The sequence below is a fragment of the Okeania sp. SIO2F5 genome (genome assembly GCF_010692685.1).
In the GTDB taxonomy this organism is placed as follows: Bacteria; Cyanobacteriota; Cyanobacteriia; order Cyanobacteriales; family Microcoleaceae; genus Okeania; species Okeania hirsuta.
The window spans coordinates 1-43,561 of sequence record NZ_JAAHGU010000050.1; the positions used below are offsets into that span (position 1 = coordinate 1).

The 43,561-nt window shown below is 35.8% G+C and carries 38 protein-coding genes and 1 pseudogene; 20 read left to right on the forward strand and 19 right to left on the reverse strand.

Annotated elements, in window-relative coordinates:
• Window positions 1-316: 316 nt before the first annotated feature.
• The 13 genes from F6K27_RS16910 (at window position 317) to F6K27_RS16970 (ending at window position 12,160) form a co-directional block, all read left to right on the forward strand.
• On the forward strand, window positions 317-1,192 hold the full coding sequence (locus tag F6K27_RS16910; protein ID WP_287279102.1) for a hypothetical protein: 876 nt from the start codon (window positions 317-319) through the stop codon (window positions 1,190-1,192).
• 134 nt (window positions 1,193-1,326) lie between these two features.
• On the forward strand, window positions 1,327-2,478 hold the full coding sequence (locus F6K27_RS16915; RefSeq protein WP_287279103.1) for a pyridoxal phosphate-dependent aminotransferase: 1,152 nt from the start codon (window positions 1,327-1,329) through the stop codon (window positions 2,476-2,478).
• 12 nt (window positions 2,479-2,490) lie between these two features.
• Window positions 2,491-3,435 carry a glyoxylate/hydroxypyruvate reductase A gene (locus tag F6K27_RS16920; protein WP_287279104.1) on the forward strand — a complete coding sequence of 315 codons (945 nt, stop codon included), beginning with the start codon at window positions 2,491-2,493 and terminating at the stop codon, window positions 3,433-3,435.
• A gap of 280 nt (window positions 3,436-3,715) precedes the next feature.
• Window positions 3,716-4,819: a class I SAM-dependent methyltransferase gene (locus F6K27_RS16925; protein ID WP_287279105.1), complete on the forward strand. Its 1,104-nt coding sequence runs from the start codon at window positions 3,716-3,718 to the stop codon at window positions 4,817-4,819.
• Window positions 4,820-5,372: 553 nt separating this feature from the next.
• Window positions 5,373-6,176, forward strand: a complete 804-nt coding sequence (locus F6K27_RS16930) for a class II aldolase/adducin family protein (protein ID WP_287279106.1) — start codon at window positions 5,373-5,375, stop codon at window positions 6,174-6,176.
• A gap of 8 nt (window positions 6,177-6,184) precedes the next feature.
• Window positions 6,185-6,925, forward strand: a complete 741-nt coding sequence (locus F6K27_RS16935; RefSeq protein WP_287279107.1) for an NAD(P)/FAD-dependent oxidoreductase — start codon at window positions 6,185-6,187, stop codon at window positions 6,923-6,925.
• Window positions 6,926-6,935: 10 nt separating this feature from the next.
• Window positions 6,936-7,904 (forward strand): NAD(P)/FAD-dependent oxidoreductase, encoded by a 969-nt coding sequence (locus tag F6K27_RS16940; RefSeq protein WP_287279108.1) that lies wholly within the window; start codon window positions 6,936-6,938, stop codon window positions 7,902-7,904.
• 36 nt (window positions 7,905-7,940) lie between these two features.
• Window positions 7,941-8,225: a hypothetical protein gene (locus tag F6K27_RS16945; protein ID WP_287279109.1), complete on the forward strand. Its 285-nt coding sequence runs from the start codon at window positions 7,941-7,943 to the stop codon at window positions 8,223-8,225.
• A 195-nt stretch (window positions 8,226-8,420) separates the two neighbouring features.
• A complete protein-coding gene (locus F6K27_RS16950; protein WP_287279110.1) occupies window positions 8,421-9,317 on the forward strand; it encodes a phytanoyl-CoA dioxygenase family protein in 897 nt (298 codons plus the stop codon).
• 57 nt (window positions 9,318-9,374) lie between these two features.
• Entirely contained in the window at window positions 9,375-10,169 is a 795-nt protein-coding gene (locus F6K27_RS16955; protein WP_287279111.1) for a CmcI family methyltransferase, read from the forward strand.
• A gap of 14 nt (window positions 10,170-10,183) precedes the next feature.
• Window positions 10,184-11,335: a TauD/TfdA family dioxygenase gene (locus F6K27_RS16960; protein WP_287284499.1), complete on the forward strand. Its 1,152-nt coding sequence runs from the start codon at window positions 10,184-10,186 to the stop codon at window positions 11,333-11,335.
• Window positions 11,336-11,387: 52 nt separating this feature from the next.
• Window positions 11,388-11,714, forward strand: coding sequence for a cupin domain-containing protein (locus F6K27_RS16965; protein WP_287279113.1), 327 nt, complete (start codon window positions 11,388-11,390; stop codon window positions 11,712-11,714).
• A 188-nt stretch (window positions 11,715-11,902) separates the two neighbouring features.
• A complete protein-coding gene (locus F6K27_RS16970; protein ID WP_287300896.1) occupies window positions 11,903-12,160 on the forward strand; it encodes a hypothetical protein in 258 nt (85 codons plus the stop codon).
• Window positions 12,161-12,171: 11 nt separating this feature from the next.
• On the opposite strand, the gene F6K27_RS16975 is transcribed toward F6K27_RS16970, so the two are convergent.
• From F6K27_RS16975 to F6K27_RS17030, 11 genes are all read right to left on the reverse strand, one after another.
• Window positions 12,172-13,746: an NAD(P)/FAD-dependent oxidoreductase gene (locus tag F6K27_RS16975; RefSeq protein ID WP_287279115.1), complete on the reverse strand. Its 1,575-nt coding sequence runs from the start codon at window positions 13,744-13,746 to the stop codon at window positions 12,172-12,174.
• A 40-nt stretch (window positions 13,747-13,786) separates the two neighbouring features.
• Complete coding sequence (locus tag F6K27_RS16980) at window positions 13,787-14,143, reverse strand: zinc ribbon domain-containing protein (RefSeq protein ID WP_287279119.1); 357 nt, start codon at window positions 14,141-14,143, stop codon at window positions 13,787-13,789.
• A gap of 9 nt (window positions 14,144-14,152) precedes the next feature.
• The gene (locus F6K27_RS16985; protein ID WP_287279116.1) at window positions 14,153-15,082 is read right to left on the reverse strand and encodes an RNA-guided endonuclease TnpB family protein; all 930 of its coding nucleotides are present in this window, start codon (window positions 15,080-15,082) and stop codon (window positions 14,153-14,155) included.
• 563 nt (window positions 15,083-15,645) lie between these two features.
• Window positions 15,646-17,448: an ABC transporter ATP-binding protein gene (locus F6K27_RS16990; protein ID WP_287279120.1), complete on the reverse strand. Its 1,803-nt coding sequence runs from the start codon at window positions 17,446-17,448 to the stop codon at window positions 15,646-15,648.
• Between the two features lie 695 nt (window positions 17,449-18,143).
• Window positions 18,144-18,413 (reverse strand): hypothetical protein, encoded by a 270-nt coding sequence (locus tag F6K27_RS16995; protein ID WP_287279117.1) that lies wholly within the window; start codon window positions 18,411-18,413, stop codon window positions 18,144-18,146.
• A 105-nt stretch (window positions 18,414-18,518) separates the two neighbouring features.
• The gene (locus F6K27_RS17000; RefSeq protein ID WP_287279118.1) at window positions 18,519-18,764 is read right to left on the reverse strand and encodes a hypothetical protein; all 246 of its coding nucleotides are present in this window, start codon (window positions 18,762-18,764) and stop codon (window positions 18,519-18,521) included.
• Window positions 18,765-19,236: 472 nt separating this feature from the next.
• A complete protein-coding gene (gene chlG, locus F6K27_RS17005; protein WP_124145157.1) occupies window positions 19,237-20,217 on the reverse strand; it encodes a chlorophyll synthase ChlG in 981 nt (326 codons plus the stop codon).
• Between the two features lie 447 nt (window positions 20,218-20,664).
• On the reverse strand, window positions 20,665-21,759 hold the full coding sequence (locus tag F6K27_RS17010; RefSeq protein ID WP_287284496.1) for an ArsA family ATPase: 1,095 nt from the start codon (window positions 21,757-21,759) through the stop codon (window positions 20,665-20,667).
• A 500-nt stretch (window positions 21,760-22,259) separates the two neighbouring features.
• Window positions 22,260-23,033 (reverse strand): class I SAM-dependent methyltransferase, encoded by a 774-nt coding sequence (locus F6K27_RS17020; RefSeq protein WP_287279002.1) that lies wholly within the window; start codon window positions 23,031-23,033, stop codon window positions 22,260-22,262.
• 563 nt (window positions 23,034-23,596) lie between these two features.
• Entirely contained in the window at window positions 23,597-24,361 is a 765-nt protein-coding gene (locus F6K27_RS17025; RefSeq protein ID WP_287279001.1) for a peptidylprolyl isomerase, read from the reverse strand.
• Window positions 24,362-24,761: 400 nt separating this feature from the next.
• The gene (locus F6K27_RS17030) at window positions 24,762-25,586 is read right to left on the reverse strand and encodes a TIGR00297 family protein (RefSeq protein WP_124145152.1); all 825 of its coding nucleotides are present in this window, start codon (window positions 25,584-25,586) and stop codon (window positions 24,762-24,764) included.
• A gap of 317 nt (window positions 25,587-25,903) precedes the next feature.
• Here F6K27_RS17030 and F6K27_RS17035 point away from each other — a divergent pair, with 317 nt between their 5' ends.
• On the forward strand, window positions 25,904-26,341 hold the full coding sequence (locus tag F6K27_RS17035) for a VOC family protein (RefSeq protein ID WP_124145151.1): 438 nt from the start codon (window positions 25,904-25,906) through the stop codon (window positions 26,339-26,341).
• Window positions 26,342-26,606: 265 nt separating this feature from the next.
• Here the strand turns inward: F6K27_RS17035 and F6K27_RS17040 are convergent, their stop codons facing one another.
• Complete coding sequence (locus F6K27_RS17040; protein ID WP_287279005.1) at window positions 26,607-26,954, reverse strand: IS200/IS605 family accessory protein TnpB-related protein; 348 nt, start codon at window positions 26,952-26,954, stop codon at window positions 26,607-26,609.
• A 644-nt stretch (window positions 26,955-27,598) separates the two neighbouring features.
• Between F6K27_RS17040 and F6K27_RS33705 the strand changes: the two genes are divergently transcribed.
• A complete protein-coding gene (locus F6K27_RS33705; protein WP_338043188.1) occupies window positions 27,599-27,802 on the forward strand; it encodes a hypothetical protein in 204 nt (67 codons plus the stop codon).
• Window positions 27,803-27,805: 3 nt separating this feature from the next.
• Window positions 27,806-28,018: a hypothetical protein gene (locus F6K27_RS33710; protein WP_353736003.1), complete on the forward strand. Its 213-nt coding sequence runs from the start codon at window positions 27,806-27,808 to the stop codon at window positions 28,016-28,018.
• Between the two features lie 102 nt (window positions 28,019-28,120).
• On the opposite strand, the gene F6K27_RS17050 is transcribed toward F6K27_RS33710, so the two are convergent.
• A complete protein-coding gene (locus F6K27_RS17050) occupies window positions 28,121-28,750 on the reverse strand; it encodes a triacylglycerol lipase (RefSeq protein ID WP_124145150.1) in 630 nt (209 codons plus the stop codon).
• Window positions 28,751-29,220: 470 nt separating this feature from the next.
• On the opposite strand from F6K27_RS17050, the gene F6K27_RS17055 reads away from it, so the two are divergent.
• The gene (locus F6K27_RS17055; RefSeq protein ID WP_287279000.1) at window positions 29,221-29,652 is read left to right on the forward strand and encodes a hypothetical protein; all 432 of its coding nucleotides are present in this window, start codon (window positions 29,221-29,223) and stop codon (window positions 29,650-29,652) included.
• 71 nt (window positions 29,653-29,723) lie between these two features.
• On the opposite strand, the gene F6K27_RS17060 is transcribed toward F6K27_RS17055, so the two are convergent.
• From F6K27_RS17060 to sir, 3 genes and pseudogenes are all read right to left on the reverse strand, one after another.
• Complete coding sequence (locus F6K27_RS17060) at window positions 29,724-30,833, reverse strand: lipopolysaccharide assembly protein LapB (protein WP_287278999.1); 1,110 nt, start codon at window positions 30,831-30,833, stop codon at window positions 29,724-29,726.
• A gap of 1,207 nt (window positions 30,834-32,040) precedes the next feature.
• Entirely contained in the window at window positions 32,041-32,802 is a 762-nt protein-coding gene (locus F6K27_RS17065; RefSeq protein WP_287279004.1) for a 16S rRNA (uracil(1498)-N(3))-methyltransferase, read from the reverse strand.
• 1,631 nt (window positions 32,803-34,433) lie between these two features.
• Window positions 34,434-36,218, reverse strand: a pseudogene (sir, locus tag F6K27_RS17070) (sulfite reductase, ferredoxin dependent); the annotation flags it as partial.
• A 343-nt stretch (window positions 36,219-36,561) separates the two neighbouring features.
• Between sir and F6K27_RS17075 the strand changes: the two are divergent.
• Complete coding sequence (locus tag F6K27_RS17075; protein ID WP_287278998.1) at window positions 36,562-36,819, forward strand: chlororespiratory reduction protein 7; 258 nt, start codon at window positions 36,562-36,564, stop codon at window positions 36,817-36,819.
• A 1,255-nt stretch (window positions 36,820-38,074) separates the two neighbouring features.
• On the opposite strand, the gene F6K27_RS17080 is transcribed toward F6K27_RS17075, so the two are convergent.
• The gene (locus F6K27_RS17080) at window positions 38,075-38,626 is read right to left on the reverse strand and encodes a DUF2854 domain-containing protein (RefSeq protein WP_124145145.1); all 552 of its coding nucleotides are present in this window, start codon (window positions 38,624-38,626) and stop codon (window positions 38,075-38,077) included.
• Window positions 38,627-38,980: 354 nt separating this feature from the next.
• Complete coding sequence (locus tag F6K27_RS17085; RefSeq protein ID WP_287278997.1) at window positions 38,981-39,244, reverse strand: hypothetical protein; 264 nt, start codon at window positions 39,242-39,244, stop codon at window positions 38,981-38,983.
• 121 nt (window positions 39,245-39,365) lie between these two features.
• Here F6K27_RS17085 and F6K27_RS17090 point away from each other — a divergent pair, with 121 nt between their 5' ends.
• Window positions 39,366-39,536 (forward strand): hypothetical protein, encoded by a 171-nt coding sequence (locus F6K27_RS17090; protein WP_192901129.1) that lies wholly within the window; start codon window positions 39,366-39,368, stop codon window positions 39,534-39,536.
• Window positions 39,537-40,092: 556 nt separating this feature from the next.
• Here the strand turns inward: F6K27_RS17090 and F6K27_RS17095 are convergent.
• Window positions 40,093-40,308, reverse strand: coding sequence for a hypothetical protein (locus tag F6K27_RS17095; RefSeq protein ID WP_287278996.1), 216 nt, complete (start codon window positions 40,306-40,308; stop codon window positions 40,093-40,095).
• A gap of 658 nt (window positions 40,309-40,966) precedes the next feature.
• Here F6K27_RS17095 and F6K27_RS17100 point away from each other — a divergent pair.
• Complete coding sequence (locus tag F6K27_RS17100) at window positions 40,967-43,168, forward strand: ATP-binding protein (protein WP_287278995.1); 2,202 nt, start codon at window positions 40,967-40,969, stop codon at window positions 43,166-43,168.
• Window positions 43,169-43,561: the final 393 nt, after the last annotated feature.

Below are 43,561 nucleotides of genomic sequence, written 5' to 3' on the forward strand. Positions count from 1 at the left end.
GTAAACAATTTCAAGCTATAAACTGTAAATTATCAATACCATTACAGACATCCTTAAAACTTTAAGGTTTAGCGATCGCCTAATTTATGAAAAATACAGCTCATACAGTTACTTTTATATTACATTGCAAATATCTATGTAACATGTAAAGATGCCAGCGCTCATTGCTATACATGGTGAAAGCTATGGGGGACGATCCTTTAACTTCCTTTGGTTATAAATTAACCGATCTCCAAGAGGGTGATTTAATCTCTAAGAGTAAATTTGTTGATAACTAACTTATTCTAAATCCTATATCCTCAATTTTGAAAAGCTTATGTCTTTGCTAGTCAACAAAATCACTATATCCCCAGAAGAAAAAAACTCTTTTGCTGAGAATGGATTTATCAAACTCAAAAAACTATTTACGGATGAAGCGATCGATAAATTACAGAATTTAATCCCCCAATCCAATCAAGTAAAAAAAGTTCCCGAATCTTACGGTGGTGATTTTTCCAGAATGGGTTACGAGCTGGAAAATGCCGTAACAAAAAAAATCTATTCTGAGGAAAACTTTAAAAATACCCTCAAGCAATTAATCGCCAATGAATTAATCTTTACCCAAGATTTGGGATTTGAATTAAAACCAAGTAGAAAAGGATTTCCATTCCATCTAGATTTAGTGAGCTTCAACTTTATTAAACCAGAAGATTTAGCCTATTCTATTTGGATACCCCTAGTTCCCATTAACACCAAAGGGCAACATGGAGGCATGGCATATGTACCTCGAAAGGCTTATCCTACCTTTGGGTACTATGCTCTCCGGTACGAACTAATACAACACCAAGATTTTGCCGAATTTTGTCAAACCGAAGATTTTAATTATGTTGATTTTTTCTACGCTTCTAAACTGGAAAACTTAGTTTTAGAGAAAAATAAAGTAGAAGATGATTTTGAAGTGGGGGATGCCCTTCTACTAGACAAATTTGTTTGGCATAGAAGTGTCCCTTTCCTGGAAGGAAAATTACAATCAAGAATGGCATACACAATGCGTTTTGTAGATTCCCAAGCCCGCTATTCAAAAACTTTTCTAGATGGTCTTTATTCACTGATAAAAGCTAAGGGTGATGATACTTTAACTTCCTTTGGTTATAAATTAACTGACCTTAAGGATGGTGATTTAATCTCTAAAAGTAAATTTGTTGAATGCTAATTAAATATCGTGTATTATAATGTTTTTCGTAACTACTAAACTAATGAAAACATAAAAAAATAAACTGTTTCTAACCTAAATAGTCCCATAACTTCCTTTAATCCATGCCAAGCCCAATACTGACATTTCCGCCCATGGGAATTGACAAGATTTCGACTCTGTTAGCTCGAAACCAATCCCACTGCCCACCCATTTCTCTAGCTTTTGGTCAATCGGAGTTCCCGATTCAAAAATATGTTGACCTGACTTTACAGGCAAAAGATCTAGAAAAAGTACTAGGTTACGGGGATATTGGCGGACAGATATCACTGCGGGAAAAAATTAGCAGCTTTTACGCCTCGACCTTAGGTGTGGATCTCCCAGTGTCACAGATATTGATAACTGATGGGGCGACTGGTGCATTAGTCTTGGCCCTGGGGCTGTTGGTGCGCCCTGGTAGCGAAGTCATTATACCAGCAGTCGGATATGCGGCCTATCCGCGAATTGTGAAGATGTTTGGTGGCATTCCAATATCGGCACCCCTGGATGCAGAGTTTAACCTCTCACCTCACCGACTGCCGGATTTGATAAGTGCCAAAACCGCTGCCATAATCCTCAACTCTCCGGGAAATCCCTACGGAAATATAGGGAGTTTGGAAATACTAGCAGAAATTACTTCATTCGGTATTCCAGTCATTTTCGACGAAGTTTACCAGTTAATGACCTTTGGGGGGGATTTCGCTCCCAGTGGGACGCAACTGCCTGGGGAACATTTTGTTGTCAATGGATTTTCCAAGTCTTTTGCCGTTCCGGGATTGCGTATCGGTTTTCTGATTGTACCGCCAAGCTATGCTGAAGCTGCCGAGAGTCTAAAAGTCTTGTTGAATATTTGCCCGAATCTGATCGGACAACTGTTGGCAGAAAGACTGCTAGAGCAAGCGCCAGTTCTGCTAAAGGCTCATCAAAGCTACTTGCGTCCCTGCCACAATTTCTTCTTGGACGCTTGCGATCGCTACTCTGTCCCAGCACTCAGAAATTCCCAGGCTGGATTTTATGGCATCATACAACTGCCTGAAGGGATGGACTCTATGACAGCAGCATCGATACTCGCCAAAGATTATGCAGTTGCTACTGCTCCGGGAAAGGATTTTGCTGAAACCGACCCTGGTTTTTTGCGCGTCAACTTTACTAAAAGCGGTCAAGATGTGTCCGAGGGAGTAAGGAGGATAGCAGAATTCCTTGCAAAAGTCAACCCTGAACACTTGCGATCGCATTCCCTTAGTGTTTCGGGCTTAAGCTTGAGTTAACGGCAAATGCAAATGAATATGACAGCACTACTACTGGCAAACATTGATTTAGAGGAATTATTTGCACAATTAATGGCTGAGTTGAAGAAACGCAAGCCCAATCTAAATTTGCGAATCTGGCCAGAATGCGGGAAACCTGAAGAGATTGAGATTGTGCTGGCATGGTGCCCCCCACTGGGAGTGATGCAAAGATTTCCCAATTTAAAGCTGATTATATCCCTAGGAACGGGCGTAGAAGGGATTTTAGTAGACCCTGACCTGCCAGATGGCATCCCGATTGTGCGTCTAATCTCAGAGAACCAAACATTGGAAATGGTTGAGTATGTTACTTTTGCTGTTTTGCTGTTTCAACGGCGGTTTATAGAGTATCAGGCATTGCAGCGATCGCAACGCTGGGAATATCTACCTGCACAAGATGCTAGATCCTTTACAATAGGGATTTTGGGAATGGGTAATCTCGGTTCGACGGTGGCTAAAAAGCTTGCAGTCATGAGGTTTCCTGTGCGGGGATGGAGTAGAACCCCCAAAGCAATTCCCGGAGTGGAGTGCTTTCACGGTCATGAACAGTTTAAGCTTTTTTTGAGCAAATGTCGGCTGATCGTGTGTTTGCTGCCCCTAACGCCGGAAACTGAGGGTATTCTCTGCCATGAAACGTTTTCAGCTTTACCGACCGGGGCTTACTTAATTAATGTCGGTCGAGGCAAGCACTTGATAGAAGCCGATTTATTGAGTGCATTAGATTCCGGTCAAATTGCCTGGGCCTGTTTGGACGTATTCCATCAAGAACCCTTGCCCAAGGACGATCCTTTTTGGTCTCATCCGCGCATTATAGTAACTCCCCATATTGCTGCTATAGGTCCGGCTGAAGAGTTTGCCGTTAGTATTCTGGATGCAATCAATTGCAGTCGCGAGGGAAGACCGTTGAAGAATGCAATTGATCGAAACCGGGGTTACTAAGTCTTAATTTGGTGTTTGCTCAATAGTGGTTAAGTCTATGCCAAAGAAAGACTCTTTGACGATCAACTAATACCAAGCGTGAAAAAATAATGTTACGAATAGTTTAGTCAACTAAAATAGTTTAAGTCAGATGCATATTTGTTCAAATAGATTGTTTGAGGGCAAAAAATGATAATAATAACTACTTCTACTGACTACTAGAAACAGTATTAATATTTGTAGCAAACATTTATAAAATTGGTATAAATTCACCTTAATTATACAAGAAAGGAGCTATTTTATGGAACCAACACAACTTCCCGAAGCCGAGAGGGCTTTCAAATATTTTGATTTGTATGGCTCAATGCGAGCGCACAAAATCATGCTAGAAGATATGGCAAGGATGGAAGCCTATCACTCGGCGATATTCAAGAACAAGTCGGAAATGATTGCGGACAAGGTCGTCCTTGATGTCGGTACTGGAACAGGTGTATTAGCTGTTTGGGCGGCTAAAGCCGGTGCAAAACAAGTTTATGCTGTGGACGCCAGTAATGCAGCTAAACTTGCTAGACGCTTAGTTCAGTCGTCAAATGTGTCAGATGTCGTGACAATTCTCAACTCAAAAGTAGAGGAAGTGGAAATACCCGAACCCGTAGATGTAATTGTCAGCGAATGGATGGGCTGCTTTTTGCTCAAAGAATCGATGTTTGATAGCGTGGCATATGCTCGCGACAAATGGCTAAAACCAGGTGGATTGATGTTGCCTTCCCGTGCCACAATTATCCTTGGACTTTACGCACCAGGGAATGATAGCGATCGCACCAATGTTGTCAAGTTAAAGTTGGAAAAAGAGATAGCAGAGTGGAAGGAAACGGTTACTAATCTTCAGAGTCTTGATGTGGACTATTCCATTTTCACTTCGGAGGTGCTTCAGGACTTATCAGACTACTTTTTGACAAATAGTATGCGCGTCAACTACTTGTCCCCAGACGATATTGCCTCAGCACCACAGAAAGTGCTAGAGTTTGACTGTGCCACAGTCGATCCGACCGCACTCGTCCAGTTCAGCCAGGATTTCGAGTACACTATCAGCAAACACGCTGAAATTAAAGGGTTTCTTGGCTGGTTCACCACAGATTTTCCCAACGGAGTCGTTCTTGATACAGGGCCTGGACCAACTTACAGCCATTGGGGACAGCAATTATACCCCCTCAAAGAGAGCTTAAAAGTTGCGCCGGGCGATCGGGTAGTGGGAACAATTAGTGTTAGCCGAGATCCGGATGAGCCGAGATTTAACGTAGTTGAGTTAAAGTACCAAGTTAATACAGGTCTAGAACAGACTGCTCTGTTCAACGTAGGCCATGTACAACATCTGGATGAAGGATCAAAAAATGTATTCGGCTGACCGGGTGATATGAAGCCCGATTGACATCCTCCCGACGCTGCTCTCACGAGACAGCGCGGGAAAACTATTTAAAAATTTAGTGTTACCGAAAAATTAAGGTTTAAAGCCTCTCCTTTAAAGGAGAAACAAGAAAAATTTTTCCTTTGAGTCAATCCTCTTCTTTTCAAGGAGAGGTAATTATTAATTATTAATTATTAATTATTAATTATTGAATGTACCTCATAAACCTGGAATCCGCTGTAACATCTAAAGGCAATGATACTTTAACTTCCTTTGGTTATAAATTAACTGACCTTAAAGAAGGGGATTTAGTCTCTAAAAGTAAATTTGTTTCATGCTAATTAAATTTCGTGTATTATGATGTTTTTTTGATTAATGTATAATTGATGATTGATAATTACCTCTGGTTAAAACCGAGAGGATTGAATATAATAAATATTGTCTTTTTTCCCTTAAAAGGGAAGATTTTAAACCTGAATTCTTTAATTATTAATTATTAATTATTAATTCTTTGGTAACTACTAAATTAATGAAAATATAAAAAAACTAAACCATGAATGTCAAGACAAAAAGTTCTAACCTAAATAATCCCATAACTCGCTTTTATTCCGAAGAAGAACGAAATTTGCGCATCGATCTTGCTGCTGCTTACCGCTTGATTCACTACTATGGGATGACAGACATGATCTACACCCATATTTCCGTGCGCATTAAAGAGGAACCACCAATATTCCTCATTAATCCCTATGGTCTGATGTTTGACGAAATATGTGCATCCAATTTAGTTCCAGTGGATGCTAATGGCAACAAAATTGACCAGGCAGACGCGGATGTCAATCCTGCTGGATTCACCATACACAGTGCCATTCATTTAGGTTGTCCTAATGCCCATGCAATCATCCACACCCATACTGTTAGTGGCATGGCTGTTGCTGCGATGGAAGAGGGTTTATTGCCACTTAACCAAATTTCAATGGAATTTTATAATCGAGTTGCCTACCATGATTATGAGGGTATCTCACTTAACCTGGATGAGCGAGAAAGACTGGTGGCATCATTGGGAGACAAGAAATGTTTAATTCTCCGTAACCACGGTCTTTTAACTATAGGTGAGACAATTGCAGAGGCATTCTATTATATGTACTACCTGAATAAGGCGTGCGAGATTCAGGTTAATGTATTAAATAGTAACACCAAACCGATTATACCATCACCTGAAATTTGCGAACATACAGCAAAGCAGTTCGAGGGTCCATTCCTCCAAAACAACAAAGAATTTCAGAGTGTATGGAAAGCTAATCGCCGTTTGCTCAATCGGCTAGATCCCTCCTATATTGATATTTTACCCAATCATTAGAGAAAACTATGACATCTTCAAATATACAAAAAAACTACGATGCCGTCATCGTCGGTGGTGGACACAATGGACTAATTGCAGCCTGTTATCTTGCCAAAGCGGGTAAATCTGTTTTAGTTCTAGAACAACAGGATACAGTAGGAGGAGCAGTTGTTTCCCGCCAACTATTTCCAGGTATCGAAGCGAAACTCTCAGTGTATGCCTATTTAGTGGGAATGCTCCCACAAAAAATTATCTCAGATCTAGATTTAGATTTTCAATTCCGACAAAGAGATCCCGCTTCCTTCACTCCATACGAAAAAGATGGAAAGTATGAAGGTTTACTGATTAGTAATAGTGATGAAGCAATTACTAAGAAATCTTTTGAACAACTCACCGGAAATTCAGAAGAGTACCAAAACTATTTCAAATTCCATCAATTACAAAAATCTCTAGGAAAGCATCTTTGGCATTCATTGCTTGAACCGATGCAGACTAGAGAAGAAATTAAAAAGCTTTTTCAAACAGAAGAAGAAAAGCTAGCCTGGCAGTTATTTATCGAGCAACCCTTGGGAGTTGCTATTGAAGAATTCTTTCAAAGTGATTTGGTGCGGGGTTTAGTTTTCACAGATGGAACCATTGGAACCTTTACCGAGAAATTGTGGGTATGCGCCTCCCCTTGGATAGAGGAAAAAAGAAAAAATTTTTCGATCCTTAGTCAATCCTATCCGTTTTCAAGGAGAGGTAAATTATTAATTATTAATTATTAATTATTAATTGTTGAACCATCCCCATGACCCTTCCTTACAACAAAATCGGACGTTTCTTTATCATATTATTGCCAATGGTACAGGAGATTGGTGCGTTCCAGTGGGTGGTATGGGGAAACTGACAGAGGAACTTGTTGCTCAATGCCAAAAAAATGGTGTGGAAATACTCAACCATGCTGAAGTTACAAAAATAGAGCCAGAGGAAGTGCAAGCAACCGTAAAGTTCCAACATAATAACCAAGAAAACCATGTCAGTGGAAGATATGTCTTAGTTAATCTTGCGCCGAAAAAACTTTCCCAACTGTTGAGTGATTATAATCCTCCCAACGATCCCAAAGATGAAGGATCTTTTGTCAAAATTAATATGGTTTTAAGGAAGTTACCTCGTTTGAAAGTAGATTACGATTCTGTAGAAGCATTTACTGGAACATTCCACGTCAACGAGGGTTATCAAAACATCATCGATAGCTACAAAATGGCTTGTGAAGGAGTGATACCAGAACATCCCCCTGGCGAGTTTTATTGTCATAGTTTAACGGATGATTCTATTCTCTCCCCATCTCTGAGAGCAGAAGGCTACCAAACTCTAACTTTATTTGGATTGGAAATGCCTTATAGCTTATTTGTTAAAGACAATGAAACAGAGAAACAGAAAGTATTAGAGAGGTATCTTAATGGAGTAAATCAATATTTATTAGAACCCATAGAAGATTGTATAGCGCGGGATGAAAATGATCGACTTTGTGTTGATGTCGCAACTCCAGTGGATGTGGAACGAGAAGTGGGCATTCCCACAGGTCATGTCTTCCATCAATCTCTTTCCTGGCCTTTTGTAGAATCAGAGGAAGAACGGGGAATGTGGGGTGTAGAAATTGGCTTTGATAATATCTTCTTGTGTGGTTCTGGAGCTAAACGGGGAGGATGTGTTAGTGGGATTCCAGGGCATAATGCAGCAATGAAAGTTCTAGAATTTTTCTAGAATTGCAATTCAATAAATTAAATTATGGAAAGGAATATGGTCAGTATACCAAGTATAGAGATTTTACAACTTAATTCAGAAACTGTACCCGAGGGAATTTCCTACTATCCCAGCCTTAATAGTGACGAAACAATGATAGCTACCTACCCACCTAATACTATGGAGAATTTGTATGTCCATCGCAATCAAACAGACTATATTAAAGTAGTTCGTGGTCAGTTGATTTGGGTTATTTTATCTGAAGGAAAATATCAATCTATTCGGTCTTTTAAAGGAGGAAGGAATTTTATTGTTGACTATACGGGAAGACTATCGCCGTGAAATGCAGACAGCCTTAGATAAATTACCCTGGACATTAGTCAGTGAAGAGTATTTTCCTATCTATGACGAAGCAAAATTGATGTATCTTCTAGCTTTTAAAAAGGAGCGATCGCTATAATTTTGCATCTTTTGCATCTAGTATAAGTTTCAAATTAAGTGTTTTTATAAAAAACTATAAGAGAGAAGAGACAGTTTATGACCAATCAAACAAAACTTGAAAAAACTTCTTTATCCAATTATAATCGTGACATAAGTACAACTAGACCTTTATCTTCGGAACAGGTAGCTCGATACCATGAAAATGGATTTGTTGTTATTCCTAATTTCTTTGAGATAGAAGAAATTAAGCCTCTTCAACAAGCTTTTGAAAAAGATCCAGATATAATCAGCGAAAATGAGACCCATTTTTTCGATAGTCAAGGCTATAGTAATCAGATAGCCCATTGGGGAAAATTAGGAGACTCTTTGTTGGGATGTATTCCTAGATTAGCTCGAATAGTAGATGGAGTAGAAGTTCTATTAGGTGGGCAAGAGTGCTACCATTGGTATTCAAAAATTGTCAAGAAAAAACCTCATTCTCAAGGGAGTATTGAATGGCATCAGGACTACGGTTCTTGGTACTATGATACTTTTTTGTTTCCTGACATAGTAAATATTTTTTTGGCGGTTAATGAGCATTCTATAAAGAACGGCTGTGTCAAAGTTATTAAAAAATCCCATTTAGTCAATCGAATCGATCATAGCATCCGAGGAGAAGCTATTACGGCCGATCCAATTCGCATCGAACAAATACTACAAAAACTTGAATGTTTCAATGTAGAGATGAAACCAGGCGATGTTATGTTCATACATAGTAATACAATACACAGTAATAATACTGATAATCCACGAATAAATTTAATTTCTACCTATAGTGCCGCATCCAATGAGCCAGTTGCTCCACCAACTGAATACCATCGTTATAAACCTATAGAAAAATTGCCTGATTCTTGGCTCTTAGATGGTAAATATAATTCTGTCTTTGATACTCAAGAGTTTTTAGAACCAGAAATTCGAGAGATGACTATCCAAGGCAGAAAAGAAAGTAATTAGAGAATAGCTTTTAGTACATTACAGGAAATACTTAAGCGATCGCATAAGCAAAATAATATGTCTGAGACACGAAAAAATATGTCTGAGTTAACTCGTGAACAAATCGATACCTTTCACAGTAAGGATTCGATTGAACCTCTAACTCAGCCAGAAGACCTAAAAAGTCAGCGGTTTGTCAAAATATCCGAGCGAGAAGATAGGTGCGATATTCCTAAATCTGTCTGGAGACCATTAACAGAAAATGCCTATTTACAAACTTGGAAAGGGATCATTATCGATAAAGACCCCACCCAAATTGCAGTTTATCCAATGCTCATCTATGAACTTCGGCCGAAAACAATTATTGAACTAGGCACTCTCAAGGGAGGAAGTGCAATTTGGTTGGCAGATAATTTAGAATTATTTTGCATAGAAGGTCAGGTTCATTCTGTAGATATCGATCTTTCTCAGCTTGATGACAAAGCAAAAGCAGACTCTAGAATTCATTTTTTAGAAGGCGATTGTAACAACATCAGTACTGCTTTACCTCCTGAGATGCTTTCAACTCTAGAGCATCCTTGGCTGGTAATAGAGGATGCTCATGTAAACATGGTTGGAGTTGTTGAATATTTCCATTGTTACGGTTTGCAAAGTGGAGACTACTTGATTGTCGAAGATACTAACAAATTTATGTGGGAGGTTTGGTGGGATTGGGATGACAAAGAATATATTGAACGAGGAGTGCGGAAACTGGATGACTTTAGAAATTGGTTAATGAAACATGAAGAAGATTATGATATCGATACCTTTTATCAAGATATGTATGGATACAACGCCTCTAAAAATTGGAATTCTTTTTTAAAAAAAGTCTAAAAACCAAAAAGTCAATGACCATCAATCACAGCCATCTCAAACGTGATCGAGATATTGAATTGAGTGCAAACCAATCATTTGTTACTGTTGCGGGTAAACGGTTCTACTACATTTGGTTACGTGATAATTGCTTAGATTCTCAATCTCGCCATGGCGGTTCTTGGGAAAAACTGAATGATATTAGCAAGCATAAGGCACCGCCTCAACCTTTATCGATTCAAATACAAGATAATAATCTAATTATTGACTGGGATGAAAATCCTCCGCATCGCAGTATTTTTCCAATTTCTTGGTTGCTCAATAATACCTACGATGTCCACAATGCAGAAGAGATTGAAAAACAGGTTATTCTTTGGAATAAAGCATGGCTGGAAACCAACTCGATACAGAAGTACGATCTCCAATCCTGTAGTCGGGAATCTTGGATGAATCAGTTGTTGCAATTAGGATTTGTTGTTATCCGTAACATACCCTTGGAAGAGTTAGAAAGTTTTTTGGTATCCTTGGGACCAATCCGCAACACAGAGTATGGAACGATTATTACTCAAAATATCAGTTTAGCAGAGAGAGATATTGCGGCAACAAGTAATGTTTTAACGCCTCACACCGATTTAAGTTTCTGGTGCAATCACAAAGTAACAGAGTTTTTGTATTCTGTTACTAATGATACTATTGGTGGGGAATCTTTAGTAGTTGATGGTTTTTATGTTGCGAGGGACTTTCGCGAAGATCATCCTAACGAGTTTCGGATTTTAGCAGAAACTCCAGTTCCTTTTTGCCGAGTAGAACCTGAATATCAATATTCTTTTCGCCCCAAACATTCTATTATTGAACTGGATCGCGAAGACGAAATTGTTGCCGTGCGTTTTAGTCACAAGAACTGTACTCCCATTCTTCCTGCCGAGCAAATAGAGGCGTTTTATCAAGCCTACATCACCTTTTCTCACTACCTGAAAAATCCGGATTACCAATACCGTTTCCGACTTGAACCAGGCGACTGTCTGCTTATGCAAAACTTTAGGATTATGCACGGAAGGACTGCTTTCAAAGCAACTTCAGGAAGTCGAGAGTTTAGGGTTGGATATATTGAGTGGGATTATGTTCTCGGACGGTACTTTTATCAACGCGAGTTTAATGAAAACTTCAGCCATAACAATTCAAGGTAACTAACAAGCTTGAGACTAACTTAGCACTAAATTAAGAAAAGAATTAAAAATTATGAAAGACCTCAACATTGATTTTGAAAAACTCAAAAATGAGTGGGAAAATAAAGGTTTTAAGTGTGAAACTCATGAAACACCTCCTGGAGACTATTGGTCAAGTGACGGTCATGAGAGTGATGAAATATTTATCCTTTTAGAAGGAGAATTAGAAGTATCGTTTGAAGGAAAAACTTACTACCCTACTCTTGGTCAAGAATTTCGAGTTCCTGCAAATGTTCCTCATACGTTTAAAAATCCTGGAACAACAGCTAATCACTTGATTTGGCTTTATGCTTACCAATGGAAAGATAATGTTAGCGGTGCTAAAATATCGGCTAATTAGGGCTTGCAGAATCACCATATCCATTCTGAAAGTAGATCGTCCTTTGAGCTCTTGTATCAATAGCTTATAGCGCTTTTCACATGGATAGACTACAGTTAGTATGGGCAACCCAAAAGCATTTTTCTACTCCCTACTCCCTACTCCCTACTCCCTACTCCCTAGCCAAAATAATTTTGTGGTCTACTCAAATGAAAAGCGCTGTAATTCATTCGGAAAATCCTCTGGAATTATTGTCATGTATAGGTGAAATTATAGCGGTTTTCAAATGGGTAGCTCAAATCTTTGTAGGTTATATTCCTATCCGACTGGATAATTGTTTCCATCCAAATGAAAAGCACTATAGCAATCCTATTTTATTTGTGGCAAAAATCTTACTGCTTTTTAGGCAACAGGCAACAGGCAACAGGCAACAGGTAAGAGTTTCAACTTTTTTATTTACTTTTTAATCTGCCACAACCTATTTAGGACTGCTATATAAGCTAGTTTCGAGAACATAAATAGTTGCAGCAAGCGCCGTTTGAATTGCCCCTTGAATTGAAGCATGATTAATACCTAAATGTTCCCCGGCAAAGAATACACGGGGATTATTTATAGGATAAGGTTGACCAAGAAAAGGTTGATATTTTTCCCGATCGCCAGGGGCAAAATAGGCATAAGAACCAGAACCAAGATTATTATCTTCATCCCAGATACTATGAACAACATCATCAGTATATTGTTTAATATTGGGATGTAGTTGGGAAACTTCTTCTAAAGTTAAATCTGTTTTAGTTGACTCATCTAAAGTAACAAACTTTCTGGAATTATCTTCCCAACGATAAGCAGCAGTTAATACAGATGGCTGATAGGAAATATCTTTATTCTTAGCAACAAAATGAGGTTGAGAAAAGTTGTTTGCATCTAATTGAGCATTATCGCAAGGATACCAACACTTTTCAATATTTAAGTCCGTAAAACTGCCCCCACCATAAATATTTTCGGCAAATTCCCAAGGACGGGCAGTACAGTGTAATAGAGTTTTACTAGAACTACAATAACCTAAATGATTAATAGCTTCCTGTTGTTTACTAGGCAAAATAGGGTCAAAATTAATTCGAGCTAAAGCAGTAGTTGGAACAGTACAAATAATATAGTCAAATTCGGCAGTCTGTTGCTTATCCAACTTATTCCAGTCAACTAGAACCCCTTTATCTGTCATTGCTATATTCGTTACTTTTGCTTCAGTCTCGATTTTTCCTGATATTCTTTTAGCCAAAGCCTTAATTAAAATATCCATCCCTCCAATTAACTCATATTGTTCAACTTGATGCCAAGCAAAGAAGTCAATTAAACCATTTAATAGAGAAACTTTTTCATAATGAATTGCTCCAGTAGCATGACCTAGTAATTCAAAAGCATCGGGAGAAAGATGACTACGAAAATAGTCGGTAACTGTTAAATTATCGCATTTTCTAACTCGATCGCTGGTAAAAGTTGGCGCAAATAACTCCCATTTTTCCTGTTCGGAAAAAGAATCGATTAATTCTGACAATAACTCATCGTAAATTATCCCAGGATCTTTTTTCTCATCAGCAGTTAAATTGTAAACAGAAAACAAATCTTGATAACTATCTAAACGAGTTTTCTTTCCCCTCAGATAATAAAAAGCTGCGGGATTGTAATTAATAAAAGGTCTTTTTGCTAGCTTAAACTGATCTATATAGTGTAGCGTGCAACCATGACTCGCCGGAATTCGCATCGCGCCTAATTCCCCATAAGTACCATCACTAAAATAATGAGTTTTAATCCTTCCCCCCAGACGAGAATCAGCCTCTAATAAGGTAATATTGTGATTGAGCTGACTTAGTTCGTAAGCACTAACAAGTCCCGCAATTCCTCCGCCAATAATTGCAACTTGTTTGCGAGTACCACCCTGGTCATAGGGAATAAGAGAGCCAGGATGACTATACAAGCGCTCAAAATAAAATGGACAATCTAAGTCTAAAATCTGGTCGTACATTATATATTCGACTTGAATTAATTTTATTGACATCCTCCCGACGTTACTCTACGAGACAACGCGGGATTCCTATCTATTCAAACAACCGAAGTTGCTCAAACTCAAGGCGGATTGACACATCATTGCTGTTTGCTTGCTTTTTACAGCGAGACTTACGACGGCTCCGTGCCCGATAAATAATCGACCGTTGACCCTCGGCGACTACATCAAAAAGTGATAGCTGAATCGGATTTTCTGCTACTGTTTCTTTAACTGTTTTTACCTTGGTTTTCGGTTGAACAACTTCTAAAATATTGACAGCGGCATTTATATCGCGGTCATGGTGTGCGCCACAACTCAAACAAGTCCATTCCCTAACATTTAATTCTTTTTTACCTCCTTTGAATCCACAACAACTGCATTTTTGAGAAGTGGGTTCCCATCTAGAAATGACTCTAAATTATTTACCATATTTCTCGCATTTAGCCTCAGTTAAAGTCCTAAATTTTCTCCAACCTAAATCATTAATAGCCTTAGCTAACTTACGATTTTTAATCATCCCAGAAACCTTCAAATCTTCTAGTACAATAGTGTCGTACTTTCTGATTAAATCAGTAGATAGCTTGTGTAGAAAATCTGTACGAATATCTTTAACCTTAGCATGAAGTTTAGCTACTCTTAATCTACATCGATGGCGGCGTTTACTGCCTACTTCAGTTCGAGCCAACTTGCGTTGAAATTTAGCTAACTTTTTGAGATTTTTTTGAAGTGGTTTAGGAGCAAGAATCTTTTCACCATTACTTAACGTAGCAAATGTACTAATACCTAAATCAATGCCAATAGAATTTTCAGTTTTTGGTAATGATTCTGGTGAATTTTCTACTACAAAGCTAGCAAAATAACGGCCTGCACTATCTTTAATGATAGATACAGAACTAGGTTTTGTTGGTAATTCTCTAGACCAAACTATTTTAATCTTACCTACTTTTGGTAGATAGATTTTATCTTGACTAATTTTGTAATTGGCTCCTACAAATCTAGCCGCTTGTCTAGAATTTCTACTTTTAAACTTAGGAGGTTTAACTTTAATGCCTTTGCGTTTTCCAGAACAACTATCAAAGAAATTTCTGTAAGCTTGGTCTAAATCCTTTAGAGACTGCTGCAATGGTGTAGAAGCTACATCTTTCAGCCAAAGCAATTCTTTCTTGGCGCTTGTGATGAATTGCTTGGTTAAATCAGTATATGAAGGTTTTTTCCCCCTATTAGCATACAGGTGATTACAATGTGCTAAACTTTGATTCCAAACATATCTACAACAACCAAATAGCTGATTTAATTTGGTTATTTGGATTTGATTTGGATAGATGCGATACTTGTATCTAGCCTTCAACGGTTTTGACCTATTACTAACAGGTTCGTAGTAGTATTATCGCATGGGTTGGCATTCATCCCGACGCTTCCTAAAGGAAAGCGCGGGTCTTCTGCCAACGTCATGATAAATCATTAAAAGCAGCATCGGTTTATCCCTCCTGAGTTAGTGCTAAAAGCAACATTAAGCTCTTCATCAATACTCTCATCCACGTTTAGAAGTCCAACAAGGGGGCAAGTTATTTGGTTTTACCTGGAATATATTGACTAACTACAATAGCCAGATGGCCATTCGCCTGTACAGTGGCCAGTAGGAATAGCTTCAATATCATTTTTTAGGGTCAAACAATATTCTTTTTCTCAAAGATCAATCTGACTTCCAGCATTTTAGCTGACCCAATTATTGATAACATTCTTTTTTTAAATTGGTATTATATCAAGTTTCATTATTATTAATATAATTGCGCTCCTTCTAAACCTTAACTCTGATTATTTTAGTAAGCATTCAGCTATTGCTTTTTTCTCCTTTAAAGAGAATAAAGCTGATAGCTGACCGCTGTTTGCGCAGCATTCGGGAGGAAATACTTATTTATTTTCAGATAATTGTAGTCCGTAGAGATAAGCATATCTCCCCTCTTGAGCAATTAATTCTGCATGATTTCCCATTTCCACAATTTTACCTTCTTCCAGAACTACAATTAAATCTACATCACAAATAGTTGAAAGTCGATGAGCAATAACCAAGCTAGTACGTCCTTGAAAAAGATTATTTACAGACTCTTGAATTAATTTTTCTGACTCAGAATCTAAAGCTGAAGTTGCTTCATCTAAAATGACAATTTGAGGGTTTTTTAGCAACACTCGGGCGATCGCTATTCTTTGCCTTTGTCCTCCTGATAATTTCACTCCTTGCTCGCCAATAATAGAGTTATAACCATCAGGAAAACTCATAATAAAGTTATGAGCATTGGCCGCTTTTGCTGCTGCTTCAATTTCTTCATCTGTCGCATCTAGCTTACCGTAAACAATATTATCTCTTACTGTACCGTAGAGCAGTAATGTTTCTTGAGGAACAATGCCAATATGCGATCGCAATGAATTTAAACTTACATCTCTTAGGTCGTGTTCATCAATTAAAATCCGCCCCTTTTTCGGGTCATAAAAACGTGCTGCTATTTTAGCAATTGTACTTTTTCCAGCACCGGAAGAACCAACTAAAGCTACTGAAGTTCCTGATTTAATATCTAAGTTTAAATCCTCAATAACTAACTCCCTATCCTGATAACCAAACCCCACTTCTTCAAATTTTATATTACCCTGTATAGAGGTTAAATTAATAGCATTTTCCTTATCAATAACTTCGAGTTTAGTATCTAGAACTGAAAAAATATTTTGAGCTGATACTGTTGCTTTTTGAATCATGCTGATTAACCCACTAAACCGACTAATTGGTTTATTTAGAAGGGTGACATAACTCAAAATCGCTGTTAATTCTCCAATAGTCAAACTACCAACCATTACTCCCCAAGAAGCAAAAACTAATGCAATGACATTACCTAGTTTATTCAGGGTATTAATTACTGGTGTAGATATAGCTAAAAATCGAGTTGCCTGGAGATTTTTCTCCATATAATTATGACTATATTCACTAAATCGGTCAATTTCATACTGTTCGTTACCAAAAGATTTAATGATTGTAATATTCGATATAGTGTCTTGTAAATGATTGCTAATTATCTCTCTTGCTCGATTCGTATCTTGGAATATTTTTTTGAGTCTTTTCTGAGTAAATTGTAAAAGATAAATTATCAAAGGCCAAGTCAGGGCGATCGCTATTGCTAGAAGCCAATTACTGATTAATAAATAAATAAAAACGACAATAAAAGCAAAACTATCAATTAGAATCGCGATTAAATTAGAATTCAGTAATTGCCCGACTATTTCTACATCTCTTCCCAATCGTAATATTAATTCACCAGTACGTTGATTTTCAAAATAACTAATGGATAAGAATTGAAGATGTTGATATAGCTTTATGCGAATACTTTTAATTGTGTTTTCTCCAAAGATTTTTATCGCATACAATTGCAAAAAAGATAATATACCTCCTACTAAACTCATCAATAGGATAAGTGCTGCTACCCAAGGCAGCATATTGAATTCTTTTGCGGGAATTATTACATCAATAACATAGCGATTAATTTGGGGGACAAAGAAAGTAATAAATGAGGCAATTATTGTTAATAATATGCCTAGTAAAAACGGTGTTTTATGTGGTAAGCCATAGGTAAATAGGCGCAGATATAAATTCTGGGTTTCTACCTTTTCTTCTGATTTTTCTGGTTCAACCTGAGTAGTAATTTTGTCTATTGTATTAGCTTTTATCATCACATCAGTTAAAAGTTAAAAGTAATTTATGATAACTGATAACTAAAATGACTGAGTAGATTATTGTCGTAGACCGACATATCTAAAATCAAGTCAAAAGTTAAAAGTTAAAAGTTAAAAGTTAAAAGTAATCTCTGATAACTGATAACTAAAATGACTGAGTAGATTATTGTCGTAGACCGACATATCTAAAATCAAGTCAAAAGTCAAAAGTTAAAAGTAATCTCTGATAGTTGTAATGGTAGGAACGGGTTCAGGGTTTAAATTAATGAAGCTCAAAATTTGACAACATTTGATGAGATGAACCCCACTCCCCACCCCTTACCGAAGCAGAAAAATTAAGCAATTCTTACTTCTACCTCCTCTATAATTCCCCTGACTCCTAACTACTCCCTACTCCCTAGGAATCTGACTGATAAATTTGCCGTAATTGCTCGATAATTTCCACAGTTTTGACAGAGGTGAGAATTGTTTATAAAACCTGAATATTTTCAATAGCATTAATCTCTGAAAATATCTCCTTTCCTGATTCACCAAATTTCAATTCTAATCCTAGTTATATTCCAGAAAGTATTCCTCTTTGTTCGCCTCGTTGTTCGCCAATTGCTACTCCCTCTTGTAAAATTTGTTGATACCAAGAAGATTGTTGTAAAACTGCCATATCCCACCTCATTATTTTTTGTACTATTTAGCTATCAGCTTTTAGCAGATCTGGGTTTCCCCTGCAACCCCGCGGCAGGATAGGGGTTGAAATCCCCTTCTCCCACGTTAAAAAATAATCTTGCTGACTGCTGATTACTGAGAGTTGACCGCTTCTTTAATACAAATGTAGCAAAAAATTCTAGTAAATTTTCTAATTCTGAAAGTTGTTCATCCTCCTGCAAAAGTTGCAACGCTTCTGTCACAATTGCTTCTTCTCCTCCACCTTTAAGAATAGGAACAAAAGGCATTAGGGAAATAAACAAAATTTACATACACTTTTTTTCAGAATATATTGTTTAAAAATCTGACTGATAAATTTGCCGTAATTGCTCGATAGTTTCCACAGTTTTGAGAGAGGCGAGAATTGTTTATAAAACCTGAATATTTTCAATAGCATTAATCTCTGAAAATATCTCTTTTCCTAAAGAGCAAAATTTCAATTCTAACCCTAGTTCTATTCCAGAAAGTATTCCTCTTTGTTCGCCTCGTTGTTCACCTCTTTTGACTATTTCTGTGGTTGTGCTCGGTTGGAGAATATTTATTAATACCGTATAAATATGTTTTTTGTATTTTTCTTCTGCTAATACGGCATAAGCATACATCCGAAGTGGCATTTCTGTGTTTTACCTTAATTGCATTTCATTCACAACAAGAAACTCTCCATACTCTTGACTAGAAACACGCAGCAAAACATACCCTTCTCAACTTACCCACTGGAAGTCTGAAGAAATAATTTCTTTGACAGTAACATTCGGAATTTGACTCACCCATTCTACCCAACGACTGAGGGCAATTCCAATTAGACGTTTACTGCTAATATCGACTTTTTTTGTTTTTTTGTCATTCGATGAAATCTAGTTTATTCTGTCTGTTGAAAATTCAAAAAATAGGGAATAGGGAGTAGGGGGAAATAATTGATGATTTCTGTGGGATTGATTATATTTAAACTCCGCCCTTAAGGGTGGGGTCTTATTAGAGAAGTCTAATAGTAAGGGCGGGTTCCAGTTCAAATTAATAATATCAACATTAGAAAATCTTTAACCTTCTTGCTTCTTGCTTCTTCTTATTAACTAATAACTGAAAAGACTAAACTCCTGCATGACCCAGAGCTAAACCAGTAATTAACATACCTAATACTAAAAAAGGTTGGGCACTTGCTTGATATTTCACATCATTTTCTAGAGGATTTCTGAGAAAATACATATCCTGAAAAGTAATCTGAGGAATTACCATCAATAGCAAAATTACAGCATACAAATTTTCTTGAATACTAATTAAATAAGCTGCCACTCCAGCTTGAAAAATATCAATCATTAATACACAAATCCAAGCCGCCGTACCAATGCCAAACATAACTGGTAATGATTTTAAACCCAACTTTTCATCTCCTTCCACACTCTTAAAATCATTAACTACAGCAATTCCTAATCCAGCAAAACTATAAAACAAAGTCAGAATTACAATTGTTAAATTTAACTCTCCAAATAAAGCATGACCAGTCCACCAAGGCAAAGCAATATAACTAGAACCTAAAGCATAATTTCCTAACCAACCATTTTGTTTTAACTTTAGTGGAGGTGCTGAATAAATATAAGCTAAAAATGCTCCGAACAAACACAATATAGTAATCATTGGAAAATCGTGACCAGCCCACAAATCGAGAATATATGATATGCCAACCCCTGATAGTAACAAAACTAGAATTTGAGTCACAACTTGAGGAATAGAAATTGCACCTGAAGGAATCGGTCGATAAGGTTCATTAATAGCGTCTATTTCTTTGTCATAAAAATCATTTAAAGTTTGCGTATAACCCGCCATCAAAGGTCCTGCTATTAACATACAAGTAGCAGACTGTAGTACATTTTCTAGATTCCAGCTATAATTTCCTGAAGATGCAGCTCCACAAACTACTCCCCAGATTAAAGGAATCCAAGTTATGGGTTTCATTAGTTGCAAGCGGATTTTCCAAATATTAGTTTCTCCACTTGCTGCACCTTTCATTCCTAATATTTGTCTGGTTTTAGCAGTGCTATTTTCTTCTGTTTTTGTTTCTCGATTAGTCATTTCAGTTATCAGTTATCAATTATCAGTTATCAGTTATCAGTTATCAGTACCTCTATGGAATAGGGAGGCCAGAAAATCCTGAAGTTTCTGTTCTCTTGGTCGATTGGATATGGCAAGGTTTCTTCCCCATCTCTCGACCGCTTTTCATACCCTTAAAAGGGAAAGGTTATGACCTTACTTTTTGGTCAAAGTAATTTATATACTAAGTTTGAAAATGTTTTGTGAGAAGTTTTTCAACCTACTTTTTTGAAATTACAACAGTTTTTATTTTAGTAGACTACTGTAAGGACATTCCATGAAAAATCCCTACAAGATTTTGGTTTTGGTTGTGTAGTTAATATCTCTGAAAATTACTATAAACTTTTGAGCAAAGCAAAAAATCAATCTTTTTTCCTGCTCCCCATCACCCCATCTTCCCTACTGCCTACTCCCTACTCCTTACTGCCTCTAAAAAGAAATAATCAAATAACCATCTTGAAACTTTGCACCAGTCACAGGTTTTCCGCTAAGAGGAGGTGGAAGGAAAATATTTCTTCTTTGGTCTCCAGCTTCAATTGTTACTTCTGGTCCATATTGAGTAAGTCCAATTTGTTTTTTATCAAAACCAGGCAAAAATAAACTTACTTGACTTTTTTGAATATCTATGATAATAGGCTTAGGAGCCTTAATTGCTTGACTAAAATCTGGCAGAGCATCCATTAGAGGTTGCCAATCTTCAGTAGAACGACGGGGAATCGGAGTTACGGATAATGGTGCAAATTCATCAGCAACATTATCCGCTAAATCTGCTTGATTGAGAATTACTCCCCCTACAGTCAGATTAACTTGTTGGGCACTTCCCCATAAATATTTTGCTGTGGCGATCGCTGCTGGATCTTTAGTAGTAACCAAGTATGCTGCTACCCTATTTGGGTCAGCTATAGTAGCTTTAGCATTATCTAATAGTTCATTGATTTTTTCAGTCGGTTGAGAAAAATTATCCCCTGTCCAATCAACATTTAGAATAGCACTACTAATAGGTTGAACAAATGGAGAAATAGCTTTGTAGACATCTGAGTCGAGAAGAACTTGACGGAAGCGACGAATATACCAACTCATAATTTCCGCCGAACCCAAAAGTCGTAAAGTCTCCTTATCTCCTGTGCCATCATAAATAATTACATCATATTCCCCACTAGTACTATATCCCCGCATAGTATTAATCGTCAGAATTCCTTCTACTCCTGGTAATACTCCCAGTTCTTGACCATATACCTTTTTAAAAAAGGGTGTACGGATATATTCAGCTTCTAGTTTTTTCAGTTCTTCCCAACCGCTTTCTAGTAAACTTGCTGCCTGAATATTGACTGCTTTGAGATTGGAGTCTATTTCTGTAGGTTCTGGGCCAATATTAGCACCTAATAACAAGGATAATGCAGGAGTTGGTTCTTGTCCGACAAATAAGACTCGTTTACCAAGGCTAGCGTATTGTTTGGCAGTGGCAAATGCAATGGTAGTTCGACCTGTACCACCTTTACCCAAAAATGTGTAAGTAATGGTCATTATTTATCTATCAAAAGTTTAGAATCAAGGAACATTTACATTTTGTAATTATTTAGTTTACTTTAAAATAATACTTTAGTTATAATTAATTATCTGAACTTGATATTTATAGATTTAGCTGATTTCCCAAGTCTATACCAAAGATTTTAAAGTTCAATGTCCTCCGCAACACCGCACTTGGAGAAAAATTTCCTATGCTGAACAAATGATCAGCAAGTTTGAATTGCCAGTCTAACCTTTGTCTAGCTATTAATTGATGCAGTTTAGCTATTTTGCACTTGAGAATCTTCCAAAAATCGCAAAACTTTGTACTACTCCAAGTCCATTGATATGTTGTACAGATCAATGGACTTGCTGGTTTATGATTTGAAACATCGGCAAATTCCTCAATTATCGTAATCATTCGTCATTGTGCAACGCCGCTAGCTGAAGTAAAGTATCGTACTGTTCTGGTTCTAAAACCAGTGGGGGATATGGATTTTGTGTCATCTCATTTTTATTTAAATCTTTTTTCCTATATAGAAAACATAGCCATAAAACTCTTTATATTTATCGTACAATTCAGCTTCATGTCGTTGGTTTTCTACCAGTTCTTCGGCACTTTTATTACCTACATACTTTTGCAAAAATTTTTCCTGTACAGAAACTTGCGGAGCATAAAAATGTTCAGTCCAACAATTTTCAGGCAATACAAAAGTAGCAATTGGAATATATCCAGCTTTTTCCATTTGTGTCACTTTATTTGAAATAGTATCTATTTCGGGATATTCATTATTCCAAAATTTATCAATTTCCCCAGGTCGTTCTTCAGTGAACCAAGAGACTTCTGAAACTGCAAGGAAAGCTCCTTTCTTTAAAAACTTATACCATTCATTTATACCTCGTTCAAATCCAATATTGTAGATTGCTCCTTCTGACCAGATTAAGTCTAATTCTGCATTCTGAAAAGGAAGGTTTTCCATTGAACAAACAATGCCATTAACTCTATTCTGAAGATTCAATTTCTGACTATTAATATTGAATAAATCTATAAAGATGGGAGATAGATCGATACCTGTAATATGTCCTGACGTATGATTAGCTATTACCATTGTCTGACCACCAGTTCCACAACCAATATCAGCAATTTTTGATTCATTGGTCAGATTATCAATAAAGCTCAAAGCTTTAATAGTTACTTCAGGACTCCCTGGTCCTTGTCGTTCTATAGTCGAATAATATTCGCAGATTAATCTAAAATCAAACTGATGAATGGATTTATTTTCATCACTCATGTTTTTTCTATTTTCTCTAAAAGTTCTGTATTTTCAGGTATTGGAAAAGCTCATATAATTTAATGCGACAACATTACTAGATATATTCAGAAAAGAGGGAGTAGGGAGTAGGGAAAAATAATTGATGATTTATGTACAATAATTGATTTTATTTTTGATTATGGGAGATGTCTAAAGCAAATGATGAATAAATTTTAATATCTTCTTATTTTCAATCAGAATATCATTTTTGGGTGTCGGTGAAGCGCGTGTATTATTAATATTAATTATCTAGGAGTCAACCCACCCCTCGCCCCTCCCCCTCCCAGGAGGGGGATGACCCAGTCAGGAGGAAAGAAAGAAGAACAAAGAGTAGTAGAGGGAGAAAGTTTTTTGTTTGTGCTCTTATCCGGACAAGATGTCATAACCTCTTTTCACCAACGCCCATTTTTGGATACTTAGTTATAAATCAAATATTTTTGTAGGAAAGTTCCATATAACTTCCCTACTCTTCCCTCAACAAAATTCACCGCTCTTTATACTGTTAATTTGTAAGCATTTCCTGCGGTAATGCTTACGTTAACTTAATCATTAACATGAAGAGTAATCTTGTTATCTTGAAGTTTCTCTGATATCCAGCGCTCAAATAATTCACCGTCTAATTTGTTCCTAATTTCAGGATTATCTAAAGAGGCACCTTGTAACTGCTCTAACCTAAATAAACTCCAAAACTTATTAGTCTGAAATGGTCCTAAAATCTCTCCAGGATTAGCTGTATTAACACTATTTCTCAAATCTTCTGGCAAACTACTTAAACTAACAGCACCCATAATACCATTAAAATTTTTATCATTTGTCACTGAATATTCCTTGGCTAAATCTTCAAACCTGCTACCTTCTTCCACAATTTTTCGACGCAAAGCATCTGCTAATTCTTTATCTCCCACCACAATTCTAGATAAAATTACATAATCTAAACCTGCTTTCCGTTCATTAAAATATGTTTCTATTTTCTCTACAGTAACTGAGTCTTTTAATTGCTTTAGTTTAAAAGAATTTTCTATCTGTGATTCTAAAGCATTATAGTTAATTCGATTCTGTTGTAGCCATTCTTGAAATTTTTTTTGGTCTTCCAGCTTTCTTTGCAATCTAAAATCAATCATAGCCTGTTGAATAACAGCCGGATTTACATTAATATCTTCCCTAGATTGCAATTCTTTTTCTATCACATATTGACGGACAATTTCTGTGACAAAAGATTGTAATTTTCCAGATGCTTGTAAATATCTTAAACCTTGCCCCCAAGATAATTGTTCTTCACCTATAGTTAATAGTGGTTTAGATTCCATTTTTAATATTCCATTCTTTAGCTAATCTTGCTCCAGATTTTAGTCTATCTCAACTAATCATTTTTTCAATCTGCCTTTACTAAATCTTTACTGAATTTTTTTGAAGAAGGAAGAAGAAAGAAGAAAGAAGGAAGGACTGAAGGACTGAAAAAGTGGATGGGGATAGTCAACGACCGACCACTTCCTGTCTACAAACCCCAAGTAATTGTCCACACCCTGTAGACGGCGGGGTATTAAACCCAACATCAAAAGATAATACGTTTTAGTTAAATTACTGAAGTTAGAGCATATGAGCATTTCCTGCGTAATACTACGCAAACAGCTAGCTCACTGTCAATAGACTGTTTTAGCCAATTTTTGTAGTAATACTTGACTCTGACTTAATTAGTAAAGCTTTTATCTAAAACTGCTGATAGCTGATAGCTGACGGCTGAATGCTTACTAGAGCATAGTACCAAACTATGGCTAATAAAATTGCAGCGATCGCCCCGATTAAAGTATTAATAATATTTACTATTTCATTGGTTAACCATTCAAACTGAGATTGTACAGTTGCCCCAATCACACTTTCTAAATTAGTAGCAATAAAGGCTGCTAATACACAAAAAGCTATTCCTGTCAAGTCAATTAAACCTACAGACCAACCAACCAGAGCGATCGCCACGGAAGCTACGATACCAGCTAAAGTCCCTTCTAAACTCACAGCACCCTCGGTTCCCCGTGGTACTGGTTGTAGAGTTGTAATTAAAAAAGTCCGCTTACCATAAGCTTTTCCTACTTCACTAGCACAAGTATCAGAAAGCTTAGTGCTAAAACTAGCTACATAACCCAACATTAGTAAAAATGGTAAATTTTCTATGGGAGGATGATTCGGGTATAACAGACCAATGATCCAAACTCCCACAGCACAGATAGCAGCAGTCAGAGCTGAACCCCAAACATTTTCTGGCCCTCTAGCTCCTTCTCGCTTTTCTGCAATTCCGGCCGCCTGTTTTTGGGCCATTCCAATGCGGGTAACACCGGAGCCTACTAAAAAATAAAAGGCCACCACTAGATATCCAGGCCAACCCAAACTACCCCAAATTATTACTCCTAATATCCAAGCATGAAGTATTCCTGCTGGGGTTAACAATTTTTTAGGGGCAAAATAAACGAGACTGAGTAAGATAGTATTTAAGCTGATAGCTATTAGCCAAGGATTTATAGAATTAATTGCAGAAAACATAGTATCTACTCATTGGAAACATCTATTCTAATTTTAACTGGAAGGAAGAAAGAAGAGTATGGAAAAAAAGTAAGGGTCATTTCAGTTCTCAGTTATCAGTTATCAGTACCTCTGCAATCAGGAGGGTTGACATCAGGAATATTCTCTTTTTTTATCCCCTTAAAAGGGGAGGCGCATACCCACAATTTATCGGTCAAACATCCCCAACTTATTGAAGAAACTCAAATCCACAACGGAATGTTGATTCTTCCTTTTTGTTTAAATTTTATCGGATGTTTTTAGTCAAAAATCTATCGATCAATTACTAGGAATTAAGTATGAATCAAGTTATTTTTCATTTAGCTTTTCCCGTTAATGATATTGCTCAAACAAAAAAATTTTATGCTGATGGTTTGGGTTGTGAAGTTGGTCGAGAATCTCCAAATTCTGTGATTTTAAATCTTTACGGTCATCAAATAGTTGCTCATGTTGCTAAAGACACTTTAGAACCGCAAAAAGGAATTTATCCGAGACATTTTGGTTTAGTTTTTACTCTAGAAAGTGACTGGGAAGCTTTATTGGAACGTGCCGAAAAAAATAATTTTAAATTTTATCAGCAACCTAAGCGACGGTTTACAAATTCTCCTTTGGAGCATCGTACTTTTTTCTTGGAAGACCCGTTTCATAATTTGCTAGAGTTCAAATATTATTGTCATTCAGAAGCAATTTTTGGCTGCAATGAACATCAAAAAGTTGGCGATGCTGTAGCAGTTTAAATTAGTCTAGTTGTTAGATGTGGAAAAGTTATCAAAAATAGACTTATCTAACTTATCTAATAGTTCATAAAAATATAGTCAAATATGACATATCTTTATTTTGCAGGTGTTACCCTAACTGGGTGAACTACAACACCACGCCAGTTGCTTCAAGTCGGGGAACCCGCCCAACGCACTGGCTTCTCTATCCCATAGTCAAAGACAAAAGGGAGCTGCTTTTCTCATAATGTTCAAAGAACCATTAAAATCAGCATTAATTAATCTTTTACTGGTGGTGCAATTGCATTCCTCTTTTTACTCTTTTACCTGAGAAGATGACATAATTTTTCTGACCTTTGTTGTAAACTGGAATCAAATCATTATCTATAAAACTTGCTTTTGACGTATAAGATTCTTCTGTAATAATTATATTTATCTCTACAATCTTGGCTTGATAATATAACATTTCGATTAACCTGTTATAGGGAACAAATATAAAATTTTGATTATTTCTTTTACCTAAATTTATCTTCTGTTTCCAGTTTTCATTGTGCCCTATTATTAATGTTCGTATTTTCTGATTAATCAGGGTATTAATAACCAAACGAAATGATTTATGAAGATAATCATTAATTTTGAATTCTCTTTTATCATTTTCTTTGTGGGTTTAATACCCCACCGTCAACGGGGGTGTTCAAAATTACTTGGGGTTAGAATCCCCATGTAATTTTCCTTCTGTCTCCTGTCTCCTGTCTCCTGTCTCCTTCTTCAATGCAAAGCTTTTTCAGCCTCTTACTTGATTTATTTTCCTGTAGTTGAGATTGTAGGAAGCTTTGAACTTTATTATAGTATTGATTTATAGATTTTAACGGTCTGCCATTTATCACTCTTGGGTTTGATTCCGGCTTGATTAAAAGTTAATTTAGCTAAATTGTTTAATCCTATATCAATACTGGCACAACGTTTTTTTTTAGCTCGTATTATTTTTCAGTCGCTTCATAAATCACCTCTATTACATAATGGTTAAGTTTAGGGACTAAACGAACCTGTTTAATTTGTGAAGTAGGTACTAAAGTTTTTAGATAAATTCCAGTTTTACTTGGATTAATAATTTCTTGCTAATGAATAATTACTTCTAAGTGGAGAAGGAGACTTTAAGAAAGCGGTTAACACTCAGCAGTCAGCAAGATTATTTTCTAAAGTGAACGAAGGGGATTTTAATCCCTCCTAATTCTTCATGTTCCACCCTTACTGAATGGAGAAGTACGACGGTCTTATGTGCTTTGGCAAAAATATATTTGCCCTATCATTGTATTAGAATTTGTTTCTGGAGATGGTACTGAAGAAAGAGACAAAACTCCACCAGTAATATCGGATTTTCAAGAGCATAAAAAAACAGGTAAGTTTTGGGTTTATGAACAAAGGATTAGAATTCCATTTTACGGCATTTATAAAGTTAAAAAATCTGCTGTAGAATTATAAAGTTTGACTTCTAATGATTATGAATTTGTAGAGGCTAATCAACGGAGTCATTTTTCTATTCCACAGTTAGGTATTGAGTTAGGAATTTGCCATGGGAGGTATAATCAAGGTAATTTATTATTGACTGGTGAAGAACTTGCTCAACAAGAATATCAACGTGCTGAGAGATTAGCAGAAAAATTATGTCAAATAGGAATAAATCTAGACCAAGAATAAAAATAAGAAATATACAAATTATTTGGAGCGATCGCTTGCTTTTTCTCTCGAAATATAGTGAATCAGCAAATATATCTTTTCAGCAATTCCTTGGGACTAAAATTAACGGATAAAATTGAGATTTAGTTTTGACTTTGGATCTACTTTTAATTCCTCAACAATTAGTTTCAAAACTTTTTCATCTGATACCATCCAAGCATGAAGTAAAACATTTATTTTGATGTCTTTACCCACTGGTATTTGAGAACTTCTAGCAGGCAAAATCATCGCATCATAAGGAGTCCAAATAGAGGTAAAATTTATCTGCTCTAATAAAGCAATATCCTGGTTTAAATCTTCCAGAAAAGCACTTTTAGGACGCATCTGAGTCGGTGCTGCTAAATTTAAAGCATAGCCTGTTAATGTGCCGTTGTGTGGAGAAGAAATAGTAATAAAACGTTCTACTCTCTCTATACCACCTAATCTTTGAACATAATAACGACTGACTATTCCTCCCATACTAAAACCTATTAAATCAAAGGGTTGGTTAGGAGGAAATATTTTATCTACATAATTCGCTACTTGTTCGGCTAATTTATCTAAACCTAAAATACCGTAATTAGGAACTAAGTTCAGAGAATATACTTCCCATCCTAATTTTTTTAGGTATCGAGACATTTTATCGAATATTCTCATGGTGTCAAAAATTCCATGGACTAATAATACCGGATTAGGTTTATTTAAACTTTTCATATTCCTGATTTATCGTGCTGATCTTATTCTAAATTCTAGAGTGGAGCGATCGCTATTCTTTTGTTGAGTAGGACAATCTTTTGACTGATCTAGCAGAAGAAAGAAGAAGGAGAAATATTGTTTTGTCTGAGTTTTAAGCTTTTGATATGTCCGCACCCTTTCCTTAGACTGCTATAGCACTACAAGAATTGGTTAAGAAATTTTTCAATCCAGTTTCCTGACGGATTCCGCAAGAAAAAACTATTCCCTGTTCCCTGTTCCCTGTTCCCTAATTATGAGATATATATAAACAATTACAAATTTTTTTGCTTCTGATTTTCTCCAATTGCCAATTTTACGATCTACCTCTTCTGGTTAATGTAAAGTTTTATAAATAAATATAGACAAAACTTACGCTTGCTTTTAATTTAAACATATCAGGAATTTAACTGTAAAATTGTTTACAGAAAATCATTTAGGAGATAAAGATAATGTTAGCTTTTATCGGAGGATTGTTCGCCGGGGTATTTGGTATCCTGGGAAATCTGCTGGGAAAGAAGTCTGATTATTTATTAGAATTTAAGGACGATCAAGGCACTAATGAATCCAAGGAAGAATCTACTCAAGGGAGTGTAGCAGCGCCAGAACCTACTACAAAAAAAGAAACTAAACCTGCTAGTCCTGAAATTCCAAAACCTGAAACTCCAAAAATTGCTAAAAAAGCTGAAGCTGAAAATGGCACTCCTGCAGTGGCAACACCACAACCTCCTGTAACCAATGTTAAAGTTTCCCAGGAACCAGAAGAGTTACTATTATTTGCTCCTAACTTTTTAATGCCAAAACCTACAGCAAAACGTCGTCGTCCTGGTCCTAGTATGGATATGTTTCGTGGTATGGCTAAGGACTTGAATCTGCCAAGATAGTATTCAGTAAGGAAGTAAAAAATAAAGGGGTAAAAAATTAGCTTTTAACTTTTATTTGCTATGTTAAGCCCCTAATTTTTTAAGAATACTAAGGTACTATATAAATGAAAAGCTGGGTCCCACATTGTTTCTATTTTACGCGATATATCAATGTAATATTTGAGGCGACTTAATAGTTGAGTGTAATCTCGACTTGCGGCTTCTCCAAAAGAAGTAAAATCAGACCAAGTTTTGATATTACCTAGTTTTTGGTTGATCATATTTACTAACTCATTCCATTGAGTTCTATTAGTAGTTTGTAATTTTGATGGGGATTGCTTCGGAGTGTTAGTAACATGAGTAGTCCCTTTTTGATATTGATAGTTTTGGTCACAAAATCTAATAATACTACGGCGATTAGGAATATGTAAATCTAATATATTGGCATAATCTTGAGTCATTTGTTTATGACGGATTTTTTCGGAACGTCGCCTAGGATCGTAATCCATAGCATTCATAAAAATAGGTAATAATCCCTCAACTTTATCTATTACTTCCGACCACTGAAAATTTAAACTTCCCATTTTATCCTGTTCATTTAGACAAACAATACTTGCCTCAGAAGAAGAAATAGATTGAAAATATTGAACTCTAAATATATTTATCTTCTCAATATCTGATATTTTTGCCCAAAATACAGGAATGCCTGCTTTGATCATTTCTTCACCATAAATTTTTAGTTCCCCAATAGCTCCAAGACGATAAATTCGCCAACCTCTACTTTGTAATTGCATTCTAGCTGTATAAGGATCAATTTTCATAATTCTAGCTAGATTTTTAGCAGCTTCCTGTTGATTTTCTTTACTAATAGCTTCAATAATAAGTAATCCTGGTTCGGTATTTTTGGGGTCAGATTTAGCAGTGGCGATCGCTTGTTGCTGGCGTTTTTTCTCTATCGTTTCTATTCTTTGTAAGCCTTGACGTGCTTGTGCAACTACTTGTGGATTTGTTGCATCTTTCAGCAATTTTCTATAGAATTTTTCTGCTGATTCTAATTTATTTATTTCTTCATACCATCGCCCAATATAAAGTTGCACCCATAGATTTTGAGGATATTCTTTTTGTAATTGTTTTAGTAATTTTCCTGCCTGTTGATAGTTTTTTTGTTCTAGGAAAGTAGCAACTTCTTTTATTTCTTTCATATATAATAGTCCTATTTAAGCTGCTAGAAAATATCTCGGAAAAAGAAAAGAGCAGGTCATTTCAGTTATCAGTTATCAGTTATCAGTTATCAGTACCTCTGCAATTTGGAAATTATAAATGAAACTTTTATTTTGAAAGTTTTAAATTAGAGGTTATACCAAACCTAGTTATGGCTTGCTGATTAAATATCAAAGCATTCATTGATATTGGTTTTAGGCAATTTATGTCTTGAAAAAGTATGAGCTTTTCAGCAAGGGATTGTTAAAAAAGTGAAGATTTTCACCGAAGCAAAAGCCGAAAAATCACTCTTACTACTGTGTTGGCCACTGACTCTGTAATTTCCATTTATTCTACGTTCTAACTACTCCCTACTTCCTACTTCCTACTCCCTACAAACAGCAAAAAGATTTTCCATACGCAAACCCTAGTTAGTTATCAAAAGGTACTTTTTCCAAATCTATTCTAATCTTTCTACTTTCTACTTTACTTTCTTAATTAAGATACTATCATTGCCATTCTGACATAGACAATAGTCATAATTAAACATCTATAGAAAATATACTTCCTGTTTTCTCTTCTGAAAAGCTTTATCTGTAAGCTTTTTAAGGTTTAATAATTGCTGAAAAAATATAGGTATAAATTAAATTTATAAAATATTGTCAAATATATTTGAAATTTAAACTTAATTTTCCCAAAAAAGTTTAAATGAGCTATCTAGGGGAAAAATAGGGGTAATTTGGCTGCGATCGCCTCTGTTTTGGCCATTTATTAAAAGTGTTGATATGCAAGAAATACAGGGTGGTTGCTTATGAAGAAATTTTCGTGTATTTTTGAGGTAAGTAATTCGCTCTGCGTAGGTGCTTATAAAAATGAAGTAGATAATTAGGGTTTGTTGAAAAAAGCAAAGTGTGGGAAGTGTGGGGAGGGTGGGAAGACAGAGAAAGTAGGATGAATAATTGTTCGAGAGATTTTCCTGCCCCCCTTATCCCAAAATACTTGCTTTTTGAGCTTTTTCCACTTAAAAGCTGGTACTTTTTCCAACCCAAAAAGGCTAAAGCCAATATCAGTCAGTACTTTCAGGTTTAATCAGCAAGCCCGAATTAGTAAGTGGTGGTACGATAGCGCAGCTAAACGTAGTTATCGCGTAGCGGAACGGAGTTCTATCGCGCTAGTATTCAGCGGAGCATGGGTAAGCAAAACCTACTTTTATACTTTTGTTTTCTCCAATACAGCAGCAACTAGAGACAATGCAACTAAAGGAGCTGTAACTGCTCTGAGAATACGTTTACCCAGAGAAACTGCTTGAAAACCTGTGGCGATCGCTGCTTCTACTTCCACATTAGTCCAACCTCCTTCCGGACCTGTCATTATTACTATTGATTTTGGTAGTTGATTATCTAATAAATTTTCCAGTAAAAAAGAAGAATAGTTATTACGAGCGACACATATATATTTGTAATAATTAGATAAAGTTTGACCATCGAATAATGATAAAGCTGCCGAATATTCCATAGTTTCTCTGATTATTGGAACTATTTGACGCTCTGATTGTTCAGCAGCTTCACGGGCAATTTTTTGCCACCTTTGCAACTTTTGCGGACTAGGTTTTAGTAAAGTTCTAGAACTTATAACTGGCAAAATATGAGTAACTCCTAATTCTGTACTTTGCCTAACAATTTCATCAAAATTATTTCCTTTGGGTAAGGCAGAAATTAGAATCAGGTCTATGGGTAGTTCATTTTGAATAAAAATTTCTTTCTCTAAAATTGCATTGATTGTACTTTTTTTAGAGGTTTCTGTTTGAAGTTTCGCTAACCAAGAATTACCTTGACCATCCATTACAATAAATTGGTCTCCTTCCCCTAGTCGCAACACTCGACCTAAGTAATGCTGTTGTTCAGGATTTAGATATACTTTCTGTCGTTCAATTTGGTGGGGGGCGATCGCTAATCTTTGCAAATTAGCCATATCTAGAAAAAAATTTAATTGTTCAAACTTGGTTATTCTTAAATTAGACATCTCCATAAAAGAAGGAGTAGGCGGAAATAATTAATGATTTATGTACAATAATTAATTTGATTTTTGATTATTGGAGATGTCTATTAGACTTCTGCTATTGAAGAAGGCAGAAGGCAGAAGGCAGAAGGGAAAATTGTTTGGGATTCTAACCCCAAACAATTTTAAGCACCGTGTAGACGGTGGGGTATTAAACCCATAAGGGAAAAGATAATGAATCTCAAACCTTTGTCATATCATGTCCGGTTGAATACTTATAAAGTAAGGGAGTAGGGAGTAGGGATAATCAGGAGATTTGCTCTGTGTAAGAAGATAGGTTTTTTCATCTAAATGTTGGCAGAAGACCCGCGCTCTCCTGCCAACATTTAGATAAACATCTCCAGAAAAAGTTCTGAAACCCTGATGCTACTGTGCCAAAATCGGTATTTTTGGATAGTTCTAACTATCGAGTTATGTGACTGGGTAGTAAATTTATTACAGCTAATTTAAATTGATATTTCAGATTCACTACCACATCATATTTTTAACCTACGATCAAGTTATGTGACTGGGTAGTAAATTCATTACAGCTAATTGAAATTGATATTTCAGATTCACTACCACATCATAATTTTCAGCCTAGAAATACTGAAAAACTGTTTAGGTGGGAGGGGTTTTTGATCTACCTCGAATTTTGAATTAGAGGACAATTACTACCCCTTATCTCCCACAACTTTTCAATTTCTTGGAGTGAAATAATCTATTAACTATTCTTGCTTAAAATTAGTTTCATCAGCAGCAGGTGAGCTTTCGTTATTCCTGATTTTCTCCAGGTATTCTGCAATTGCTTCAGTTGCTAATTGAACTACTGGTTTACCCTGACGCTTTGACTCTTCTTTTAGTTTGGTATAGATTTCATCTCTAACACTAACCCGATGTCGCATTTTACTCGTATCTTTTGGCTTCTCTGGAAGAGCTGTTTGACCAGCTTCTGGAGAAAAATTAGAAGGAGTGGATTGACTAACCTCTTGACCAAAACTAGAAGGGGGTGGTTGAACAGCTTCTGGAGAAAAACTAGAAGAGGGTGGTTGAACAGCTTCTGGAGAAAAACTAGAAGAGGGTGGTTGACCAGCTTCTGGAGAAAAACTAGAAGAGGGTGGTTGACCAGCTTCTGGAGAAAAATTAGAAGGGGTGGGTTGACTAACCTCTTGACCAAAACTAGAAGGGGTTGGTTGACCAGTTTCTGGAGAAAAATTAGAAGGGGTGGGTTGACTAACCTCTTGACCAAAACTAGAAGGGGTGGATTGACTAACCTCTTGACCCACAGCAGGAAATGGTGTTGTAGTAGTATTTGCCACTTCGCCAGATACAGAAGTATTTACTGACTGGGTTTCACTTACTGTTGATGTAGTTACTGGCGGAGTACTATCAAAATTAACGGGTGAATTTACTGGATTATTAATCAGATTCGTTTCCTGATTATTTTCTTGATTTGTAGTTACCCCTTCTTCTTGAGGTTTAGTTTCTGGAGTTGTTTCAGTAACATTAGTAACTACTGGAGTATTATTTTCAGAGTTGGTTGAGGTCAACATTGAATTGTTAATATCTGTATTCATTGAGAAACTAGATTGATAGTTGGTTACGAACTGACGGATGGCTTCAATACCGACACGATTGCAGAAATCGCCGAAACTCTCATCTGGTTGGCGCTGTTGCTTGAAATAGATAAATATCAATTCCAACTCAGCTTCCAGATTATTGATATGTAGTTTGTCAACATAAGTTTTTGCCAGTCGTGTTTGATTGGGTGAACCCCCTAACCAAATCTGATAAGCATCAGGAGCACTACCGACAAATCCTAATTCGGCCATATAGGGTCTAGCACAACCATTGGGACATCCTGTCATTCTAATTACAGGATGCTCTTGTTCTAGTCCCACCTTGTCCAACAATAACCGAATTTGTCCCAGTATACCAGGTAAGGCCCTTTCTGATTCGACAATTGCTAGTCCACAAGTTGGCAAAGCTGGACAAGCCATGCTGTAGCGTACTAAGGGGTCAATATCTTTTTCTTTCCTGACACCATGTTGAGCCAGAATTTGTTCTATTGCTTGTTGCTGCTGTGGTTGAATTTCATAGAGAATTATGTTGTGATTCGCTGTTAACAGCATTGGTAGTTGAAACAACTCAACAATTTTCCGCAGTGCTGTTTTTAGCTGAAATGAATCTTCATTTTTAACACGGCCATTTTCTACAGAAATTCCTAAAAAGAGCTTGCCATCTCCTTGTTGGTGCCATCCTAGAAAGTCCAAATATTTCCATTCTGGTAAAGGTTTAAAGGGGGCAATGGATTTACCAAAGTATTCTTCTAACTTGGCCTTAAATTTTTCTAATCCCCAGTCATGGAGTAAGTATTTCATTCTGGCATGGCGACGGTTGCTGCGATCGCCATAATCTCTCTGAGTTGCGACTATAGCCTTGATTAATTCATAAATATCTTCTTTGGCCACATACCCAATTTCTTGGGCCAAACAAGGGAAGGTTTCTTCTTTTCGATGGGTTCTACCTAGACCACCCCCTGCTAAAACATTAAACCCTTCTAGTTCTCCTGCTTCATTGGTAATTACAACGAGGCTAACATCTTGAGTGTATAGGTCTACGGAGTTATCTCCTGGTACTGTTACAGCACACTTAAATTTTCTTGGCATATAGTGAGTACCGTAAATAGGTTCTTCACTATTAGTAAATGTTGTACCATTACTATTAAGTTGTCTAGCAGCTTTTACTTCAGGATGTTCTTCTGCGCTAATTACTTTTTCCCCGTCTAGCCAAATTTCATAATATGCACCTGTCTGTGGTGTTAATAAATCTGCTATTTTATTCGCATATTCTTTTGCATATTCATATTCGCGACGGTTTTTATATGGAGCTGGAGGAGACATTATATTTCTATTGAGATCCCCACAAGCTCCTAGGGTCGATCCCATACTCTTTATGATGGATGATATAACAGTTTTCAGATTTTTCTTTAAGATACCATGCACCTGAAAACCTTGTCTGGTTGTTACACGAAGTGTACCATTACCATAATCATTAGATAAACGATTTAAGGTCAGAAAAAGTTGTGGCGGAATAAAGCCACCTGGGTTTCTAGTGCGAAGCATCATTTGATAATCTTTTTCTTGCCCTTTCACTCTATTATCCCGATTATCTTGTTGGTAAGAACCGTGAAATTTGAGTATTTGAACAGCTGCTTCAGTAAAGTGGGTTGTATCTTCCAGCAGTTGAGTTGCTAGGGGTTCCCTCAAGAAGTTGCTATTTTCTTTTATACCTTCTAGCTTAGAAGGCTTTTGCTCTTTCTGTGCTAAATTTTGAGGTGTAGTTATCATTTTAAAGTCGCTAATATCTACTATTTGAGTAGAGTTACTGTATTAAATATTCCTTTAATCTCATAATTAGGAATGTGGTTTGCTTAATTTTATTTATTGATAATTCACTATATGTTTATTTTTACTAATCTTTTGATTCTTAGCATTTATAATAATTTACCATTTACATTTACCAGTAACTCATTAGTCTTTTATTATACCCTCATATATCCGTATTTTGTCAACCTGATAATAATTCGTAGTTTCACTGATATTTTTTTCGCCTTGAAAATATAGAATATTTGATTTTTCTTAATTGTAGAATTTTCAGTATTAGTCACACTCAACTATTTTTGTTCTAAAAATGCCTAATTCACTTATGTACCAAGAAGAAAACTATGTCGTCTTAGAATCAAATAAACCTGAGCAGTTTATGACAGGTTTAGAACTACTAGAAAAATTGCGCCTTATTTTAGCTCAACAACAACATGATTTACCTAGAGATTTACAAAAATTATCTTCCCTAGATGCTCAAGCTCAACAACTAAGAGATACCTATTGTGAATATGAATTAAGCAATGGTAATTTTATACAATGGTATGTGGTACGTTTGGAAAAGTAAGTTTCTACCATAAGATTTTTATTCATTTCTAATATATCCACCCCCCAGCTAAGAGCTGATTTATCAAGTAAATATTAAGAGGCTAAATTCCTTGCTATATTTAGGCTTGGCGAGTTTTTATCCAGTAAATCCCAAATTATTAAAAGCTAGGTAGTATAAGACTTTTCCAACGGAGATGCTGGGCAAACAGCTAAGTTGACAAATCAGCTCTAAGGAAATTTTTTCAATAACATTTTCTCTTTCGTATAGCGGAACAGAGTTTTATCAGTTATCAGTTAATGTTTTTAACCAGTTTGTAATTGACTCCCACTATTTATTTAAAAGTTAATAGTTATAAGTTTCCAACTCCAATAGACCATTTTTTGCTAATTAAACAGATTTAATCTTAAGTGTTTGAGGTGGATTAGGATAGGAAGTATCGGGTATAAGGATATGACTTCTTTTAGCTAAAATTTGAGAGATACAGTTTCAATGCTGAACTACTTGCTAATAACTGAAAACTTTTGCCTAATAACTATTTAACTAACCCATTATCAACCCGTTCACTGTTAATTGATTCAAAAGCAGGTCTTTATTTATGAGCTTTATGCAAGCTTATTAATTTCGCTAAATTTGACGACTTTTAAAAGAATATTTTCTTCATCAACTTGCCGATGCAACTATCTAAAAGATTACTTTTTGACAATACTTCTACACCAGAAAATAAAGTTAATATTTTCTACTATAATAATTGGCAGTCCTGCAACCGTAATAGTGGGACTTACACAAAATAGAGCCATAAAATAGTCTCAAATATATACAGGTACAGAGTTTTACGTGAAAAAGGTATAATTCCTTCACAAGCACGGGTTCCAGGCATTTTTAGGCCATTGACGTAATTCCCTTATGCAGACGACTCTTAGGCATTTTTTTGCCAGAAAATGTGTAAGTACCAATAGTATTGATTGAACTGGGGACAAATTACCTAATTATATTAGCTGTTATTATCTCAGCTCCAATTAAAAGAAAGCGGTTGAGGGATGGCGTTTTGCTCGGCAAAATGTAAAGCGGAGCAACTCTGTCACTCTTCGGGTCTCCTCGCCATATCCAATCGACCAAGAGAGAGGATGTATTTCTGTTTCTTTCCTACTCACAGTTTTTTCCACTACCCATTCTACCCATCTACCCATCTACCCATCTACCCATCTCCCTATCTCCCTATCTCCCTATCTCCCTATCTCCTTCTACCATTACTATGTACAACTACCTGATAATTTTATACTTCTGGAGTAGTTATCAGAACTAAGTCAATCTTTCCTTCTGTAGGTTGATTTACCTCTGCTTTGATATTTGGTCCAAAAAAACTTGATAGTTTATCTTGTTTCTGAAGCCAAGTATCTAACGGAATTGACGGAGAAGAAAATTCCAGCACTAAGGCATAATTATCATTAATATCTACTTCCCTTAATCCCTTAAGTATTGGTGTTTCTTCATCTGTGGGACTTAAACCTAAGAGATTAAGAGATTCTTCCAAATGTACTTTTTGGCCATATCTATACCGAGTCACATCTTTGCGTAATTGATTTTGGATGGGAGTAGCTTGTTTTTCTCTGAGAGTTACAATTTCTTTGGTAGTTGGTTGTGTAAAAGTTACTGGTTCAAGTTCAGCAGCTTTGAGAGCAAGTCCTCCTAGAAGCAGCGGGATTCCGTAGAAGAATCCTGCTAAATTAAGTGTGGGATGATTGGTAAAGTAAGCTGCTGTTCCAATCACAGAAATAATTCCACCTACAATTAATCCTACTGTTGCTAATGAAGTTTTACCTAGCATATCTTTAAAAAGAGAAAATATTATAATATATAGATAGTCAGTTTCTTGCTTTTATAAATTCTGTAACTAGAATTTTAGTATTGCTAAGTGTATCTTACCCTCATTATGACTTCGAGGTCAACTATTATTTTAGTTATTTTATACTTCTTTTAAAGTCGGGAACACCAAACAAGGAATAGAGGTATATTCTAGTAATTTTCAATATTGAATAAATGATTTAAGTTTCAATCTATATTTACTTATTGATTTATGTCTCCAAAAATCTACTTGAAAGAGTGAAAAATTCAGGGGTATGGAGATATATTAAATACTAAGTCAATTATCTAACTTTGCCTAGATACTCTTCAGTATATATTAATGAAGAAAAGGTGGACTACTATCATTTTTTTGTTTATTTTTAACTGTATCAGCCATAAATTGTTTCAAAGCTTTATCTCTATTTTTCATAAAAGCTGCCCAAAATCCAGGCTGAAATTCATCCATTGTTTTTGCTAGTGCCCAAACATCTATTGCTAAAATATTGTACAATCTTTCATCCTCTTTTTTGAGGGAATCAATTTGCTTTAACATTGCTTTATCAACTGTCTTAGCTTCCTTTTCTGGATCTAAATTAGACATTTTTAGTATCTAGTATCTATGATAATTTATTTTCAATAACCAGAGATTGTTGAGATTTATAGATATAACTATTGAGTTAAACTAAAATATCGTATTAACAAGAGTATATCAGGAATTTCAAATGGACTCACAGATAATCAAAGCAAGAGTGGCTAATATTGAGAGCAAGCGAGAATCTCTAGTTAAACTGCTAGAAAAACCAGATTTGGGTACACTAAGAATTGATATTAATCAAGCTCTAGAAGAGATTGATGACTTGATTGATGAATTAAAGCGAACTTTTCCAGATTGAGAGAAAAATTAGTATTCTTCAATTCATTGGTGAAAGATAGATTGACAAACAATGAAGTTAAGAAAAATAGTTTAAATTTGCCTGATTTTTATGCTTAGAAAATACAGCAGCAGATTTATAGTTCACTTTGAAAGTTAGTATGTAATACAAAATCCGGTTTACTAAATTAGAGTTATAACTTTTTCCAGATCGGCTGTTGCTTATCTCCATGAATAATCTATGTAAACCGGATATATAGCAATCCTAAATCATCTATAAAAAATCAAAAAAACATATAAAAAGTCGGAAACTCTTCTCCTTTTCTTTTGGGTTTAATACCCCGCTGTCTACAAGGTTTTTACAATTGGTTGGAGTTTGAGTCTCCATCCACTTCTTTCTTCTTCAACCTTGTTTTCAGATATATTCTTTCCTTTTTGGCAGATATTTTCACACAATCTATTACCAATTTGGAAAAATAATGTTACTAATTAATTTGGGCAGTAGGGACGAATGGCTATTTGTCCTTACTTGATCATTGAATATATGGTTTAAATGCAAAACAGCTGATAATTTTTCATTATTTTACACCAAAAACTTCATCTTCAATACCAACCCACCACTCTCCTAAATTCATTAAATCTTGATGAATATCAGCTAATTTTTTAGTATATTCTTCAGGAGAAAGTTCTACAGGACGCTCTTTCAATTTTTGAATCCGAAGTTGTATCAATAGCCAAGGCTTAGAAATGCTGTTAGTTGTTTCTATATATTTGGCAAGGTCTTGGCTATCCATAAGTACTATTTTGGTTTTGTAAATTTCTCAGTATTTGTATAGTATTTTAACAGTAAAGTTAAAGGTTGAAATTTGATGTTAGTGGTCATGGCAGCGACAAGTTAGTTTTGTATTTTATTTAATAGTTATAAGTAGGTATGTCTAATTAAACGTTAAAAAAATTGTAGGGGCGAGTTTAACCGAAAGCTTTGACTTAAGCACGATCGAGTTCTAAAAATCCGCCCTCTAATATTACGTTTATTTATGCTCACCTACTTATTGAAAATAATTTTTCAACAAAATACTAACAAGTTGATTAGCGTTAAGTAGGTCGGCATTAAAATTTATTATTATAATCAGACGAAGGGCAGGAGTCAAAATGTAGAAGGGGAAAAGTTTTTGAAAGACTTGACTTTTGATTACATACTGATGATTTTTCGTGTCTATCTACTTAGTACAAATGAGTATTTAATCAAACTTTCTCTACTTATATATTATTAATATTTATTTCATTTATTTCAGTAATAGATCGACAAAATTATTTGAGTGTGCTGAAGATCACACACACAATCTAATTGCTATCACTCTTCAATAGTAGAAGATTTTGTAAATTTATGTAAAGAAACTTAAACTTGCCTGTTTGTCTAATTAAGAATGGAAAAAATAATAAGTCATAAAAATGGAGAATTTTGAAATAGATTTACAGAGGTTAAAGGAAGAGCAAGAACTTATCCTTAACCAAATAGATAATGCTATTGCCCTATTTAATAAATCTCATCACTTAATTTTATTTAATCAAAAACTTGCTGAAATTTGGGGATTATTGCCAGAGTGGCTTGCTCTAAAGCCTCATTGTGATACTATATTTGCCGAAATAGTTGCTCAAGGTTATTGGTCAACAAAACAATGTCAACAGCTCAAAGACTGTCTACTCAACACAGAAACAGAAAGTCTATTCCTAGATATAGAACAAGCTAACCATATTTTTCTCAATGTGGACTGCACTCTCACATCAGATGGGGGACATCTGTTCACTTTTCGAGATATGACTGTCTATCAAAAGTCCCAAAATACCCTTAATGCTGAATTGAGGAGATTAAGATTTCTCTTGGGTCTCAACGAACGACTGCAATACTCAGACAGCTTAAGAGAAATTGCCCAATTTGCTCTGAATTATTTAGTAGAGGTAATGAATGCTGCTTTTGGAGATGTCAAAGTTATTAGCGGAGAAGGAGAAGATCGCCAAGCAGGGCCAATATCTAATCAAATGACTTCTCAATTTATTGCTACTTATGGTGAACCTGCAGTAATGGAAATGGAAGGTTTATTGAAACAGGGCATTCCTTATGGCCAAGGACTTTTGTGGCAAGTAGTTGAAAGTGGTAAACCTATGTATGTTGAAGATTATGCTTCTCACCCTCAAGCTATACCAGGATTTTGTAATCCCGCTATTGGTCAATTAGGAATTTTTCCCATTCCTGCCACAGATGGAACAATTATTGGTGTTTTAACTCTAGAATCTCGTAATCTGCAAAAACTACAAGAAGCTCCTCAAAAAGATATGTTATTTGCAGCTTGTCGCACTCTAGGAGTGGCCATAGAAAGGGCACAGTCTCAAGAACATCTACGGCAAATTAATGAGGAATTAGAGCGTTCTTCTCAGTTAAAGTCAGAGTTTCTAGCTTCTATGTCCCATGAGTTGAGAACTCCACTTAATAGTATTTTAGGGTTTTCTGATTTACTACAGCGACAAAAATCTGGGCAGTTAAGCGATCGCCAACTTCATCAAGTTCGACTAATACAAAAAAGTGGTCAGCATTTACTACAGTTAATTAATGATATTCTTGATTTATCCAAAATTGAAGCTGGAAAAACAGAGCTAAATTTAGAGTCAGTAAATATTCACCAACTTTGTACTGACTGTTTGAAAATGATTCAGCCACGAGCTGATAAAAAAAGGTTAGCTTTATCTCTAGAATTAGATTATCGTTTATCTAAAGTTTTTTTAGACCAACGTCGTGTAAGACAAATAATTATTAATTTATTGTCTAATGCTGTTAAGTTTACACCAGAGGGAGGGCAAGTTAAACTTAGCGGACGTTTAGCTTATGGTAGTCAAATTCAAGGTGATTATCGACCTGATTGTTCTCCGATTAATCCTAGCACTCCTTATTTATGTTTAGAGGTAAAAGATTCTGGAATTGGTATTTCTGAAGATAGATGGAAATTTTTATTTAGTCCTTTCCAGCAGGTTGATTCTTCTTTATCTAGGAGACATGAAGGTACGGGTTTGGGTTTGGTTTTGACAAAAAAATTGGCTGAATTACATGGGGGTACTGTTTCTTTAAGTTCTCAGGTTAGTAGAGGTAGTGTTTTTCGTGTTTGGTTGCCATTAACAGAGATGCAACAGGAGTTAATTGTTAATTTTGAAGCTGAAGAAAGTTCTCAAGTCTTTTCTGGAAATATTGCTGAAAAAAGACGAGAATCTGAAAAAATTTATCGAATTTTGATTGTTGAAGATCAACTTTATAATCAACTTTTAATTTCTGAAGTATTGGAGTTAGAGGGCTATACTGTTGAGCTGATTAGTGATGGTAAAACTATGTTGGATACAATTAATTCTCCTCTAGTTACTCCTCCAAATTTACCTAATTTAATTTTGATGGATATTCAGTTGCCAAAAGTTGATGGGTTAGAATTAATTAGAAGAATAAAAGCTCATCCCACATGGGGGTCTGTACCAGTTATTGCTGTAACTGCTATGGCAATGAGTGGCGATCGAGAAGTATGTATTAATGCTGGTGCATCAGCTTATCTTAGTAAGCCTTTGAATATTGAAAAGATGATTGCTACTGTTAAATCTTTACTAAGTAGTCATTAAAGATTCAATAAAGATAAGAGAATTTTTATCAAAATAATTGGGTCTAAAACCCCGCCTTTTATTTTAAGGCGAAATATTTTTGGATATTTGCTCAAAATTCCTGTTATAACAATAACTTCTGACTTTGTTCAATAGTAGTTCAATTTAATTTGTGAAAAAAATATCTGGGAATTTAGGGATATGGAAACATGGTTCAACAATTAATAATTAATAATTAGAGCTTGCTGAATAAATTTAAAAAACTTACACACTCAGCGATTAAAGGCATTTTGAATTAGAAATTGTACCCAATTTTGAGCTAAAATATACTCTTATTCCAGGGATCTATAACTGCACACACCATGTACAGACAAGTAGGCCAAGGTGACACTGCACCAGAAAATTTGCAACTGC

Bases quoted from the DNA above. Each gene is read 5' to 3' on its own strand.
- F6K27_RS17100 (WP_287278995.1), top strand. From the start codon at position 40,967: ATGGAGAATTTTGAAATAGATTTACAGAGGTTAAAGGAAGAGCAAGAA.
- F6K27_RS16935 (WP_287279107.1), top strand. From the start codon at position 6,185: ATGACATCTTCAAATATACAAAAAAACTACGATGCCGTCATCGTCGGT.
- F6K27_RS16930 (WP_287279106.1), top strand. From the start codon at position 5,373: ATGAATGTCAAGACAAAAAGTTCTAACCTAAATAATCCCATAACTCGC.
- F6K27_RS16960 (WP_287284499.1), top strand. From the start codon at position 10,184: ATGACCATCAATCACAGCCATCTCAAACGTGATCGAGATATTGAATTG.
- F6K27_RS17075 (WP_287278998.1), top strand. From the start codon at position 36,562: ATGCCTAATTCACTTATGTACCAAGAAGAAAACTATGTCGTCTTAGAA.
- F6K27_RS17035 (WP_124145151.1), top strand. From the start codon at position 25,904: ATGAATCAAGTTATTTTTCATTTAGCTTTTCCCGTTAATGATATTGCT.
- F6K27_RS17060 (WP_287278999.1), bottom strand. From the start codon at position 30,833: ATGAAAGAAATAAAAGAAGTTGCTACTTTCCTAGAACAAAAAAACTAT.
- F6K27_RS17095 (WP_287278996.1), bottom strand. From the start codon at position 40,308: ATGGATAGCCAAGACCTTGCCAAATATATAGAAACAACTAACAGCATT.
- F6K27_RS16970 (WP_287300896.1), top strand. From the start codon at position 11,903: ATGAAAAGCGCTGTAATTCATTCGGAAAATCCTCTGGAATTATTGTCA.
- F6K27_RS16945 (WP_287279109.1), top strand. From the start codon at position 7,941: ATGGTCAGTATACCAAGTATAGAGATTTTACAACTTAATTCAGAAACT.
- F6K27_RS16955 (WP_287279111.1), top strand. From the start codon at position 9,375: ATGTCTGAGACACGAAAAAATATGTCTGAGTTAACTCGTGAACAAATC.
- F6K27_RS16915 (WP_287279103.1), top strand. From the start codon at position 1,327: ATGGGAATTGACAAGATTTCGACTCTGTTAGCTCGAAACCAATCCCAC.
- F6K27_RS17050 (WP_124145150.1), bottom strand. From the start codon at position 28,750: ATGAAAAGTTTAAATAAACCTAATCCGGTATTATTAGTCCATGGAATT.
- chlG (WP_124145157.1), bottom strand. From the start codon at position 20,217: ATGACTAATCGAGAAACAAAAACAGAAGAAAATAGCACTGCTAAAACC.
- F6K27_RS17020 (WP_287279002.1), bottom strand. From the start codon at position 23,033: ATGAGTGATGAAAATAAATCCATTCATCAGTTTGATTTTAGATTAATC.
- F6K27_RS16975 (WP_287279115.1), bottom strand. From the start codon at position 13,746: ATGTCAATAAAATTAATTCAAGTCGAATATATAATGTACGACCAGATT.
- F6K27_RS17090 (WP_192901129.1), top strand. From the start codon at position 39,366: ATGGACTCACAGATAATCAAAGCAAGAGTGGCTAATATTGAGAGCAAG.
- F6K27_RS17010 (WP_287284496.1), bottom strand. From the start codon at position 21,759: ATGACCATTACTTACACATTTTTGGGTAAAGGTGGTACAGGTCGAACT.
- F6K27_RS16990 (WP_287279120.1), bottom strand. From the start codon at position 17,448: ATGATAAAAGCTAATACAATAGACAAAATTACTACTCAGGTTGAACCA.
- F6K27_RS17000 (WP_287279118.1), bottom strand. From the start codon at position 18,764: ATGCCACTTCGGATGTATGCTTATGCCGTATTAGCAGAAGAAAAATAC.
- F6K27_RS16925 (WP_287279105.1), top strand. From the start codon at position 3,716: ATGGAACCAACACAACTTCCCGAAGCCGAGAGGGCTTTCAAATATTTT.
- F6K27_RS17085 (WP_287278997.1), bottom strand. From the start codon at position 39,244: ATGTCTAATTTAGATCCAGAAAAGGAAGCTAAGACAGTTGATAAAGCA.
- F6K27_RS16920 (WP_287279104.1), top strand. From the start codon at position 2,491: ATGAATATGACAGCACTACTACTGGCAAACATTGATTTAGAGGAATTA.
- F6K27_RS16910 (WP_287279102.1), top strand. From the start codon at position 317: ATGTCTTTGCTAGTCAACAAAATCACTATATCCCCAGAAGAAAAAAAC.
- F6K27_RS17030 (WP_124145152.1), bottom strand. From the start codon at position 25,586: ATGTTTTCTGCAATTAATTCTATAAATCCTTGGCTAATAGCTATCAGC.
- F6K27_RS16950 (WP_287279110.1), top strand. From the start codon at position 8,421: ATGACCAATCAAACAAAACTTGAAAAAACTTCTTTATCCAATTATAAT.
- F6K27_RS17025 (WP_287279001.1), bottom strand. From the start codon at position 24,361: ATGGAATCTAAACCACTATTAACTATAGGTGAAGAACAATTATCTTGG.
- F6K27_RS17055 (WP_287279000.1), top strand. From the start codon at position 29,221: ATGTTAGCTTTTATCGGAGGATTGTTCGCCGGGGTATTTGGTATCCTG.
- F6K27_RS16965 (WP_287279113.1), top strand. From the start codon at position 11,388: ATGAAAGACCTCAACATTGATTTTGAAAAACTCAAAAATGAGTGGGAA.
- F6K27_RS17065 (WP_287279004.1), bottom strand. From the start codon at position 32,802: ATGGCTAATTTGCAAAGATTAGCGATCGCCCCCCACCAAATTGAACGA.
- F6K27_RS17080 (WP_124145145.1), bottom strand. From the start codon at position 38,626: ATGCTAGGTAAAACTTCATTAGCAACAGTAGGATTAATTGTAGGTGGA.